At 72.7% G+C, this 57,391-nt stretch carries 41 protein-coding genes and 13 pseudogenes (2 of these 54 cut by a window edge); 16 read left to right on the top strand and 38 right to left on the bottom strand.

What is annotated here, in order from left to right; all coding sequences use genetic code 11:
• The 3 genes from proP to purB all read right to left on the bottom strand — a co-directional run.
• On the bottom strand, nt 1-274 hold the beginning of the coding sequence (gene proP, locus ACEXOX_RS06965; protein ID WP_406519564.1) for a glycine betaine/L-proline transporter ProP. It extends 1,340 nt beyond the left edge of the window; 274 of the gene's 1,614 nt are visible here — the first part of the coding sequence; its start codon is at nt 272-274; its stop codon lies beyond the left edge, outside the window.
• A 240-nt stretch (nt 275-514) separates the two neighbouring features.
• Nucleotides 515-1,099 carry a G/U mismatch-specific DNA glycosylase gene (gene mug / locus ACEXOX_RS06960; RefSeq protein WP_406519563.1) on the bottom strand — a complete coding sequence of 195 codons (585 nt, stop codon included), beginning with the start codon at nt 1,097-1,099 and terminating at the stop codon, nt 515-517.
• A 12-nt stretch (nt 1,100-1,111) separates the two neighbouring features.
• Nucleotides 1,112-2,545, bottom strand: coding sequence for an adenylosuccinate lyase (gene purB / locus ACEXOX_RS06955; RefSeq protein ID WP_406519562.1), 1,434 nt, complete (start codon nt 2,543-2,545; stop codon nt 1,112-1,114).
• Nucleotides 2,546-3,525: 980 nt separating this feature from the next.
• Between purB and ACEXOX_RS06950 the strand changes: the two genes are divergently transcribed.
• A complete protein-coding gene (locus ACEXOX_RS06950; protein ID WP_406519561.1) occupies nt 3,526-3,993 on the top strand; it encodes a cyclic-phosphate processing receiver domain-containing protein in 468 nt (155 codons plus the stop codon).
• Nucleotides 3,994-4,017: 24 nt separating this feature from the next.
• Here ACEXOX_RS06950 and ACEXOX_RS06945 read toward each other — a convergent pair whose 3' ends face one another.
• The 5 genes and pseudogenes from ACEXOX_RS06945 to ACEXOX_RS06925 form a co-directional block, all read right to left on the bottom strand.
• Entirely contained in the window at nt 4,018-4,155 is a 138-nt protein-coding gene (locus ACEXOX_RS06945; protein WP_406519560.1) for a hypothetical protein, read from the bottom strand.
• 261 nt (nt 4,156-4,416) lie between these two features.
• The gene (locus ACEXOX_RS06940; protein ID WP_406526252.1) at nt 4,417-5,256 is read right to left on the bottom strand and encodes a geranyl diphosphate 2-C-methyltransferase; all 840 of its coding nucleotides are present in this window, start codon (nt 5,254-5,256) and stop codon (nt 4,417-4,419) included.
• Between the two features lie 69 nt (nt 5,257-5,325).
• Nucleotides 5,326-6,386 (bottom strand): annotated as a pseudogene (locus ACEXOX_RS06935) (family 2 encapsulin nanocompartment cargo protein terpene cyclase).
• Nucleotides 6,383-7,858, bottom strand: a complete 1,476-nt coding sequence (locus ACEXOX_RS06930; protein WP_406519559.1) for a family 2B encapsulin nanocompartment shell protein — start codon at nt 7,856-7,858, stop codon at nt 6,383-6,385. Before ACEXOX_RS06930 ends, ACEXOX_RS06935 begins: the two are co-directional and overlap by 4 nt.
• A 282-nt stretch (nt 7,859-8,140) precedes the next feature.
• Nucleotides 8,141-9,210, bottom strand: a pseudogene (locus tag ACEXOX_RS06925) (alkene reductase).
• A gap of 112 nt (nt 9,211-9,322) precedes the next feature.
• On the opposite strand from ACEXOX_RS06925, the gene ACEXOX_RS06920 reads away from it, so the two are divergent.
• Nucleotides 9,323-9,694, top strand: coding sequence for a MerR family transcriptional regulator (locus ACEXOX_RS06920; protein WP_406519558.1), 372 nt, complete (start codon nt 9,323-9,325; stop codon nt 9,692-9,694).
• Nucleotides 9,695-9,910: 216 nt separating this feature from the next.
• On the opposite strand, the gene ACEXOX_RS06915 is transcribed toward ACEXOX_RS06920, so the two are convergent.
• The 12 genes and pseudogenes from ACEXOX_RS06915 to bioB form a co-directional block, all read right to left on the bottom strand.
• Entirely contained in the window at nt 9,911-10,699 is a 789-nt protein-coding gene (locus ACEXOX_RS06915; protein ID WP_406519557.1) for an SGNH/GDSL hydrolase family protein, read from the bottom strand.
• Nucleotides 10,700-10,711: 12 nt separating this feature from the next.
• Nucleotides 10,712-11,764, bottom strand: a complete 1,053-nt coding sequence (locus ACEXOX_RS06910; protein ID WP_406519556.1) for a hemolysin family protein — start codon at nt 11,762-11,764, stop codon at nt 10,712-10,714.
• Nucleotides 11,761-13,101, bottom strand: coding sequence for a hemolysin family protein (locus ACEXOX_RS06905; protein ID WP_406519555.1), 1,341 nt, complete (start codon nt 13,099-13,101; stop codon nt 11,761-11,763). Before ACEXOX_RS06905 ends, ACEXOX_RS06910 begins: the two co-directional genes overlap by 4 nt.
• Nucleotides 13,102-13,303: 202 nt before the next feature.
• A pseudogene (locus ACEXOX_RS06900) lies at nt 13,304-13,731 on the bottom strand (GNAT family N-acetyltransferase).
• 127 nt (nt 13,732-13,858) lie between these two features.
• The gene (locus tag ACEXOX_RS06895) at nt 13,859-14,749 is read right to left on the bottom strand and encodes an LLM class F420-dependent oxidoreductase (RefSeq protein ID WP_406519554.1); all 891 of its coding nucleotides are present in this window, start codon (nt 14,747-14,749) and stop codon (nt 13,859-13,861) included.
• 56 nt (nt 14,750-14,805) lie between these two features.
• Nucleotides 14,806-17,381: pseudogene (locus tag ACEXOX_RS06890) on the bottom strand (ABC transporter permease).
• Nucleotides 17,279-18,259 (bottom strand): ABC transporter ATP-binding protein, encoded by a 981-nt coding sequence (locus ACEXOX_RS06885; RefSeq protein WP_406519553.1) that lies wholly within the window; start codon nt 18,257-18,259, stop codon nt 17,279-17,281. The pseudogene ACEXOX_RS06890 and the gene ACEXOX_RS06885 overlap by 103 nt, the downstream one beginning before the upstream one ends.
• A gap of 172 nt (nt 18,260-18,431) precedes the next feature.
• A complete protein-coding gene (locus ACEXOX_RS06880; protein WP_406519552.1) occupies nt 18,432-19,730 on the bottom strand; it encodes an alpha/beta hydrolase family protein in 1,299 nt (432 codons plus the stop codon).
• Nucleotides 19,731-19,785: 55 nt separating this feature from the next.
• Nucleotides 19,786-20,463 (bottom strand): class I SAM-dependent methyltransferase, encoded by a 678-nt coding sequence (locus ACEXOX_RS06875; RefSeq protein ID WP_406519551.1) that lies wholly within the window; start codon nt 20,461-20,463, stop codon nt 19,786-19,788.
• Between the two features lie 69 nt (nt 20,464-20,532).
• Nucleotides 20,533-21,224, bottom strand: a pseudogene (gene bioD / locus ACEXOX_RS06870) (dethiobiotin synthase).
• A gap of 95 nt (nt 21,225-21,319) precedes the next feature.
• Nucleotides 21,320-22,628 (bottom strand): annotated as a pseudogene (locus tag ACEXOX_RS06865) (adenosylmethionine--8-amino-7-oxononanoate transaminase).
• On the bottom strand, nt 22,621-23,892 hold the full coding sequence (gene bioB, locus ACEXOX_RS06860; RefSeq protein WP_406519550.1) for a biotin synthase BioB: 1,272 nt from the start codon (nt 23,890-23,892) through the stop codon (nt 22,621-22,623). The pseudogene ACEXOX_RS06865 and the gene bioB overlap by 8 nt, the downstream one beginning before the upstream one ends.
• A gap of 146 nt (nt 23,893-24,038) precedes the next feature.
• Between bioB and ACEXOX_RS06855 the strand changes: the two genes are divergently transcribed.
• Nucleotides 24,039-25,295, top strand: a complete 1,257-nt coding sequence (locus ACEXOX_RS06855) for an 8-amino-7-oxononanoate synthase (RefSeq protein ID WP_406519549.1) — start codon at nt 24,039-24,041, stop codon at nt 25,293-25,295.
• Nucleotides 25,296-25,316: 21 nt separating this feature from the next.
• Here ACEXOX_RS06855 and ACEXOX_RS06850 read toward each other — a convergent pair whose 3' ends face one another.
• A complete protein-coding gene (locus tag ACEXOX_RS06850; protein WP_406519548.1) occupies nt 25,317-25,553 on the bottom strand; it encodes a DUF397 domain-containing protein in 237 nt (78 codons plus the stop codon).
• Nucleotides 25,554-25,562: 9 nt separating this feature from the next.
• Nucleotides 25,563-26,452: pseudogene (locus ACEXOX_RS06845) on the bottom strand (helix-turn-helix domain-containing protein).
• 309 nt (nt 26,453-26,761) lie between these two features.
• Here ACEXOX_RS06845 and ACEXOX_RS06840 point away from each other — a divergent pair.
• Nucleotides 26,762-27,190: an ATP-binding protein gene (locus ACEXOX_RS06840; protein WP_406519547.1), complete on the top strand. Its 429-nt coding sequence runs from the start codon at nt 26,762-26,764 to the stop codon at nt 27,188-27,190.
• A gap of 33 nt (nt 27,191-27,223) precedes the next feature.
• On the opposite strand, the gene ACEXOX_RS06835 is transcribed toward ACEXOX_RS06840, so the two are convergent.
• From ACEXOX_RS06835 to ACEXOX_RS06815, 5 genes are all read right to left on the bottom strand, one after another.
• A complete protein-coding gene (locus ACEXOX_RS06835) occupies nt 27,224-27,796 on the bottom strand; it encodes a hypothetical protein (RefSeq protein WP_406519546.1) in 573 nt (190 codons plus the stop codon).
• 149 nt (nt 27,797-27,945) lie between these two features.
• Complete coding sequence (locus ACEXOX_RS06830; protein WP_406519545.1) at nt 27,946-28,554, bottom strand: DUF6328 family protein; 609 nt, start codon at nt 28,552-28,554, stop codon at nt 27,946-27,948.
• A 147-nt stretch (nt 28,555-28,701) separates the two neighbouring features.
• Nucleotides 28,702-29,175, bottom strand: coding sequence for a C40 family peptidase (locus tag ACEXOX_RS06825; RefSeq protein WP_406519544.1), 474 nt, complete (start codon nt 29,173-29,175; stop codon nt 28,702-28,704).
• Nucleotides 29,176-29,814: 639 nt separating this feature from the next.
• Nucleotides 29,815-30,120, bottom strand: coding sequence for a hypothetical protein (locus ACEXOX_RS06820; protein ID WP_030017660.1), 306 nt, complete (start codon nt 30,118-30,120; stop codon nt 29,815-29,817).
• Nucleotides 30,121-30,127: 7 nt separating this feature from the next.
• The gene (locus ACEXOX_RS06815) at nt 30,128-30,763 is read right to left on the bottom strand and encodes an ATP-dependent Clp protease proteolytic subunit (RefSeq protein ID WP_406519543.1); all 636 of its coding nucleotides are present in this window, start codon (nt 30,761-30,763) and stop codon (nt 30,128-30,130) included.
• A gap of 486 nt (nt 30,764-31,249) precedes the next feature.
• Between ACEXOX_RS06815 and ACEXOX_RS06810 the strand changes: the two genes are divergently transcribed.
• From ACEXOX_RS06810 to ACEXOX_RS06775, 8 genes and pseudogenes are all read left to right on the top strand, one after another.
• A complete protein-coding gene (locus ACEXOX_RS06810; protein ID WP_406519542.1) occupies nt 31,250-31,552 on the top strand; it encodes a hypothetical protein in 303 nt (100 codons plus the stop codon).
• Nucleotides 31,553-31,792: 240 nt separating this feature from the next.
• Nucleotides 31,793-32,146, top strand: coding sequence for a type II toxin-antitoxin system Phd/YefM family antitoxin (locus ACEXOX_RS06805; protein ID WP_406519541.1), 354 nt, complete (start codon nt 31,793-31,795; stop codon nt 32,144-32,146).
• A gap of 377 nt (nt 32,147-32,523) precedes the next feature.
• Entirely contained in the window at nt 32,524-32,826 is a 303-nt protein-coding gene (locus tag ACEXOX_RS06800) for an urease subunit gamma (RefSeq protein ID WP_030017664.1), read from the top strand.
• Nucleotides 32,827-32,843: 17 nt separating this feature from the next.
• Nucleotides 32,844-33,155 carry an urease subunit beta gene (locus ACEXOX_RS06795; RefSeq protein ID WP_406519540.1) on the top strand — a complete coding sequence of 104 codons (312 nt, stop codon included), beginning with the start codon at nt 32,844-32,846 and terminating at the stop codon, nt 33,153-33,155.
• A pseudogene (locus ACEXOX_RS06790) lies at nt 33,148-34,868 on the top strand (urease subunit alpha). The gene ACEXOX_RS06795 and the pseudogene ACEXOX_RS06790 overlap by 8 nt, the downstream one beginning before the upstream one ends.
• 43 nt (nt 34,869-34,911) lie before the next feature.
• Nucleotides 34,912-35,585 (top strand): annotated as a pseudogene (locus ACEXOX_RS06785) (urease accessory protein UreF).
• 69 nt (nt 35,586-35,654) lie between these two features.
• The gene (gene ureG / locus ACEXOX_RS06780; protein ID WP_406519539.1) at nt 35,655-36,356 is read left to right on the top strand and encodes an urease accessory protein UreG; all 702 of its coding nucleotides are present in this window, start codon (nt 35,655-35,657) and stop codon (nt 36,354-36,356) included.
• The gene (locus tag ACEXOX_RS06775; protein WP_406519538.1) at nt 36,353-37,195 is read left to right on the top strand and encodes an urease accessory protein UreD; all 843 of its coding nucleotides are present in this window, start codon (nt 36,353-36,355) and stop codon (nt 37,193-37,195) included. Before ureG ends, ACEXOX_RS06775 begins: the two co-directional genes overlap by 4 nt.
• Before the next feature lie 189 nt (nt 37,196-37,384).
• On the opposite strand, the gene ACEXOX_RS06770 is transcribed toward ACEXOX_RS06775, so the two are convergent.
• The 10 genes and pseudogenes from ACEXOX_RS06770 to ACEXOX_RS06725 form a co-directional block, all read right to left on the bottom strand.
• The gene (locus tag ACEXOX_RS06770; RefSeq protein WP_406519537.1) at nt 37,385-40,381 is read right to left on the bottom strand and encodes a condensation domain-containing protein; all 2,997 of its coding nucleotides are present in this window, start codon (nt 40,379-40,381) and stop codon (nt 37,385-37,387) included.
• Nucleotides 40,378-40,788, bottom strand: coding sequence for a phosphopantetheine-binding protein (locus ACEXOX_RS06765; protein WP_406526251.1), 411 nt, complete (start codon nt 40,786-40,788; stop codon nt 40,378-40,380). The genes ACEXOX_RS06770 and ACEXOX_RS06765 overlap by 4 nt, the downstream gene beginning before the upstream one ends.
• 42 nt (nt 40,789-40,830) lie before the next feature.
• Nucleotides 40,831-42,239 (bottom strand): annotated as a pseudogene (locus ACEXOX_RS06760) (amino acid adenylation domain-containing protein); the annotation flags it as partial.
• Between the two features lie 37 nt (nt 42,240-42,276).
• A complete protein-coding gene (locus ACEXOX_RS06755; RefSeq protein ID WP_406519536.1) occupies nt 42,277-43,071 on the bottom strand; it encodes a non-ribosomal peptide synthetase in 795 nt (264 codons plus the stop codon).
• Entirely contained in the window at nt 42,993-44,192 is a 1,200-nt protein-coding gene (locus ACEXOX_RS06750) for an AMP-binding protein (RefSeq protein ID WP_406519535.1), read from the bottom strand. The genes ACEXOX_RS06755 and ACEXOX_RS06750 overlap by 79 nt, the downstream gene beginning before the upstream one ends.
• An 89-nt stretch (nt 44,193-44,281) precedes the next feature.
• Nucleotides 44,282-45,442: an acyl-CoA dehydrogenase family protein gene (locus ACEXOX_RS06745; RefSeq protein WP_406519534.1), complete on the bottom strand. Its 1,161-nt coding sequence runs from the start codon at nt 45,440-45,442 to the stop codon at nt 44,282-44,284.
• Nucleotides 45,439-48,630: a non-ribosomal peptide synthetase gene (locus tag ACEXOX_RS06740; protein ID WP_406519533.1), complete on the bottom strand. Its 3,192-nt coding sequence runs from the start codon at nt 48,628-48,630 to the stop codon at nt 45,439-45,441. The genes ACEXOX_RS06745 and ACEXOX_RS06740 overlap by 4 nt, the downstream gene beginning before the upstream one ends.
• Before the next feature lie 137 nt (nt 48,631-48,767).
• Nucleotides 48,768-50,336 (bottom strand): non-ribosomal peptide synthetase, encoded by a 1,569-nt coding sequence (locus tag ACEXOX_RS06735; RefSeq protein ID WP_406519532.1) that lies wholly within the window; start codon nt 50,334-50,336, stop codon nt 48,768-48,770.
• Nucleotides 50,337-50,528: 192 nt separating this feature from the next.
• A complete protein-coding gene (locus ACEXOX_RS06730; RefSeq protein WP_406519531.1) occupies nt 50,529-51,926 on the bottom strand; it encodes an MFS transporter in 1,398 nt (465 codons plus the stop codon).
• 290 nt (nt 51,927-52,216) lie between these two features.
• Nucleotides 52,217-52,900: a histone deacetylase gene (locus ACEXOX_RS06725; protein ID WP_406519530.1), complete on the bottom strand. Its 684-nt coding sequence runs from the start codon at nt 52,898-52,900 to the stop codon at nt 52,217-52,219.
• 260 nt (nt 52,901-53,160) lie between these two features.
• Between ACEXOX_RS06725 and ACEXOX_RS06720 the strand changes: the two are divergent.
• The 3 genes and pseudogenes from ACEXOX_RS06720 to ACEXOX_RS06710 all read left to right on the top strand — a co-directional run.
• A pseudogene (locus tag ACEXOX_RS06720) lies at nt 53,161-53,538 on the top strand (alpha/beta hydrolase); the annotation flags it as partial.
• Nucleotides 53,533-53,963, top strand: a pseudogene (locus ACEXOX_RS06715) (alpha/beta hydrolase); the annotation flags it as partial. The pseudogenes ACEXOX_RS06720 and ACEXOX_RS06715, both read left to right, overlap by 6 nt.
• Nucleotides 53,873-54,364 carry a hypothetical protein gene (locus ACEXOX_RS06710; RefSeq protein WP_406519529.1) on the top strand — a complete coding sequence of 164 codons (492 nt, stop codon included), beginning with the start codon at nt 53,873-53,875 and terminating at the stop codon, nt 54,362-54,364. The pseudogene ACEXOX_RS06715 and the gene ACEXOX_RS06710, both read left to right, overlap by 91 nt.
• A 59-nt stretch (nt 54,365-54,423) precedes the next feature.
• Here the strand turns inward: ACEXOX_RS06710 and ACEXOX_RS06705 are convergent, their stop codons facing one another.
• Nucleotides 54,424-55,158 carry a lysophospholipid acyltransferase family protein gene (locus ACEXOX_RS06705; protein ID WP_406519528.1) on the bottom strand — a complete coding sequence of 245 codons (735 nt, stop codon included), beginning with the start codon at nt 55,156-55,158 and terminating at the stop codon, nt 54,424-54,426.
• A 717-nt stretch (nt 55,159-55,875) separates the two neighbouring features.
• Between ACEXOX_RS06705 and ACEXOX_RS06700 the strand changes: the two are divergent.
• Nucleotides 55,876-57,391 (top strand): annotated as a pseudogene (locus tag ACEXOX_RS06700) (CDP-glycerol glycerophosphotransferase family protein) (it continues 1,336 nt past the right edge of the window).

The following is a 57,391-nucleotide window of genomic DNA, read 5'->3' as shown; positions in this document are numbered from 1 at the left end:
CGGGGGAGCTGGACGGGAAGAAGACCTTGCCCATCGTGGCCGCCAGATAGGCGTAGACCCCGAAGTCGAACCACTCCATCATGTTGCCGAGGGCGGCCGCCGTGACCGCGCGGCGTACCTGCGGTCCAGGGGTGACGGTGACTTCCTCGACACTGAGCTGGTGTTTGCGTCGGCGCAGCAGGGTGCGCAGCAGCCGGTCGGTTTCGGAGTTTCTTCCTCCGTCCGACCGCTTGTTCCGCCGGACGCGCGGCGGCTGAGGCTGACCGGTAGTCATCTCGTCCTGTCGCTAGGGGCTGAGCGGCACATCGGTAACTCCGAGTATCAACGTAAAGGTCGAAATCGGCATAACCAGCATAGGAGCGACACGAATGGGGCTAACGGAACGCCGGGCGGCATTTCGGCTCACTGGCCGTATCCACCCGGCGTAACGTTCCCGAACGGGCTAAACGCTCCGCACGGCTCCACCACCCCGTGCGCCCTACACACAACGCACGCCTTACCCGTAACGCGCGACTCACACGTCCCGCGCGTCACCTTCCTCGGTTTCCTCGGTCTCGTCGGCGAAAGCCGCCGCGCGCAGCCGCCCGAACTCCTCCGCCAGCGCGGCCGGCGGCCAGTGCGCGTTGAGCCCGCTGGGATTGGGCAGCACCCAGACGCGGGTGTCACCGATCGTGCGGTCCTGCGGGCCGACCTTGGCGTGCTTGTCGTCGAAAGCCACCCGATAGGCCGTCACCCCGGCCACCGCGAGCCACGCCGGGCGCAGCCGCCGCACCTTCTCGGCGAGCTGCCGCCCGCCCTCGCGGAACTCCTCGGCGCTCAGCTCGTCGGCCCGCGCGCTCGCCCGCTCCACGACATTGGTGATGCCGATGCCGTACGCCAGCATCTCCTCCTGCTCGGCGGGCTTCAGGAGCCGGGGAGTGAACCCGGACCTGTGCAGGACGGGCCAGAAGCGGTTGCCGGGCCGGGCGAAGTGGTGCCCGGCGGCGGCCGACATCAGCCCGGGATTGATACCACAGAAAAGCACCCGCAGGCCGGGCGCCGCCACGTCGGGGACGAGGCGGCCGCGCGCGGCCTGCAGTTCCTCGGGAGTGAATCCCATCTCAGCGGGGCCTCACAGGATCGAGCCCGGCGCGTACGCCGCGGCTTCGGGGTACTGCTTGCTGATCTCCTCGACCCGCGACACGACGGCGGCCACCTGGTCGGCGGCGGCGCCGGTGAAGGACAGCTTGTCGGCCATCAGGGCGTCCAACTGCGCACGGTCCAGCGGGATGCGGTCGTCCGCCGCCAGCTTGTCGAGCAGTTCGTTGCGCTCCGCGCCCTGCTCGCGCATGGCGAGCGCCGCGGCGACCGCGTTCTCCTTGATCGCCTCGTGCGCCACCTCACGGCCCACCCCGGCCCGTACGGCACCCATGAGCACCTTGGTCGTGGCGAGGAAGGGCAGATAGCGGTCCAGCTCCCGCGCGACGACGGCGGGGAAGGCGCCGAACTCGTCCAGCACGGTCAGGAACGTCTCCAGCAGACCGTCCAGCGCGAAGAAGGCGTCCGGCAGCGCGACCCGGCGCACCACCGAGCAGGACACGTCGCCCTCGTTCCACTGGTCGCCGGACAGCTCGCCGGCCATCGAGGCGTAACCCCGCAGGATGACCATCAGGCCGTTGACGCGCTCGCAGGAGCGGGTGTTCATCTTGTGCGGCATCGCGGACGAGCCCACCTGGCCGGGCTTGAAGCCCTCGGTCACCAGTTCGTGGCCGGCCATCAGCCGGATCGTCTTGGCGATCGAGGACGGCGCCGCGGCCAGCTGCACCAGCGCGGTGACCACGTCGTAGTCCAGCGAGCGCGGGTAGACCTGCCCGACGGAGGTGAACGCCTGTCCGAAGCCGAGGTGCCCGGCGATCCGCTGCTCCAGCTCGGCCAGCTTCGCGGCGTCGCCGCCCAGCAGGTCCAGCATGTCCTGCGCGGTGCCGACCGGGCCCTTGATGCCGCGCAGCGGGTAGCGGGTCAGCAGGTCGGTCAGCCGCCCGTAGGCCACCAGCAGCTCGTCGGCGGCGGTCGCGAAGCGCTTGCCCAGCGTGGTGGCCTGCGCCGCGACGTTGTGCGAACGCCCCGCCATGACCAGCTCGGCATGCTCACCGGCGAGTCGGCCCAGCCGCGCCAGGACGGCGACCGTACGGTCGCGCATCAGCTCCAGCGACAGCCGGATCTGCAGCTGCTCGACGTTCTCGGTCAGGTCACGCGAGGTCATGCCCTTGTGGACCTGCTCGTGCCCGGCGAGGGCGTTGAACTCCTCGATCCGGGCCTTCACGTCGTGCCGGGTGAACTTCTCCCGCTCGGCGATCGAGGCCAGGTCCACGTCGTCCAGCACCCGCTCGTAGTCGGCGAGCGCCTGCTCCGGCACCTCCACCCCGAGGTCCTTCTGCGCACGGAGCACCGCGAGCCACAGCTTGCGCTCCAGCTTGACCTTGTACTCGGGGGACCACAGGACGGCGAGCTCCGCGGAGGCGTAGCGGCCGGCCAGGACATTCGGAATGCGGGGCTTGGCAGTCACGTGACCAGAGCTTACCTGCCGCCCGTGATATCCATGACGCCCAGGTGAGGCAGCTACGGACCAGGCAACCGCCTGGTCACCGACGCCTGTGTCGCGCGTATGCGAGACAGACCGGCTGCTCGCCACGCGGAAGCGGAGCTGCGTCACGATATGCGCCGATAAAGGTCTGGATCGGTGTTCTGGAGTACCCGGACGAGATTCTGATGCGCTGAGCGCACGATCAGTAACCCTCCGGCCGATCAGCGGGTCCGGGGGCACCTCGCGTCCAGGTACTTCTGTCAGCCGCCGCCGCGGGGCCGTGTGGGCTTGGCTGGAGCGCGCCTCGTGGAGCGCCGGGCGCTTGTCGGGGGCTCGTGAGTCCCGTCTCGATGGCGGCGCGCGGCTTCCGCCCGATGTGTGAAGGAGCGGACGGACATGTCGGCGGAAGCGCTGGCTCGCCCGCGAGGTATTGGCCCGGCGAGCCACCGTTGCCGACCGAGACACCGAGCTGACCGTGTCCGCGAAGGTGACGGTCCCCGGCGCGCTACTGACCGCGGAGCGGATGAGGTCTGGTGAAGGGCTGAAGATGTCACGCAGCCAGTGGGCGATCTGGGCGGCGTCGGTGGCTGATGCGTCACTGAGGGTGATGCATCCGCACTCTTCGACGGGGAGGGTGGCGATCCCGCGCAGGCCGGGGTTGTCCGGGGTCGCTACGAGGAAGGTGATGCGGCGGTCGTTGCTCATCACTGGCACTTGGTGGACGCCACCGGACGCCGGAGTCATGGACATTCCGTCCGGCGGTGATCCGAGGGCTGAGCGGCGGGTGTTTCGCGAGCACATCCGGGTGGATGCGGCCGGGATGTCGCCGCCGGGCAGGCAACGACGTAATCGCGCAGCATCTGCGGGGCAGCTTCTGTTCGGTGCGGCGGTGGTGCCGGGTGCGTTTGGAGCACGTGCGGCGGTGGGCGGCGAGTGGAGGAACTTGACGCCCCCTGGCGAAGTTGGCCGACCGGTTGGAGAGGGGGCGGGATGATCTGCCGCGGCTGGTGATCTCGCGGGAGAACGTCCGTGGTGGTGTCGCCGGATGCGTACCGTGCTTCCTGCGGTCGCCCGACTGTGATGATGGTCAGGTGAAAGAGCAACCAGCCGCACCGGCGCCCGTCATTCTCGGCATTGACGTCCTGCGACCGCTACCGTGGGCCACGCGGATCGCCCGCACCAGCCATGAAGGTATCCGGCTCTTGCAAGAGCACCGCGACAGCTTCATCGACGAACTCTGGCTGGACCACGATCTCGGCGGCGACGACAGCATCATGCCCGTGGTGACGCTCATGGAAGAAGCTGCCTTCGACGGGCAGCCTTTCCGCATCGGAACGGTCTTCGTGCACAGCGCCAACCCCATCGGCTCGGAAACCGTCGTCCGGTCGCTCACACGCTGGAACTACCAAGTCCGGCGGGCAACGGCTTAGGGAGTCCGACACGGGGTTGAGACGTCAGCGTCCGACACGAGCGGCGACATCCTGGAGATCGAGCTGCGTGACCGGATCGTGTCCGTCGACGGTGCCCGCCACCAACTCGGCTTGATCCCGGACGAAGCCGCCGCTGCGGACGAACTCACCGCGATCCTCCACGGAGGTGCCGACCGCGTGGCTACCGAGATGGTGGCCGTCCAGGCCGCAGCCGGTAGTCCGGCGCCCTCGTGAATCCGAGGGCGCCGGGCACACATCCATCAGCGTGCTCCCAGCTCGGCCACCCCTTGAGGGGATCTACATCCATCATGGCTCCGCTGTACTGCGATGTTCATCAGCCCGGAGATGACGGAGGCGGCCCCGAGAAACGCGGCGGCCCCGCCGGGCGCCCCACAGTCGGCCCGGCGGGGCCCGATGGCCTTCTCAGATCCGGTCGGCGGCGATCAGCAGGTACTGGAAGCTGCCGTTGCGGTACGCGGTCAGAAAGGTTTCCTCAATGCCGGTGACCAGGTGGTCGGCCTGGGCGCGCAGTTCCCAGTACGGGAGGGCGGCCTCGGTGAGGTCCTCGACGTGTACGGGGACCAGGCGGTGGCGGGACATCGCGCGGAAGTACGCCGATCGCGGGTGGATGTCGCAGATGTAGTGGGCGTTGATGAGGGACACCTCGCGGGAGGCGCGTCCGTAGGCGTCGTTGTAGCAGCCGGTGATCACCACGTAGCGTCCGCCGCGCCGCAGCAGCCGGGCGTGCTCGGCGAACAGCAGGTCCAGCTCGACGTACATGGTCGACTCGTTGTTCCAGGACGCGGCGTACGCGCCGGTGGGGAAGCCGGTGTCGAGCATGTTGCGGTGGTGGTAGCGGACCTTGTCGTCGATGCCGCGCTTGCGGGCCTGCTCGTTGGCGAAGTCGGCCTGCTTGGCGGAGATGGTGGCCCCGTCGCTGTGGCAGCCGTGGCGCAGGTGCGCGACCACGCTGCCGCCGCCGCGTCCGCACCCGGCGTCGAAGACGCGGTCGCCGGGTGTCAGGGCGCCGAGGTGGGAGGCGAGGAGTTCCGCCTGGGCGTGTTCGAGGCGGTGCAGTTCGCCGGTGAGGCGTTCGCGGCGCCGGACGGGGTCCGGTTCGTCCAGTACGGACCGGTCGGCTTCTCCGATGCCGTAGTGGTGGTGGTACAGGTCGTCGATCTTGCCGAGCTCCAGGTTGACCGGGTTCTCCTCGGCGTTCCAGTAGTCCGCGACGCGGGCCTGGTACGTGGACTGGGTCGGCATGAGCGGGCGAGCGGCCGGGGCGTGCGCAGTGGTCAACGGTGACTCCTTGCCGTGGTGCGCTGGATCGGTCTACCAGTAGTTGGGCAGGTGGTAGCGGTCGCTGTTGGTGGCGTGCCATTCGTGGTTGCCGGCCACCCAGTCGGACAGGCTCCGGGTGTAGCGCTCCACGAGGGGGAGGTCGCGGCCAGCTCGGCCGCCTCCGTCTCGTACGTCTCCATGATCTGGTTGTGGATGTCGACGCTTCTGAGGTAGGCGGCCTTCAGACCGCGCCGGTCGTTGGCGGCCACCACCTGGGGCAGGTTCAGGTGGTCCGGGTCGCTCGCCAGCTCCTTGGTGAAGGAGTACAGGTCGTTGACGACGGTGGTGGCGTTGCAGGCCAGGGCGGTGATCCGCTGGATCTCCGGACGGGCGTACACGGCCTCGGGCAGCTCGTAGCCGTCCACGGCGTCGACGATCGACAGGCAGGGGCGGAAGTTGTTGAACTGCCGCATGACCAGGTACTCCCAGACACGCGGCATGTGCCGTGCCTCCGCCCAGGACGCCTCGGCGAGGTAGCCGAGGTGCAGCCGGGCCATGTCGTGGACGAACCGGTCGGTCTGGCTGGGGGTCGCCAGGGCCGCGTAGTCCTTCAAGGCCCAGTAGTACGAGCGCAGGGGACCGTCGGCCTGCACTCCCTCGCGCCACTCCGCCTCCGTCTCCGGGGTGCCGTGGAACGGGTCCAGGGCCGACTGGGCGATGATCAGCCGGCCGCCCAGGCCGCGGCGCGCGCCGCCCTTGCCCTCGTCCTCCTCGCAGTAGCAGGTGTCGACGATGTTCTCGGCCAGCAGCAGTTTGCCCGCGGCGGTGAGGCGTTCGAGGTCGGCCGCGCGGGGATGTTGCAGGGCGACGGCCCGGCCGAACTGGAAGCCGGTGAAGTCGCCGGTCCACTGCGCGGGGAACAGGTCCAGCCCGCGGGCCCAGTCCTCCAGCCTGCGGTCGATCTCCGCGGCCTTCTCCGGGTCGGCCGGGGCGGCGGGCTGGTACCTCAGCCCGGGGACGGCGCCGCCGCGCCGGGTCGGCCGGGTGCGGGCGAGGCTCGGCGGGCCGGGCATCCCGAACGCGGCGCTGGTGGTCGTACTGGATGTGCTCATGGTCCGTACTCCACTGGTCGGTCGGCGGTCCGGCCGAGCTGGACGTTCTCCAGGACACCGGCCGCGTCCGGCACGAGGACGGCCAGCGAGTAGTAGGCGGTGACGAGGTAGTTGATGACGGCGGCCTGGTCGATGCCCATGAAGCGGACGTTCAGGCCGGGCTGGTGCTCCTCGGGGAGACCGGTCTGGTAGAGGCCGACGACGCCCTGGTCGGCCTCGCCGGTCCGCAGCGCGATGATGCTGCTGGTGTGTGACTCGCTGACGGGGATCTTGCCGCACGGAAAGATCGGGACTCCGCGCCAGGCCGGGACCTGGTGCCCGTCGACGTCCGCCGAGCCCGGTATCAGGCCGCGCTTGTTGCACTGCCGGAAGAAGGCGGCGATCGCCTTCGGGTGGGCCAGGAACAACCGCGTCTTACGGCGCATGGACAGCAGCTCGTCCATGTCGTCGGGGGTGGGCGGGCCGGTGTGGGTACTGATGCGCTGCCCGTAGTCGATGTTGTGCAGCAGTCCGAACTCCCGGTTGTTCACCAGTTCCCACTCCTGGCGCTCGCGGATCTCCTCCACCGTGAGCCGGAGTTGCTGCTGTGTCTGGTCCATCGGTTCGTTGTAGAGATCGGCGACCCGGGAGTGCACGCGCAGCACGCTCTGGGTCAGTGAGAGTTCGTACTCCCGCGGGGTGAGGTCGTAGTCGACGTATCCGCCGAGCAGTGACGGTTCGCCGACGTGTCCCGCCCGCACCGGTACGTCCGCCTCGCCCCGGCGGTTCATCGGCCGCCGCTGCCGTTCCGCGTACGCGGTCAGATGCGCGGCCAGGGAGGGCGCGCGGTCGGTGAACTCCCGGAGCGCGTCCCAGGGCAGCGCCAGCAGGACGCCCGCGGTGTCCGCCCGGACCGACGTCGGCCACCGCGGGTCGGGGCGGCCGATCGCCTCGTCCCCGATCTGGTCGCCGTCCGTGACGACACCGACGACCTCCTGCTCGCCGTACTTGCCGGGCGCGTAGCGGGTGAACCGCCCGTGGACGACGAGGTACGCCTCGGAGACGGGCTGCCCCGCCTCGAAGAGGACCTGACCGGCCCGGACCTCCCGCACCCGGAAGCGGCCGGCGATCTCCTTGAGCACCTCGGTGTCGGGGTAACCGCGCAGGGCGGGCAGCTCGGTGAGGGTCCGCGGGATCACCTTGATGTCGTCCGCGCCGTTGTGCTCGAACTGGACGCGGCCACGGCCGGTACGGAGCTGCAGGCGCCGGTTGACCCGGTAGGTACCACCCTTGACGTCCACCCACGGCAGCATTTTCAGCAGCCATCGGGAGGTGATGGCCTGCATCTGGGGCCGGGTCTTGGTGGTGGTCGCCAGTTGGCGTGCGGCCTGGGTGCTGAGGCTGGTGAGCGCGCTGTCCGCGGACGGGTCGGGAGCGTTCTCTTCGGCTGCGGAACCGGGGACACGGTCGGGGACGCGGTCCGGTACGGGCACATTTCCTCCGGGGGTGAACAGGAGTGAGGGGAACGGCCGTTGGTGAACAAGGAGGGCCGTGTGCGGCAATAAGCGAAACAGGTGGAAGTGTGCCGCCGGTACGGCGTGAAAGGGGGCGCCCTTGCGTCCGCGAGGCATAAACATCTGATGGTGGGATAAAGGGGCGCGTGGCGCTGGTGTGCGCCCCCGTCGGAGGGCTGGGAGCGACTGGCGGGCTCGCACTGGTCAGCGGCCCCGGGTCTGAGATCCGGGGCCGCGTACGGCGGTTGTCGCGGCCGTGGGTCAGTACTGGTGGCTCGGGAAGTCGAGGTATCCGGTGTCGCCGCCCGTGTACCACGTCTCCGGGTCGGCCTCGCGCAGCGGCAGCCCGGCACGGAAGCGTTCGACCAGGTCGGGGTTGGCGATGTAGGGACGGCCGTAACTGATCAGATCCGCACCGAGGCCGAGCCAGTGTTCACCGCTCTCCCGGTCGCCCGGCCGCGGGCCGATCTGCCCGCCCGGGTTGAGGATGAACGCGCTCGGCCACGCCTTGCGCAACGCGACGAGCAGCTCTTCCTCCGCCGTGGCCAGTATGTGCACGTAAGCGAGGCCGAGCGGAGCCAGGGCGTCGAACAGGGCGCCGTACAGCCCGGGAACGTCCTCCTCGGCCATGTCCCAGACGGTGCCGCCGGGGAGAGCCGGATGCCGACGCGGTCGGCGCCGATGGCGTCGGCGGCGGCCTCCGCGGCCTCGACGGCGAAACGGATACGGCCGGCGACGGAACCGCCGTAGGCGTCGGTGCGCAGGTTCGCGTTCGAGGAGAGGAACTGCTGGATGAGGTAGCCGTTGGCCCCGTGCAGTTCGACGCCGTCGAAGCCGGCGTCGACCGCCCGCCGCGCGGCGTCCGCGAAGACTCGGACCTCGCCCCGGACTTCGGCCGTCGACAACGCGCGGGGTACGGGGGCAGGCCGCCGCCCCTTGGGGCCGGTGAACAGCTCGGACTTCAGGGCGACCGCGGACGGCGCCACAGGGTGGTACCCGACGACATCCGGATGCCCGACCCGGCCGCCGTGCATGAGCTGGGCGAAGATCCGGCCGCCGCTGGCGTGCACCGCTTGGGTCACCGGTCGCCAGGCGGCGACCTGCGCGTCGTTGTGCAGACCGGGCGTGTACGGGTTGGACTGGCCCTGCGCGCTCGGCTGTACACCTTCGCTGACGATCAGTCCGGCGGTCGCCCGCTGGGCGTAGTAGGCCGCCGCCGTACGGTTCGGTATGCCGTCGGCGGCGGCTCGGGCCCGCGTCATCGGGGCCATCACCAGACGGTTGGGCAGTCGGAGGCCGCCGAGCGGGAAACTGTCGAAGAAGCTGGTCACAGGGGTGTCCTTTGCTTTCGCAGTGAGTGGGGTGGGGCGTGCGTTCGCTACGCTAAAAGCTGACGTCGACGTCAGAGGCAAGCTGTGTGAGCCGGAACACTCAGGGGGCACGATGCGGATCGGTGAACTCGCCACCAGGGCGGGCGTGAGCGTGCGGGCTCTGCGCTATTACGAGGAGCAGGGACTGCTCACCTCGGAGCGCAGCGCCAGCGGCCAGCGGCTCTATCCGGAGGCTGCGGTCTTCCGCGTACGGACGATCCAGGAGCTCTACGCCGCGGGGCTGTCCAGCAAGTCGATCCGGACGATGCTGCCGTGCGTCGACAACGGTCAGGTCACCCCGGAGCTGCTCGCCTGGTTCTCGGCCGAGCGGGAGAAGCTCGACCGGCGGATCGGAGACCTGGTGGGCACCCGGGACCGGCTCGACGCGGTCATCGCCGCCTCCACCGAGTCGTGGCAGACCGGTGTTCCCTGCCGCTCCGGGTGAGCGCGCGGAGTGGGCTCGGCACCGGGGAGCGGAGTGCGGGCGGGCGTGTGGCGGGGGCGCGGCAACGACGGCCGGCGACGAGATCGCGAGCACTGCGCACGGACGACGGCCGGCGCACGGACGACGGCCGGCGCACGGACGACGGCCGGCGCACGGACGACGGCCGGCGCGGGGGAGTGAGGACGCGCGGGACGGCCGGACTCCCGACGCGCCGCCTCAGTCCTCCCGCTGCCGCACAGCCTCGTACGGCAGCAGGTCAGGACGCTTCGGCGCGCGGCCGTCCCCGCTGGACCGGCCGGTCAGGCGCCGGCCGATCCACGGCACGAGGTGCTGCCGCGCGAAGCGCACGTCCGCGGCGCGCCGGGCCGCCCACCCCGGTGGGACGAAGGCGGGCAACGGCGCGTCCCAGTCGGACTCGGCGGGCAGACCGAGCGCCTGCCAGACGGCCTCGGCCACCCGCTCGTGCCCGGCCTTGTTCAGGTGGAGCCGGTCCTCGGCCCACATCCGGGGGTCGGCCAGCGCGCGGGAGGAGAAGAGGTCCACCACGATCGCGTCGTGCTGCGCGGCCAGCGCGTCGATGTGCGCGAAGAGCTGTTCCATACGGGGCCGGAACCGCTCCAGGACCGGCCCCTGCCGGCCGGGGCTGCGCATCAGGACGAGCTGGCCGCAGTCCTTGGCCAGCCGTCCCGCGGCCTCCTCCAGGAGGGCGCAGACCCGGTCCACGTCGCACTGGGGCCGCAGTACGTCGTTCAGCCCGCCCACCAGCGTGACCAGGTCCGCGCCGGTCGCGGCCGCCGGATTGGTCTGCTCGTCGAGGATCTGCCCGATCAGCTTGCCGCGCACCGCGAGGTTGGCGTAGCGGAAGCCGGGGGTGCGGGCCGCGAGCCGGGCGGCCAGCAGATCCGCCCAGCCCCGGTACGAGCCGTCCGGCAGGGTGTCGGACATGCCCTCGGTGAAGCTGTCGCCCACCGCGACGAAACTGGTGTAGGTGGCATTGATCTCCATGGCGGAGGAATCCTACCTGCGGGACGCGCCCCCGGCCGGAGCGGCCTTCTCGGGCTGCTGCTGGAGCACCAGCTCGCGCAGCACGTCCTCCATCGTGACCAGGCCCGCCAGCCGGCCGTCGGTGCCGATGACCGCCGCCAGATGCGTACGGGAGGCACGCATCGCCGACAGGACATCGTCGAGCGGCGTGCCGGCCCGTACCCGGGCGATCGGCCGCAGCGCGGACAGCGGGAACGGCAGATCCCGCGGCGAGGCGTCCAGCGCGTCCTTGACGTGCAGATATCCCAGGATGCGCCGGGTGCTGTCGACGACCGGGAAGCGCGAGAAACCGGACGTCGCGGTCAGCTCCTCCACCCCTTCCGGCGTGATGCCCAGCCGGGCCGTGACGACCTTCTCCACGGGTACGACCACGTCGGCGACCGGGCGGCGGCCCAGCTCCAGGGCGTCCCGCAGGCGCTCCTTCGCCCGGTCGTCCAGCAGCCCGGCGGCCTGCGAGTCCTCGACCATCTTCGCGAGCTGGTCGTCCGAGAACGTCGCGGCCACCTCGTCCTTCGCCTCCACCCGCAGCAGCCGCAGCAGCGCGTTGGCGAGCGTGTTGATCGCGAAGATCACCGGCCGCAGCGCGCGGGTCAGCGCGACCAGCGGCGGCCCCAGCAGCAGCGCGGTACGCACCGGCTCGGCCAGCGCGACGTTCTTCGGCACCATCTCGCCGAAGAGCATGTGCAGATACGTCGCCACGGCCAGCGCAAGGACGAAGGAGACCGGGTGGACCAGGGCGTCCGGCATGCCGACCGCGTCGAAGACCGGCTCCAGGAGGTGGGCGATGGCGGGCTCGGCGACAGCGCCGAGCACCAGGGTGCACAGGGTGATGCCCAGCTGCGCGGCCGCCATCACGCCGGAGACGTGCTGAAGCCCCCACAGGACCCGGCCCGCACGGCGGTCGCCGTCCTCGGCGTACGGCTCGATCTGGCTGCGGCGCACCGAGATCATCGCGAACTCGGCGCCCACGAAGAACGCGTTGACGACCAGCGTGAGCAGGCCGATGAACAACTGGAGCGCGGTCATCGGGTCTCCTCCCCGGTCTCGTCGTCGCTGTCCGGCAGCGGCGCGTGCAGCAGTACCAGCGCCGCGCGGTGGCCGGAGGCGTCCAGGACGTCCATCCGCCAGCCCGCGGCCTCCAGGCGGTCCCCGGCGGCCGGGATCCGGCCCAGCTCGGTGGCGATCAGGCCGGCCAGGGTCTCGTACGGGCCCTCCGGCAGCTTCAGGCCGATCTGTTCGAGCTGGTCGGTGCGGACCGCGCCGTCCGCCTCGTAGCGGGCGCGGCCGTCCGCGTCCTCGCCCGCCGGGGCCAGGTCCGGCGTCTCCATCGGGTCGTGCTCGTCGCGTACCTCGCCGACGACCTCCTCGACGATGTCCTCCAGCGTGACGACGCCCGCCGTACCGCCGTACTCGTCGATGACCACGGCCATCGTCTGCCGGCCGGACAGCCGGTCCAGGAGCCGGTCGACGGTCAGCGTCTCCGGTACGAGCAGCGGCTCGCGCAGCAGCTCGGCGACCGGGTGGCGCAGACGCCGCTCGGCGGGGACGGCCAGGACGTCCTTGATGTGCGCGACGCCCACCACGGTGTCCAGGCTGCCGCGGTAGACGGGGAAGCGGGACAGGCCGGTGGCGCGCGTCGCGACGGCCACGTCCTCCGCCGTGGACTGCACGTCCAGGGCGGTGACCTGCACGCGCGGCGTCATCACGTTCTCCGCGGTCAGGTCGGCCAGGGCGAGGGTGCGGACGAACAGCTCGGCGGTGTCCGGCTCCAGGGCGCCCTCCTTGGCGGAGTGCCTGGCCAGCGCGACCAGCTCCTGCGGGCCGCGGGCGGAGGCCAGCTCCTCGGCGGGCTCCATGCCCATCCGGCGGATCATCCGGTTCGCGGTGTTGTTCAGATGCCCGATGAGCGGCTTGAAAGCGGCGCTGAAGCCGCGCTGTGCGGTGGCGACCCGGCGGGCGACGGGCAGCGGACTGGAGATGGCCCAGTTCTTGGGGACCAGCTCGCCGATGACCATCAGGACGACCGTGGAGACGGCCGTACCGAGGACCAGGGCCACGGAGTCACCGGCGGCGGGCGGCAGGCCGAGGGCGTCGAGCGGGCCGGCCAGCAGGACGGCGATCGACGGTTTGGCGAGCATGCCGATGACCAGGCCGGTCACGGTGATGCCGAGCTGGGCGCCGGACAACTGGAACGTCAGGCCGCGGACGGCCGTGAGCGCGCTGTCCGCGCCCCGTTCGCCGCGCTCCGCGGCACGTTCGAGGTCGCTGCGCTCGACGGTCGTCAGCGAGAACTCGGCCGCGACGAAGACGCCGCAGGCCAGGGTCAGGAGCAGGGCCACGGCCAGGAGGAGCAGCTCGGTCATCGGGTCACCTCCGTCCCATGATCGAACAGGACCGGGAGGTTCGCGCCTCGGACGCGGACGGAACGACAACTGGGAGGCTCGCCCATGGCTGGACGCTCACTCCTTTCATCGGGAGACGTAAGAAGCATCCATGGTAAAGGATGAGCAAAACAGGTGGTGATTCGTCGGGTGACGGGTGCGGGGGAGCGGCGGGCCGGGCCGGTCAGGCCCGTACCAGCGGTTTCACCCAGCGCCGCCAGTGGTCCTCGCGTCGGTAGCCGGCGGCCGCCCACGCTCGCTGGGCCCGCTCGTTCGATTCCAGGACCATGGCGTCCCCACGCCGGCCCCGCACGGCCAGGAAGCGCCGCTCGGCCGCTTCGAGCAGCGCCGTCGCCACCCCTGGCGGCGGTACGAGGGCAGCACCGCGAGCCGGTACAGCGAACACCGCCAGCCGTCGTACCCGGCGATGACGGAGCCCACCAGGGCCCCGCCGGACTCCGCGAGGATCAGGGCCTGCGGGTCCCGGCCGATCAGCCGGGTCACCCCGTCCACGTCGTCCGTGATGGAGGTGCCCTCCGCGGCCGCGCGCCAGAAGGCGAGCACGGCCTCCGCGTCGTCCGGTTCGGCCGTCCGTATCTGTAGATCGATCATGTGCGTGAGCCAAGCACGGAACGGCGGGGCGCCGCCATCGGCTTTCGGAGTCCGAGACGGCGTGCCCGTACGGACCGGAGGCCGCGCGCCCCGGTCCGTACGGCGGGCCGCAGCCCGACCGGCCGCGCTAACCGCCCTTCAGTTCCTCGATGACCGGCGCGAACGCCTCCATGGAGGGGCTCAGCACGGTGATGTACGAGAAGCCGTAGCGCTCACGGTGCTCGTGGAGCTGTTCGGCCATCTGCGCGACTGTGCCGAACAGGAAGGTCGGGATGTCCAGGGCCTGTTCCTCGTCCACACCGAGGCCGTGCGCGGCGAGCTCGCGTGCGGGGGCGCGTCGGTCGTCGGTGACCATGACCCGCTGTACCAGGATGTTCAGTTCGGCCGGCGCCGGGCGGTCCACGGCGGCCTGGTGGTAGACGGTGAGCGTGACGTCGAGTTCGTCGGGCGTCAGGAGTGCGAGGGTGCCCTCCGGTTTGCCGGGCGCGGCCCGGCTGCCGGTGAAGGCCGCGATGTCGGCGTGCCGGGCGGCGAGGCGCAGCATGCGCGGGCCGTTGCCGCCGATCAGCAGAGGCGGCCGGGGCCGCTGGGCCGTCTTCGGCGCGTGCTCCGGGTCGCCGAGGAGCCGGTCCAACTCCTCCACCGTACGGGCGAGATGGTCCACCCGTTCGCCAGGGGTGCCCCAGGGCAGGCCCGCCTTGTCGTGCTCGGCGCGTACGTAGCCGGTGCCCAGGCCCAGTTCGAGCCTGCCGTCGGTGAGCAGGTCGGTGGTGGCCACCTCGCGGGCGAGCAGGGTCGGGTTCCAGAAGCCAGCGTTGAGGACGAAGGTGCCCAGCCGCGGGCGCTCGGTCGCCTCGGCGGCGGCGACCAGCGCGGGAAACGGCGCGGGCCGGCTCAGGTGGTCCGGTACGAGCAGCACGTCGTACCCCAGGGCCTCGGCCCGGCGGCACTTCTGCCACCAGGCGGACCCGGTTTCGATGGTGAGCATGTTGACGCCGAAGCGGAACGGGCGTGGCATGGGCCCCCTCGGGATGCGGGATGCGGGTCGGAGCCGGTCGGCGGCGGGCGCGCCGGTCACTCATGGGCTATGGCGGCCAGTACGTCGAGCCGGGACGCGCGCAGCGCGGGCAGCAGGGCCGCCAGCAGCCCGACCAGGACCGAGCCGACCACCACCGCGGCCACCGTGGCCCACGGCACCGCCAGCGACGGCAGGCCCTCCAGCGCCAGCACCCGCTGCGTGGCGACGCCCCAGACCAGTCCGAGGCCGAGCCCGAGTGCCGCGCCGAACAGGGCGATCACCACCGATTCCAGCCGGATCATCCGGCGCAGTTGCTTGCGCGACAGGCCGACGGCGCGCAGCAGCCCGATCTCACGGGTGCGCTCCACGACCGCCAGCGCCAGCGTGTTGACGACGCCCAGCACCGCGATGACGACGGCCAGCCCCAGCAGCCCGTAGAGCAGATTGAGCAGTCCCTGGATCTGACCACTGACCAGTTCTTTGTAGTCGGCCCGGTCGTGCACCTGGACCTGCGGGAACGGCTTGAGCGCCGACTCCAGGGCGGCCCGCAGCCGCGCCGGGTCGGTGCCGTCCGCGGCGTTCACGTACAGCACGGAGTTCTGCCCGCCCGGCGCGTACTTCTCCAGCGTGCTCATCCCCATGAAGACACCGCCCCGGGTGCCGGGCCCGGAACCGGCGTTCTCGGTCAGCGCGCCGACGGTGAAACGGGCGGGCTTCCCCGACGGCAGTACCGCGTCCAGCCGGCTGCCCACCCGCAGGCCGTGTTCCCGCGCGAACTCCGCCTGGATACCGACCTGCCCGGGCGTCAGCGCCGCCGCGGTGTTGCCCGCCGCGTACGTCACCTTCGCCACGGCGTCGAAGTCCCGGTCGAAGGCCCCGGCCACCGTCGTGACCGTCCGGCCGCCCGGCAGCAGCAGCTTCAGGGGGACGATCCGCTGGCGTACGACCGTGCCGGCCCCCGGGGCGGCGCGCACCCGGTCGGTGATCTCGTCGGAGAACGGCGCGAACGACGGGTTCTGCACGACGAAATCGGCGCCCAGCGTCCGGTCGATCTGCCGGTCGACCGAAGCGGCCGCCGACGCCCCGGCGACCGACAGCCCGGTCACCAGCGCCAGCCCCACCATCAGGGCCGCCGCCGTCGCCCCCGTACGGCGGGGATTGCGCAGCGCGTTGCGGCGGCTCATCCGCCCCACCGCGCCGAACACCGGCTCCAGGCCCCGCCCGAACAGGCGGATCACCGGGCGCACCAGCAGCGGCCCCGCGATCACCCCGGCCACCAGCGTCAGCAGGACCCCGAGCGCCAGCAGCGACCCGGCGACCGCCGTACGGTCACTCAGCGCGCACCCCGCCAGCGCGGCCGTGCCCACCGCACCCACCAGCGATCCGGCGGCGGCGCGCAGGCGCAACGGCCGTCCGGCGCCGGGCAGTTCCAGGTCGGCGAGGGCGGCCATCGGGGAGATCCGGCCCGCCCGCAGCGCCGGGAGCAGCGCGGCGACGAAGGTCACGCCCACCCCGACGGCGTACGCGGCGACCACCGTCGGCCAGCTCAGCACCAGGTCGGCGGCGTTCAGCCGCAGCCCGAACCAGCCCATCGCGATGACCAGCAGCACCGCGAGACCGACGCCCGCCGCCAGCCCGGCCGTGGCACCGAAGACGCCCAGCAGCAACGCCTCCAGCAGCACCGAACGGCGCACCTGGCGGCGGTCGGCGCCGAGCGCCCGCAGCAGGCCCAGCTCCCGGGTGCGCTGCGCGATCAGCATCGAGAAGGTGTTGACGATCAGGAAGACGCCGACCAGTACGGCGACCCCCGCGAAGCCCACCATCATGTACTTCAGCACGCTCAGGACATCACCCAGCTGATCGGCCTGCGTCTTCCGCTGCTCGGCCCGCGTCCGGATGTCGTACGCGGCGGCGTCGGCCCCCAGCGCGGCGCCGATCCGGCGTTCGAGCACGCTGTCCGGTACGCCGGGCGCGGCGTCCACGGACACCCCGGTCGCCTGGTCGGTGCGGCCCAGCAGGCCGCGCTGGGCCGCCCGGGTCTCCAGGAAGACCAGGGAGGAGCCCGGGTTGGTGGTGGTGAAGGCGGCGATGCCGACGATCCGTACGGGGAAAGTGCCCGGCGGGGCGATGACGTGCAGCGTGTCACCGATCCGCAGACCTGCCCGGTCCGCGGTGTCCCGGTCGACCATCGCTTCGCCCGGACCGCGCGGCGGGCGGCCCTCGGTCACCCGTACCGGGCTGTGTTCGCCCGGGGCCCAGTTGGCGGCGATGGACGGCGCGTTCCGGGCCGGCCCCACCGGCCTGTTGCGGGCGTCGGTGACGGTGACCCGCTCCACCTGTACGTCGAGCTGCGCGTCCGCCACCCCCGCACCCCGGCGACCCGGTTCCGCAGGGCGGCCGGCACGGTCGGGGTGGCGGCCGCGCCGATGCCGCCCGGCGCGTCGAAGTCCTGCCGCGGCGCGATCTGGACGTCCGAGGCGGTCGAGGCGAAGAGGCGGTCGAAGGTGGCGCCCGTGGTGTCCGAGAAGATCAGACTGCCCACCACGAACGCCACCGAGAGCACCACGGCCAGGGCGGAGAGCAGCAGCCGGCCCTGGTGCGCGAAGAAGCTCCGGAGCGTGGCCCGTAACACGGCGGGTCAGCCGTTCGGAAGCGGGCCGGGGTCGGGGGCCGGACCCGGGGTGGAACCGGGGGTGGTTCCGGAGTGCGGCCGGGGCCGGTGGGTGAGGGCGGTTTCGGGCCCGCCGCGAAGACCTGCATCCGGGCCAGTACCGACTCCGCGGTGGGCCGCGTCATCTCGTCCACGATCCGGCCGTCCGCCAGGTAGAGCGCCAGGTCGGCGTGGGCCGCCGCGTTCGGGTCGTGGGTGACCATCACGACCGTCTGCCCGAGGCCGTCCACCGCCTCCCGCAGGGTCTGGAGCACCTCCAGACCCGAGCGGGAGTCCAGGTTGCCGGTCGGCTCGTCCGCGAAGATCAGCGCGGGGCGGGCGGCCAGCGCCCGGGCGCACGCCACTCGCTGCTGCTGCCCGCCGGAGAGCTGGGAGGGCCGGTGCCGCAGGCGGTCACCGAGCCGGAGCGTGCTGATCACCTCGCGCAGCCACTCCCGGTCCGGCTTGCGGCCCGCGATGTCCATGGGCAGGGTGATGTTCTCCTCGGCCGTCAGGGTGGGCAGCAGGTTGAACGACTGGAAGACGAAGCCGACCTGGTCCCTGCGCAGCCGGGTCAACTGCCGGTCGTCCAGGCCGGTGATCTCCCGGCCGCCCAGCCACACCCGGCCCCCGGACACCGTGTCCAGCCCCGCCAGGCAGTGCATCAGGGTGGACTTCCCCGAACCGGAGGGCCCCATCACCGCCGTGAACCGCCCCCGCCCGATCGACACGTCGACGCCGTCCAGCGCCACGACCTGGGCCTCGCCCGTCCCGTACGTCTTGACCAGCGCCACCGCCCGCGCGGCCGCCTCGCCGCCTGCCGCGGCGCTCTCCGCCGTACCCGGGACCGGTGTGGACACCTCAGCCTCCCGACGTCGGCCCCGTGCCTTACGGGGCGGCAACTCCCGCGTGGCCCACGACAGTAGGACAGCTTCCGTCGTCCTGGCATCCCCCTGAGGGCTCGCTTCCGGGCGCCGGTGCCCGGAAGCGGGGCCGGCGGACGGTCCCGGTGGGCAGCGGACGGCCCGGTGGTCAGGGGACGGGCGGGCCGGCCGGTGCCGGACGGTGGAACTTCACCTCCGGGTTGTCCTTCGTGGGGCCCTGGAGGAGGCGTTGCGGCAGGTGCCGCAGGTGCTGGTCGAAGAACGCCGCCACGTAGGTACGGGTGAGGGCGACCGAGCGCTGGCCGGACAGTGGGGGCTGCGGGGCCGGGGATGCTGTTGTGCCTGTGGTGTCCGTGACGTCTGTGGTGGGCGGGGTGAGGGCATCGACGATGACGGGGGCGTCGCTGAAGGTGAAATGGTCGGCACCGGCCACGGTCAACCAGCGCTTCCACCCGTCCAGACGGCTCCAGGCCAGGTCCCAGGTCCGGTCCCGGCCGCCCGGCCGGTGCACCTCGTTGTCGGTACCGAGCATCAGGAAGGGGCGGGAGCCGAGACCGCCGGCGGGTACGGGGTCCTGGAACGCCCCGTCCATGTTGACGCCGGCCCGTATGCGGCTGTCGCGCGCCATGGCGGAGCCGGCGCTCGCGCCGCCGAGCGAGTGTCCGGCCATGCCGATGTGCTGCTCGTCGATCAGGTGGGAGTAGCGCCAGGCGGACTGGTGTCCGATGAGCCGGTCCAGCACGAACGAGACGTCCTGGCCCCGGCCGACGGTCGCGCGCCGGGGGCCGTCCTCCGTGCCGTTCACCTGCTCACAGGCGGCGCAGGTCAGGATCCGGCCGCCGGGGAAGGCCGTGCCGGTGCTCTCGTAGGCGTGGTCGACCGTCGCGACGACGTAGCCCCGGGAGGCCAGGTCCTCCGCGAGGCTGGTGAGGGAGTAGCGGGGCGCGGAGAAGCCGGGCGAGACGATGAGCAGCGGGTACGTGCCGGACGCGGGGCGGGCGTCCGTGCGGCTGTGCACGGCCGTGGTGCTCAAGGCTTCGGGAGTCACCCTGTTTTCCCAGCCCTGGGCCTTGATCAGGTGCCGGCTCTCCTCGACGGTGGCGTACCGCGCGGACGTGCCCGTGCCGCGGTGCGCCGGGTAGTAGAGGCCGACCATCAGCTCGCGAGACGTCGCCGTGGGGACCCAGGGGTCGCGGCGGCTGTGGTCGGCGAGCGGCAGGGTGGACCGGCCGACCGCGTACGGCCCGGTGGGGGCGGGCAGGCGCAGCCGCGCGGTGGTCTTCGGGTCCGTGGTGCCCTGGCGGTCCGTGGTGTCCTGGTGGTCCGTGGCCGACGAGGACGCGGCCCGGGACCTGTCCGCTGCCGCGGCGAGCGGCTGGGGGAGCAGGGGAAGACCGAGTGACAGGGACAGGGCGGCGACTCCGGCCGCCCGGAATAGTCTGATCATGTGCCAGACGCTAGAGCCGGGCACCAGCGCGGCGCGTCAGCCTCAAGTCTGGTCGTCAGCCACCGTCATCATCCTGTCGGACCTCCCCGGCCCGTCGTGCCACGCCCAGCACCGTCCACGGCAGGGCGGGGCCGGGGCCCAGGATGCGGTTGCGGCGGCAGGTGCTGATGGTGAAGCCGGCGGTGCGCAGTTCGGCCAGCGGGTCGCGGGCCAGGTGGCAGTTGCCCATCAGCAGGGGCCACACCGTACGGTCCAGCGCGCGCTGCACGGTGGCGGGGCCGTGGCGCAGGGAGCGTCCGTGTTCGAAGAAGCGCAGTTCGCCGCCCGGCCGCAGCACCCGCCGCAGTTCCGACAGGGAGCGCTGGACGTCCCGTACCGAGCAGAGCACCAGCGACACCACCGCCGCGTCGAAAGCTTCGCTCTTGACCGGCAGGGCTTCCGCGGTAGCCGGGACGACGTCCACCGGAATGCCGGCCCGGGCCGCCTCGGTCAGGGCCCGTTGCCGCAGGGTGCGTTCGGGTTCGACGGCCACGACCTCCGCGACCGTACGGGGGTAGTGGGCGAAGTTCGCGCCCGTACCGGCACCGATCTCGATCACCCGGCCCGAGAGTCCGGCCAGCAGGTCGTGCCGCAGAGCCGTGAGCCCGGTGCGGTGGTCCGCGATCCGCACGTACCACCGGGCGAAGACCGGATGGTGCACGACTCCTCGTTCGACCCTCGTGCGCTGTGACATGGCCGGATCCCTTCGCCGTACGACGTTCGCCGGTTCGAGTGTCCGCCGTGCCGCGCCGGGACACCACTGTCAAAGCGCGGCGGTACCGCCCAGGGCGGGGGCCAGCCAGCCCGGAGCCTGCGCGCGGAATTCCTCCGACGGCAGACTCCCGGCGCCCTCCGGCACGCGCCCCAGCAGCGGAGCGCCGGCCGCCTGGGGAAAGTCGCCGAGGTTGCAGCGGGCGGCGAGACCGGGGGCCGCGGGCCAGCTGCCCACCACCACTCCGGGGAGTCGATCCCGTAGGTGCGCAGGGCCAGTGCGGTGAGCGCCACCGCGTTGAGCGCTCCCAGGCCCGCCTGGGCCACCACCAGTACGGGCGCTCCGGCCAGGCGCGCCGCGTCGGCGAGGGTCGCGCCCTGCTCGTCGAACCGTACGAGCAGGCCGCCCGCGCCCTCGACCAGGACCAGGTCGTGCGAGGCCGCCAGTTTGTCCGCCTTCTCCGCGATCTCCTCGGGCCGTACGGGCGGCAGGCCGGCGCGGCGCGCGGCGGTCTCGGGCGCCAGCGGCTCGGGATAGCGGGCCAGTTCGGCGGTGGTGACCCGGGGGCCCGCGAGGCGGACGACTTCCGCCGCGTCGCCCGGTTCGTCGGCGGTGACTCCGGTCTGCGCGGGTTTGAGCACCGCGACGGACCGGCCCTGGGCGAGCGCCGTCGCGGCGAGGGCGGCCGTGGTCACGGTCTTGCCGATCTCTGTGCAGGTTCCGGTCACGAACAGCACCGACACGTCGGGTTCTCCTGTCGTCGAGCAGGGTGTCGCCCCGGGGGCTCCGCGTACGGAGCCCCCGGGGCCTGATGGATACGGGGCCGAGCCGGGCCTTCTCAGCCTTCGCGCGCCACCGCGCGCATCGCGGCGCAGACGCGCGCCACGTCCTCGTCCCCGGTGATGTACGGCGGCATCGCGTACACCAGGTCGCGGAACGGGCGCAGCCACACGCCCTCCCGCGCGGCGCGCGCGTGGCGGCCGTCATGTCCACCTGGTGATCGAGCTGGAGGACACCGATGGCGCCCAGGACCCGTACGTCCCGTACGCCCTCGTCGGCGGCGGCGCCGGCGAGGCCGTCCCGCAGACCGGTCTCGATCCGCTTGACCTCTCGTGCCCAGTCCTGGGACAGCAGCAGGTCCAGCGAGGCGTTGGCGACCGCGGCGGCCAGCGGATTGCCCATGAAGGTCGGCCCGTGCGCGAGCACCGGTACCTCGCCCCGGGAGATCCCGTCCGCCACGGCGGGCGTGCACAAGGTCGCCGCCATGGTCAGATAGCCGCCGGTCAGGGCCTTGCCGACACACATCACGTCCGGTGTGACGCCCGCGTGCCCGGCGGCGAACAGCGATCCCGTACGGCCGAAGCCGGTGGCGATCTCGTCGAAGACCAGCAGCACGTCGTGCTCGTCGCACGCCTCGCGGAGCACCCGCAGGTAGCCGGGGAGTGGAAGACCATGCCGCCCGCCCCCTGGACCACCGGCTCCACGACGACCGCCGCCAGTTCGCCGGCGTGCCGCGCGACCAGCTCGCGCAGGTGCGCCGCGTACGCGGGGTCCGGCGGGGCGTCGAACCCCGGAGGCGGCGCGTCCGCGAACAGCTGCCGGGGCAGCGCGCCCTGCCAGAGGTCGTGCATCCCGCCGTCCGGGTCGCACACCGACATCGGCTGCCAGGTGTCGCCGTGGTAGCCGCCGCGCCAGGTCATCAGCCGCTGTTTGCGCGGCTTTCCGACCGAGCGCCAGTACTGGAGGCACATCTTCACGGCGACCTCGACCGACACCGAGCCGGAGTCGGCGAGGAAGACGTGTTCCAGTCCGTCCGGGGTGATCTCCGCCAGCCGGGCGGCGAGCCGGACGGCGGGCTCGTGGGTGAGCCCGCCGAACATCACATGGCTCATCCGGTCCACCTGGCCGCGGACGGCCTCGTTGAGCACCGGGTGGTTGTACCCATGCACTGCCGACCACCAGGACGACATTCCGTCGACCAATTCGGTCCGACCTTCGACCGGTTCGGTCATCCGCAGTCGTACGCCGGATGCCGACGCGACGACCAGCGGAGCGTCCCGTCCGGGCATCGGGCCGTACGGATGCCAGACGTGCTGCCGGTCGAGGGCCAGCAGTTCGGGGACGGAGAGCTGCGCGGCCTCAGGCATTCGGCGGCAGCTCCGTACCGGCGCCGCGACGGCGTACGGAGACCAGGTCCGTACGGGCCTCACCGGCCGGGGCGGCGGCAGCGGCGACCGGGGCTACTTCGACCCGTGCCCCTTCGGTCCGTGCCTCTTCGACCGGTGCCGGGGCAGTCCCGGCGTCCGCCCCGGCCCGCACGGCCGGTTCCGCCGCAGCGTCCCCGTCCCCGCACGGCCCGCAGCCGCCCCCTCCGTGACCACCGCAGCCACCGCCCGCGAGCGCGTCCGCGCGGTGCTCCGGCAGGGTGGAGGTGTTCGTCCCCTCCACCTCGAAGCCCGCGTCGGCGATCATCGCCAGGTCGTCCTTGCCCGCCTGGCCCTCGCTGGTCAGGTAGTCGCCGAGGAAGATGGAGTTGGCCAGGTGCAGCGCCAGCGGCTGCATCGACCGCAGATGCACCTCACGTCCGCCGGCCAGCCGTACCTCCACGTCCGGGCAGATGAAGCGGACCATCGCGAGGATGCGCAGCGCGCGCTGGGGCGTGAGGTTCCACTCCTTGGCCAGCGGGGTGCCCTCGAAGGGGATCAGGAAGTTCACCGGTACCGAGTCGGGGTCCAGCGCGCGCAGCGCGAAGACCACGTCGACCAGGTCCGCGTCGCTCTCGCCCATGCCCGCGATCAGGCCCGAGCAGGCGGACAGGCCCGCCGCCTGCGCCTGTTGGACCGTTTCGACCCGGTCGGCGTAGGTGTGGGTGGTGGTGATGTCCCCGTAGGTGGCCTCGGAGGTGTTGAGGTTGTGGTTGTAGGCGTCCGCGCCCGCCGCCCGCAGCCGATCCGCCTGGCCGTCCGAGAGCAGGCCCAGGCACGCGCACACCTCGACGCCCTCGTTCTGCTCCTTGATGGCGGCGATGGTCTGCGACACCCGGTCCACGTCCCGGTCCGTCGGGCCGCGGCCGCTGGCCACGATGCAGACCCGCTTGGCGCCGCCGGCCACCCCGGCCGCGGCCGCCTCGGACGCCTGTTCCGGCTTGAGCCAGGTGTACTTGAGAATCTCGGCCTTGGAGCCGAGCCGCTGGGAACAGTACGAGCAGTCCTCGGGGCACAGCCCCGACTTCAGGTTGACCAGATAGTTCAGCTTCACCCGCCGCCCGAACCACCGGCGGCGTACCTTTCCGGCCGCGGCCACCACGTCGAGCAGGTCGTCGTCGGACGTCGCCAGTACGGCGAGCGCCTCTTCGCGGGTCGGCAGTTCGCGCCGCAGCCCCTTGTCCACCAGCGTTGTGAGCAGATCCATGGCGACGATCCTGGCGTACGCCCACGGCCCGCGACCATGGAGGAACCCAACAAGGGCGCGGATTCGGGGTGTGTGCATGGCCACACCGTAGGACGGTGTAACGACCGCTAACGTCTATAGACAGCCCACAAACGCGAAGGAAGCTGATGCATCAGGACGACCCCGTGCCGCCCCTGTTCCGCGACGTGCCGGCGCCGCCTCACGACGGGCCCGCCGGGACGCCCGCACCGGGCCGCGGCACCGGGCCCGGTGCCGACGCGCGCACCGCCGCTTTCGGCTGGATCGATGCGGCCCGCGAACAGCGCCGCCGAGCGGGTCTCGTCCGTACGCTGCGGCCCCGGCCCGTCGAGTCGCCGCTGCTGGACCTGGCGAGCAACGACTACCTCGGCCTGGCCCGGCACCCCGAGGTCACCCGCGGCGCCGCGCAGGCCGCACACCGCTGGGGCGCAGGCGCCACCGGCTCCCGGCTGGTGTCCGGCAGTACCGAGCTGCACGCCTGCCTGGAGGCCGAACTCGCCGACTTCTGCGGCTTCGAGGCCGCCCTGGTGCTGTCCTCCGGCTATGCGGCCAACCTCGCCGCCGTCACCGCGCTCGGCGGCCCGGGCGCCCTGATCGTCTCCGACGCGGGCAACCACGCGTCGCTCATCGACGGCTGCCGGCTCGCCCGGGCCAGGACCGTCGTGGTCCCGCACGCCGAACCGGACGCGGTACGCAAGTCCCTGGACGGCCACGCCGGTCCGGCGCTCGCCGTCACCGACTCCGTCTTCTCCGTGGACGGTGACGCCGCGCCGCTGCGGTCCCTCGCCGACGCCTGCCGCGCGCACGGCGCGGCCCTGCTCGTCGACGACGCGCACGGCCTGGGCGTCCTCGGCGACGGAGGGCGGGGCGCGGTGCACGCGGCCGGGCTGGCCGGGGACCCGGACGTGGTCGCCACCGCCACCCTGTCGAAGTCGCTCGGCAGCCAGGGAGGCGTGGTCCTCGGCCCGGCCCGGGTGATCGAGCACCTGGTCAACACCGCACGGACGTTCATCTTCGACACCGGCCTCGCCCCCGCGGCGGCCGGCGGCGCCCGTACGGCGCTGCGCCTGCTGCGGCGCGAGCCGGAACGCGCCACCCAGGTCCGCGCGGTGGCGGCGGAACTGCATCAGCGGCTCAGCGCCGCGGGGCTGGCGGTCGTCCGCCCGGACGCCGCGGTGGTGTCCGTACGGGCGCCCTCGCCGGAACAGGCCGTCCGGTGGGCGGCGGACTGCCGGGACGCGGGCCTCGTGGTCGGCTGCTTCCGGCCGCCGTCCGTACCCGACGGCATCTCCCGGCTGCGCCTGACCGCCCGCGCCGACCTGTCTCCCCGGCAGGCGAGGGAAGCGGTGCGGACCGTCGTACGGACGGCGCCGGTCACCGGTTAGAACCGGTCACCCGGGGCCGGGTCACCCGATCTTCGCGAAGCGGCTGTCGGCCAGTCCGTCGACGAAGGAGCTCCAGGCCGCCGTGGTGAACAGCAGCGCCGGTCCCGCGGTGTTCTTGGAGTCGCGTACCGCGAGCAGGCCGGAGCCGATGCGGGCCGTCTCGACGCAGTTGTTCATCGCGGTGCTGCGGCTGCTGCGCCGCCACCGCACGCCGTGCGGCACGGTGCGGACCGGGTCGTGCCTGGGCGCAAGTGACATGGTGCCTCCTCAGACGCCGGAGCCGGCCCACGAGGCATCGGCGATCCGGGCGATGAATCGCGCTGACTTGTCGCACGAGAGGGCGCGCCCCCGCAGCTTGTCGAACGCATCGCTGTACGCCCTGAGGTCTGCTTCCTGTTCCAAGTAGAGGCTACTCGTCAGATGGTCGAGAACAACCACATCCAGGTCAGAAGTGAGCGGAAAAGAGAAGATAACGAAAGGGCCGGTGATGCCGATGTGCACACCGGACGTGAAGGGCAGTACCTGGAGTCGCACATGCGGCAATTGCCCTACGTCCAGAATGTGCCGCAGCTGAGCTGCCATCACCCCGGGCGGACCGACCTCCCGGCGCAGCACCGCCTCGTCCAGCACCGCGCACAACTCCAGCGGCCGCTCACCCCGCAACACCTCCTGACGGGCGACGCGCACCTCCACCAGCTCATCGACCTGCTTCACCGGCAGGTCCGACAGCGTGGCGCGGGTCACCGCGCATAGTCCGGCGTCTGCAACAGGCCCGGCATCACCGTCGTCTCCAGCGTGCGCGCCCGGGACGCCCCGTACTCCAGGCTGATGAAGTCCCGGTACTCCGGCGGCAGCAGATCGCGGTACGTGTGCCACCAGCCGTGCCGCTCGCCGCCACCGTCACCGTCCCGCACCCCGCCCCCGCACAGCGCCGCCAGCAACGCGCGCAGGTCCGTGTCCCGTACGCCGTACGCGTCCAGCAGCAGTTCGACGTCGGCCGGCCGGACGCCGCTGCGCCCGGTCTCGATACGGCTGACCTTGGACTGGTGCCAGCCGACCAGGCGGGCCGCCTCACCGCTGGTGAATCCGGCCAGTGTCCGCTGCCGCCGCAATTCCGCGCCCAGCTTGCGGCGGCGCACCGCGGGCCCGTACCGCATAACGCTCCCTCCGTACTCCTCCTCGGGTGCGCCGCGGGTGCGCCCGCCCCTGATGGCCGGTTCCGATCCGACAGTGTGCCGCGCAAATACGGTCTCGCGTAGCAGAGTTCACCGCTTCGGGCGACAGATATATGCACTTCTTGGCGGATGACGCGCCACCACCGCGGCATGAGTGGCAGGCTGGCGCACAGCAGCAGTCCGAGGCCGGAGCCGAAGGGACCGGAAAGGGCCCGGGAGGCCGCACGCGAGGGCGGCTTCCTTCGGCGGCGGGCCGGAGGCGAGCCTCGGTGGGAAAGGGACGGCGTCGCGATGGCAGACCACCAGGAATCCTCACTCACTCTGCCCAGCGCACCGGTATCGGTGGCGGAGGCACGCAGGTACGTCATGGACGTCCTGACCGAATGGGGGGCGCCGGACGGGACGGAGACGGCCGACACCGTACGGCTGATCGTCTCCGAACTCGCCACCAACGCCGTGCAGCACACGTTCGGGCAGTCACCGGCGTTCACCGTCGACGTCCGGCTGGACCGCGACGAACGGCTGTGGATCGGCGTCACCGACGACCATCCGCGCTGGCCGAAGCGGCTGCCGGCCGCCGTGCAGCAGGACAACGGCCGGGGCATGGTGATCGTCCGCTGCCTCGCCGCCGAGTCCGGTGGGCAGGTGACGGTCGAGCCCACCGCGGCCGGGGGCAAGACCGTCTGGATCACTTTGCCGTGGCGGCTGTTCCTGCCGTAGCGGCGGGTGCCGGGCCGGTTCCGGGCGGGTTCCTCAGGGTCTGGTGAGAAAGCGCGGTTTGCGGCGGCGGCCCGTACTGCAGGCACAGCCCACGCCCTCGTCCCGCACCTGCCGGTAGGTGGGGCTGGTCGCGCGGCCGCAACGGGAACAGTGGCAAGGCCACGGCTCGTAGGCACCGGGACAGGGGCCCAGCGGGATCAGCCCGGCGGCGTGCATCACACGTTCGGCGACGGTCGCCGGGCCGGGGGTGTTCGGCGGGGGCTGGAGCGGGGCGTTCGACGGAGGCTGGAGCGGGGGCGGCGGGGGTACGGAGGCCGCGGGGTTCGCGGGCGGGGCCGGTGCTACGGGGGGCGCGGGGACGGCGGGGTTCGTGAGAGGTACCGATACTGCGGGCGTGGGGGCGGCCGGCCCCACGGGACCCGCCGGGCCCCCGCCCGGCCCGGCGCCGAGGTCGCCCGGGTGCCACTGATGCAGGCAGGAGGCGCACCACCACAGCAGTTCACCGGCGCCGTAGACACCCTCGTCCTCCCACAGCACGTCCGTGCTGCCGCAGGCCGGGCAGGGAGTGGCGGGGGAGCGGCGGCGCAGAAGTCCGCGCAGGTTCACGAGTCGGTCCTGGGGTGCGTGTACGGGGGCAGGTGCCTGTGCATGGGTCTCCTCACGTGCTGAGGAGACTCCATCGGTTCTCCGTCGTCAAAGCAAGGACGACCAGGTCACAAAAGATTTCGACGGCGCGGCCCCCGGGCCCCGGGCGTTCAGGAGGACGAGTCGCGGCCCGACGGCTTGATGTGCCCGTTCCGGCGGCCCAGTACGCGGGGCAGCAGCGCCCACAGGCCGCCGCACGTCACCAGCGTCACCGAACCCGCCACCACGCCCGCCCCGCGCCCCAGCACGACGTCGACGACGAGGAGTACGGCACCGGCCAGCGCCAGTGCGAGGACCGCCATCCCGGCCGCCGTCAGCCGCGCGGAGACCTCCACGATCAGCCCCTTCGCGCGCCGCCGGAACAGCACCCGGTGCACCGCGGCAGGCGCGGTGAGCAGCAGCGTCGCCAGTACGGCCAGCAGCAACGTGCCCACGTAGAAACCGCGTTGCGTGGTGTCCAGGGACACGAATCGCGGAGTGAACGCCAGGGTGAGCAGGAAGGCGAACAGGATCTGCACACCGGTCTGCAGGACGCGCAGCTCCTGGAGCAGTTCGCCGAAGTTGCGGTCGTAGCGTTCCAGGGGCGTCTCGTTGCGGTCCGGGCACACGGTGAACCGGGCGGAACCGGGCGGCCGGTGCGGCTCTGGCGATGCGCTCGTTTCCGGCAGTTCGGAGCGTCCGGGTGCTTCGTTCCGGTGGTCGTCGGTGAGGGGGGCCATTGCGTGCGGGTATCCACCGACGCGTTGATCACTCCTGGAACGCGCACGCGCGTGCGGGAGTTCGCGCCCGCGGACGCGCCCGGACGGTGCGGGGCTCGTCGTCGCACGGAGCCCCGCACGCGTCCCCGACGGGACGGGTCCGCGCGGTCAGCGCACCCGCCCGTACGAGACGCTGCGCGACCAGATGCGCTCCAGCCGCACCACGGTGCCGGGCTTGGGGGCGTGCCAGATCTTGCCCTTCCCCGCGTAGATGCCCACGTGGTAAATACCGCGGCGGGAGTGGAAGAAGACCAGGTCGCCGGCGCGGCGCGAGGACGCCGACAGGTGCCGGGTGCGGTTGTACTGGGCCGCCGCGGTGCGCGGCAGCCGCTTCCCGGCCCGCTTGAACGAGTACAGCGTCAGTCCCGAGCAGTCGAAACGGTGTGGCCCGCTGGCTCCGTACTTGTAGGGCGCTCCCTTCTTGGAAGCGGCGATCCGCAGTGCCGAGGCCGAGGTGGACGCGGCTGCCGCGTCCTCGGTGGCCCCTGGTACGACCAGTGTCCCGCCGACCGTGGCGAGGGCGATGAAGGAGATCACTCCGGCCCGCGCCAGCAGAGGGGAAGTGGTGGTACGCGCAGTCATGCGCAACCCTTCGTCAGCCGCCTGCGAAGGAGTGCCTGTCGGGTTCGGGCAGGCGAAGATGCCCGGTCGCGGTGGCGACTTCACCCCAAGGGGCCGTCCGGCCGTGGTGGCCGGCGGTCCCGTCGTGCTCGGGTCCTCCGCTCCTGCCGGTCCAGTCGTATCGACCAGACATCCGGTACGGCGGCAGGATTGGGCGTCCGCCCGGACCGCCCCACCGCTGTGGCGGGGGCTTGTCGTCGAAGCGATCGTTGCGCACCTCGCGCCCGGATTCCGAGCAGAAACGGCTGTATGTGAGGTTGGTCACGTCTACGCCGTTCGGGTGGACGGGCGGCGTTCCGTGGGAGTCACGCGACGGGTGAGGAGCCGCGTACCAGCCCCGGAACGTCACGCTCCGGGCGACACGTACGTACGTCGCGCAAGCGGTGTGACGCAGTACGCGGCCCCGCGGCTACGCCGTTCGGGCGAGCCCGATCGGGCTTCGTGTCGCCAAACGGGTGGGTCCTTGCGGTGCGTCGGTGCCTCCGGGACGCCCCTGCCTTCCCTGTCCGGCGTGTGCCGCGTGGGCCGGGTGAGGCTCAGAGGCACCAGAGGTGCGGAGGGGAGGCACTCGCGCCCCCGGCCGGGCGGGGGCGCGGCGCGTCAAGCTCGCGGCGGCGGTACGGAGATCAGCCGGGCGCGGCGCTCACCGTCCAGCACGCGCAGGGCCTGCGCCAGCGTTCCCGCGTGCAGCTCGCTCTCGCCCCGGGCGTGCATCAGCGCCAGCGCGTCCCGGAGCGCGGTGGTCTTGCCGACCAGGGCCTGTGCGGCGCGGAGGCCGCCGTACGTGTCCGTGCCGCGGGCGGGATTGATGCGGCCCAGCAGGTCCAGGACCGCCAGGTAGCTGTCGATGACCTCGCCCTCGGCGCGCGTCAGCGCGGGCAGCGGCGGCAGTTCGGGCGGCCACATTCCGGGCTCACCTCGCGCCGGGCGTCGCGGGGCGCTGCTTGCGGCTGCGGGTGAGCCCGTCGATGAGGCCGTACTCCACGGCGGCCTCGGCGCTGAAGACCTTCTCGCGTTCGAGGTCTTCGGTGATCCGCTCGGGGGACTGGCCGGTGTGCCGTACGAGCAGTTCCTCCAGCAGCGCTCGGATACGCAGCAGTTCGTCCGCCTGGATCCGGAGGTCGTCGGCCTGCCCCTGCACCGGCTCGTCGAACGCGGGCTGGTGGACGAGGACGCGGGCGCCCGGCAGGGCGAGCCGTTTGCCGGGCGCGCCGGCCGCCAGCAGTACCGCGGCGACGGAGGCGGCCTGGCCCAGGCAGACCGTCTCGATGTCGCAGCCGACGAACTGCATCGTGTCGTAGATGGCGGACATCGCGGTGAACGAGCCGCCGGGGGAGTTGATGTAGAGCGAGATGTCCCGGTCGGGTGCGTCGTAGTCCAGGTGCATGAGCTGGGCGATCACGTCGTTGGCCGCGGCGTCGTCCACCGGGGTGCCCAGGAAGACGATCCGCTCGCCGAGCAGCTTGGAGTACGGGTCCATGGTCCGGGCCCCGTAGGAGGTGCGTTCGGTGAACTCCGGAAGGACGTGACGGGCCTGGGGGCCGTTCATGGGGAGCTCCTCTTTCCTGAGCGTCTGTAAAAAATGTACAGGACGTACGTAGAGCTAGATGGGAGCATGTTCCGCCGGGCGAAAGCAATGCCTTCGGCGGGGGTGAGGGCGGCCGCTCGCTGAGAGCGAAAACCCCACGGGGTGTCAGGCGGGCCTGTGGGCGGACGACATGACAGGCCGTAAGGTCGGGTTCCCGGCCGGTGCGCGGCCGAGGGCGTGCCGCCGGTGCAACGTTCCGGCCGAAGTCACCCCGCACGTTCCGGCACCGGCCCGGTGTGCGGGGTGCCGGGCCTCCTCCGCCGCCCCACGCGTCCGCTGCGGCAGCCCCGCCGGGCAGCACGAGGCGACACTTGACGCGTGGGCCCCTGGCCAAAGGACCCCTTGTGGAATCCACCCGTGCGGAAACCGCCGTTCCGCCCCGGTCCGCCCGGGTACCCGCCGGGCGGACCCGAGTTCCTCGGGCCGAATCGAGTCCAGGAGGACGCGATGGCTACCGCTTCATCCGCCGGATATCCGGAATCCGGCCGCTCCCAGGCCGCCCGTGCCGAGCGGCACACGAGCGCGGAGACCAAGCCCGCGTTCAAGAGCACCGAGTTCTTCGTCTACCTCGCCGCCGTCGTGGCGGTTCTGGTCGCCTCCGCGATCGTCGGCGAAGGGCCTGCCGGCGTGGACCGCTTCCCCGCCGACCAGGCATGGCTCTACGTCACGCTGCTGACCGTCGGCTACATGATCAGTCGCGGCCTGGCCAAGTGCGGCAGCCGCGAGCCCACCGACCGCGCCACCACCTGAGCGTTCCGGCGCGTACCGATGGCCCGGCGGAGGTGCCGGGCCATCGGCATGGGCGCCAGGGGGCGGTGGACGTCGGGGTGTCGGTGTGCGCGAGGTGTCCGGGCGCGTCGGGGCGTCGGTGGGCGTCGGTTCCGTACGCCGGTCCCGCCCGTACGCCGGCCCGTACGCCGGAGCCGCCCGTCGCGGCCGGCCGGTCGCGGCCCTGGCCGGGATGTCGTGGACGCGACCTAAGCTAGGACCATGGCTTATGAGATTCCGGTGACGCAGGCCCGGGCGGAGTTGGCGGACCTGATCAACCGTGTCGTCTACGGCGGCGAGCGGGTGGTCGTCACGCGCCACGGCAAGCCGCTGGTGGGACTGGTGTCCGCCGCCGACCTGGAGCGCCTCGACGCGTGCCGGGAGGCGGAGGAGGCCGCGGCGGAGGAGCCGGTGATCAGTACGGTCTCCTCGGTGCGGCCGTTCCCGGCCCCGCCCGGCGAGTGGGGCCGCTTCGGCATCGCGGCGGAACACCGCGGTACGGCGGCTGAGCACGGGGCGGCCGGCGGGCACGGTACGGCGGGCGAGCACAGCGGCCCGGGTGTCGCGGAGCGCTGATCGTGCGGCGTTGACAGCTCTGCGCGGGGCGCGGCTGCTGAGGCTGACGGCCGGGGCCGGGTGGTCAGGGGTGGTGGGTGGGCGGGGGACGGTAGCTTCGCTCCAGATATTGACATGGGCATGATGGGTTGGGGGTGTCCGGGTCCGCCGCACGGCGTCCGCGGGGTCCGGCCGGTGGCGTTCCGCGGCCGACCCGCCGCGTTAACGCCGGTGAAACGGTGCCGAACTAACCTGCGGCCTTCGGGTCATTGATGGAGCGGAGCTGGAGAGCAGTTTGCTCCGCCTTTAATTACTGTGTGATACATCTGCTTTTGCGGGTGTATCGCCACCCGTGACCTGGGCGGATGCGCCCAGCTCGAAGACGGTGAGGTGAAGGTATGCAACTGACCCCGCACGAGCAGGAACGCCTGATGATCCATGTGGCCGCCGACGTGGCCGAGAAGCGGCGCTCCCGCGGGGTACGGCTCAACCACCCGGAGGCCGTCGCGCTGCTGACCGTGCACATCCTCGAAGGCGCGCGGGACGGCCGTACGGTCGCCGAGCTGATGTCGACCGGGCGCAAGGTGCTCACCCGTGAAGAGGTCATGGAGGGCGTCCCGGAGATGATCCACGACGTACAGGTCGAGGCGACCTTCCCCGACGGCACCAAGCTGGTCACCGTCCACGAACCCATCAACTGAGCGCGGGAGCAGCGACCATGATTCCCGGCCAGATCCTGCACGCCGACGACCCGGTACGCCTGAACCCCGGGCTCCCCGTCGTCCGGCTGACCGTCCTGAACGCCGCCGACCGCCCCGTCCAGGTCGGCTCCCACTACCACTTCGCCGAGGCCAATCCGGGCCTCGACTTCGACCGTGCGGCCGCGCACGGCAAGCGGCTGAACGTCCCCGCCGGCTCCGCCGTGCGCTTCGAGCCCGGCATTCCCACCGAGGTCGAACTCGTCCCCGTCGGGGGCAAGCGGATCGTCGCGGGCCTGCGCGGCGAGACCGGAGGCTCGCTCGATGGCTGACCTGACCCGCCCCGCCTACACCGATCTGTACGGCCCGACTGTGGGCGACCGGGTGCGGCTGGCCGACACCGACCTCCTCGTCGAGATCACCGAGGACCGGGCGGGCGGCCCCGGCCGCGCCGGTGACGAGGCGGTCTTCGGCGGCGGCAAGGTGATCCGCGAGTCCATGGGCCAGTCCCGCGCCACCCGCGCCGAGGGCGCGCCCGACACCGTGATCACCGGCGCGCTCGTCCTGGACCACTGGGGTGTGATCAAGGCGGACGTCGGTGTACGGGACGGCCGGATCACGGCGTTGGGCAAGGCCGGCAACCCCGACACCATGGACGGCGTCCACCCGGATCTGGTGATCGGCCCGGAGACCGAGGTCATCGCGGGCAACGGCAAGATCCTCACGGCCGGCGCCATCGACACCCATGTGCACTTCATCTGCCCCCAGCAGGTGGACGAGGCCCTCGCCTCCGGTGTGACCACCCTGGTCGGCGGTGGCACCGGCCCGGCCGAGGGCAGCAAGGCCACCACCATCACGCCGGGTGCCTGGCACGTGGCCCGGATGTTCGAGTCGATGGACGGGCTGCCCGTCAACGTGGGGCTGCTGGGCAAGGGCAACACCATGTCCGTCGCCTCGATGCACGACCAGTTGCGCGCGGGCGTCCTCGGCTTCAAGATCCACGAGGACTGGGGCGCCACCCCCGCCGTACTCGACGCCTGTCTGCGCGTCTGCGAGGAGAGCGGCGCGCAACTGGCCATCCACACCGACACCCTGAACGAGGCGGGCTTCCTCCAGGACACCCTGGCCGCCATCGGGGGCCGCGGCATCCACGCGTACCACGTGGAGGGGCCGGCGGCGGACACGCGCCCGACATGATCGCCATGGTCTCCGAGCCGAACGTGCTGCCCGCCTCCACCAACCCGACGCGGCCGCACACCGTCAACACCGTCGAGGAACATCTCGACATGCTGATGGTCTGCCACCACCTCAACCCGGCCGTGCCGGAGGACCTGGCGTTCGCCGAGTCCCGTATCCGGCCCTCCACCATCGCGGCCGAGGACATCCTGCACGACCTGGGCGCCATCTCGATCATGTCGTCCGACGCCCAGGCGATGGGCCGTATCGGCGAGGTCGTCCTGCGGACCTGGCAGACCGCGCACGTGATGAAGAAGCGGCGCGGCACCCTGCCCGGTGACCTGCACGCGGACAACATCCGCGCCCGCCGCTACGTGGCGAAGTACACCATCAACCCGGCCGTCGCCCAGGGCATCGACCACGAGGTCGGCTCGGTCGAGGAGGGCAAGCTGGCCGACCTGGTGCTGTGGGACCCGGCGTTCTTCGGCGTCAAGCCGCAGCTCGTCCTCAAGGGTGGCCAGATCGCGTACGCGCAGATGGGCGACGCCAACGCCTCCATCCCCACCCCGCAGCCGGTACTGCCCCGCCCGATGTTCGGGGCCATCGGCAGGGCGCCGGGCAGCAACTCCGTCAACTTCGTCTCCGAGCAGGCCGTCGCGGACGGGCTGCCGGAACGGCTCGGGCTGGCCAAGTCCTTCCGGGCCATCCGCAGCACCCGCGGCGTGACCAAGGCCGACATGCGCAACAACGACGCGCTGCCCCGCGTCCACGTCGATCCCGACACCTTCACGGTCACCATCGACGGCGACGTGGTCGAGCCCGCTCCGGCGGCGGAACTGCCCATGGCCCAGCGTTACTTCCTCTTCTGAGCGGGCCGGGCATGAGCGAGCGGCCGGAGCAGGAGGTACGGCGATGAGCAGGGCGGCGTTGCTGGTTCTGGCGGACGGGCGGTTTCCGGCCGGGGGCACGCGCATTCCGGTGGTGCGGAGGCGGCCGTCGAGGCGGGGCGGATCCGGGACGCGGCGAGTCTGGAGGCGTTCTGCCATGGCCGCCTGCACACGGCGGGGCTGGTCGCGGCCGCGTTGGCGGCTGCTGCGGCGGCGGGGTGCGATCCGCTGGAGCTGGACGCGGCGGCCGACGCCCGTACGCCGGTGCCGGCATTGCGGCATACGGCGCGGCGGCTGGGGCGGCAGATGATGCGGGCGGCCCGCGCGACCTGGCCCTCGGCCGCGCTGGACGCGCTGGCGGCCGCCCGGCCGCGTGGCGCGCATCAGCCGGTGGTGCTGGGGTTGGCGGCCCGGTCGGCGGGGCTGGACCCGCTGGATGCCGCCCATGCTGCCGCGTATGAGAACGTCAGCGGCCCGGCCACCGCCGCCGTGCGGCTGCTGAGCCTGGATCCGTTCGATGCGACGGCGGTGCTGGCCCGGCTGGCGGGGCCGCTCGACCAGGTCGCCGAGCGGGCCGTCGAAGCCGCACGCCGGGTCCCCCTGGAGGGCGTGGGCGCGCTGCCGGCGGCGTCCGCGCCGCTGCTGGACATCACCGCCGAGCAGCACGCGGCCTGGCCGGTACGGCTCTTCGCCTCGTAACCCCCTCACCTTTCGTCACCCCGCCGCGCGTACCACTTCACCCGCACCGACCCGATCACGGAGCAGCCCATGCATCTCGATCACGATCTCGACGAACGTTTCCCGCACCGGCACAGCTACAGCGCCGCGTCCCCCGAGCGCCCCGACGGCTCCCGGCGCGCGCTGCGGATCGGGCTGGGCGGGCCGGTGGGCACCGGCAAGACCGCCACGGTCGCCGCGCTGTGCCGGGCGCTGCGCGACGAGCTGTCCCTGGCGGTGGTGACCAACGACATCTACACCCGTGAGGACGCCGAGTTCCTGCTGCGTGAGGCGGTGCTGCCCGCCGAGCGGATCACGGCGGTGGAGACCGGCGCGTGCCCGCACACCGCCATCCGTGACGACATCTCCGCCAACCTCGAAGCCGTCGAGGACCTGGAGGACGCGGTCGGCCCGCTGGATCTGATCCTGGTGGAGTCCGGCGGCGACAACCTCACCGCCACCTTCTCCAAGGGCCTGGTGGACGCCCAGATCTTCGTCATCGACGTGGCGGGCGGCGACGACATCCCCCGCAAGGGCGGCCCCGGCGTCACCACCGCCGACCTGCTGGTGGTCAACAAGACCGACCTGGCCCCCTACGTCGGCGTCGACCTGGACGGCATGGCCCGCGACGCCAAGAACCAGCGCGGCGACCTGCCCGTCACCTTCACCTGCCTCAAGGCCGAAAACGGCGTCCAGCCGGTCACCGACTGGGTCCGCGCCCGCCTCACCGACTGGACCACGGGCCCCGCATGACCCTCGCGCCTCCCGAGCGGACCCGGCCCCGGAGCCCCGGGCCGGTACGCGTGCCCGCCCCTGCTCCGGCGGCGCACGGTCTGTGCGCCACGGCCCGCGTCACCGCGCGGACCGGCACGGACGGCACGACCCGCCTGCCCGTGCTGGACGGCGACGGGCCGCTCGCGCTGCGCCGCGTCCGTGTGTACGGGAAGCAGGCCCGGGTGTGCGTCGTCGGTGCCATGAGCGCCCCGCTCGGCGGCGACCGGCTGCGCATCGAGGTGACCGCCGAGGACGGCGCCGACCTGTGCGTCACGGCGGCCGCGGCGACCGTCGCGCTGCCGGGGCGTACCGGCGGACACGCCACGTACGACGTGGAGCTGACCGTCGGCGAAGGGGCCCGGCTGGAGTGGCTGCCCGAACCGCTGATCTCCGCCGAGGGCAGCGACCTGCGGATGACGACGACCGTGCATCTCGCGCCGACCGCGCGGCTGGTGCTGCGGGAGGAGCAGGTGCTGGGGCGCAGCGGAGAGCGGACCGGGCGGCTGAGCAGCCGCCTCACGGTCCACCGCGCCGGACGTACGCTGCTCGACCAGGAGACGGCGTACGGGCCCGGCACCCCGGGCTGGGACACCGCGGCGGTCCTCGGCGGCAACCGTGCCACGGGCCAGCTCCTGGTCGTGGACCCGGCGTACGACGAGCGGCCCGCCGATGTTCTGCTGCTCGGTACGGGACCGGGGGAGGGGCAGGGCGTCCGCAGCCCGCTCGCCGGGCCCGCCGCGCTGACGACCGCGGTCGCACCGGACGGGCTGCGGGTGCGGCGCCTTCTGGACGCGGCGGGTACGGGCTGCGCCGGGTAGGTGACCGTGTCGATGGCGCCGGGTGCGACGGTGCTGCCTGGTAAAGGCACGGCGCCGCTCCTGGGGGAGAGAGCAGCGCCGCACCCGAGAAGACGGCCGATACGGGAAATCGGTGCCGTCGCGGAGACAGGAATCTGCAAAAAGCAGGAAAAGCCCGTCAGTCCATCGACCCGTCAGCCCGTCAGCCCGTCAGCCCGTCAGCCCGTCAGCTCTCCAGCATCGCGGCGAGCACCGACCGCCAGTCCTCCCCGGACGCTCCGCCAGTTCGTCCGCGAGCGCGCGGGCGGGGCGGTAGCGGCGGCGGTGGTGCAGCAGGAAGTCCGGCCCGGCCGCCTCGCCGGCCCCGGGCTCCGCCGCGGTGTCCGCGCCCGGGCCCGCGTGCGTGGCGTGGATCTCGCTGGAGCTGCCGAGCAGCCGGATCAGCTCGGCGGCGAAGTCGCGCCAGTCGACGTGGCCGCCGACCGCGTTGACGACACCGCCGGTCGGCCGTTCCACGCAGCTGACCAGCGCACGGGCCAGTGCCGCGCCGTGCACCCAGGGCGCGCCGTACCAACCGCGCTCCTGTGCGGGCAGCTCGATCGGCTCGCCGTTCCGCGCGGCCTGGTAGAACTGGCCGGTGGCGCCCCAGCGCAGCTGGTCGCGCAGCCTGGCGTGCGGTCCCCAGACGATGGGCACCCGCACCACGTCGGCGGCGCCTCGCCCGCCGCTCCCGGCGGCCTCCAGCAGCATCCGTTCGCAGTCGAGCTTGCCCCGGCCGTACGCGGTGAACGGCCCGGCCGGCGCGGTCTCCTCGGTCACCTCGGTGACCGGCGGCTGCCCGTACGCGTCCACGCTGCTGACGAAGACGAAGGTGCCCCGCCGCCAGCCGTCCAGCGCGGCGCGCATCGCCGCCAGGTCCACCTCGGGAGAGGTGAAGGTGCAGGCGGCGTGGATCACCGCGTCCGCACCGGCGGCCGCCGTCCGCAGGCTGTCCGGGTCGCCGAGGTCCCCTTCGCACAGCTCGATGCCGTCCGCCGCGAGGAGGTGCGCCGACTCGGGCCGTACGAGCGCCCGTACAGGGTGGCCGCGTGCCGCCAGCTCCCGTAGGACGAAGGCGCCGACGCCACCGGTGGCGCCGGTGACCAGGACCGTTCCGGTGCGGGTTGTCGCGGGCCGGGTGCTGCGAGGAGACGTGCCCGCGGGCCGGGCCGCGCTCTGGACGGCGGCCAGTGCTGCCGCGCGTTCCTCGCCCCGTCCGTCCAGCAGGGCCGCGATGGCGCGCGGGCTGCGGTGCTCCATCACGTCGAGGCCGGTCAGCGGCAGGCCGAGCCGTTCGCGCAGCCGGTCGGCCAGTTGCACCGCCAGCAGTGAGTGTCCGCCGAGCAGGAAGAAGTCGTCGTCCAGCGCGGGGCGGCGGCCCAACTGTTCGGTGAACGCGTCCAGTACGGCCTGCTCGCGCACTCCCACGATGTCGGCGGACGCGGCCGCCGCCGGAGCGCCCGGAAGGCGGCCGCGGTCCACGGCACCGTCGGCCGTACGCGGCAGTACGTCCAGGACCGTCACCGCGGCCGGGACCAGCCCGGGCACCAACCGTGAACGCAGCGCGGCCCGCAGGCCCATGGGGTCGAGGGAGCCCGTGCGGCTCGGCACGACGTACGCGAGCGGCGGCCGGCCGTCGATCTCCAGCAAAAAGGCTTCCGCCACCTCCGGCCGGTCGCGGAGCAACTGCGCTGCCGGGTGGGCCGGCTCCGTACGGTCCGGGGCGCCGGTGTCGGGCTGCGGCCGGGCCAGCGGGTGGCCGGGGTCGGCGGCCACCGCCGCCAGCAGGTCGGCGAAGCCGCGCAGCAGCCGTCCGGCCGTCCGCTCGTCGAGCCGCGCCCGGTCGTACTGCACCAGGCAGCGCGGCGGCCTGCCGTCGCTCCGGTCCTGCTCCACGTAGAAGCCGAGACCGAACTTGGCCGTCCCCAGATCGACCTCGACCGGTTCGCTCGCCAGTCCGGGCAGGTCCAGGGTGGTGGGCGCCCGCAGCACGTCGGCCGTGACGTCCACCAGGGGCTGGCCGCCCGCCCCGCGGGCCGCCGCTCCGAGCCGCTCGACGATCAGGTCGAACGGCACGTCCCGGTGCTGCTGCGCCTCCAGCAGCGCGTCCCGGACCCGGTCCAGCAGTGCGCCGAAGGTACCGGTGCTCCGCGCGTCCACCCGGACGGGCAGGGTGTTCACGCACAGGCCGACCAGATTCCGTATCTCCGCCCGGTCACGGTGGCTGCCCGCACAGCCGAGCACCAGGTCCGTACGGCCCGTCTGCTCCAGGAGGGCGGCGTACGCGGCGGCCAGGACGACGGTGAACAGGGTGCTCCGGTGCTCCCGGCCCACCGCGCGCAGTCCTTCGAGGACGGCGGGCGGCAGCGGCTCGGCGAGCAGGGCGGCCTGTCCGCGCCGGGCCGGGGCGCCGGAGCCCGCGGGCAGCGGGACAGGCCGGGCGCCCGCGAGGCGGCCGAGCCAGAATTCCAGGCCGTTCTCCAGGGCGTCCACGGCGGCGTGCTCACGGCGCGCGTAGTCCGCGTACTGCGGCGCAGGGGTGGCGAGCGTGCCGGGCAGCTCCCCGGCCAGCGCTTCGTCGCCGTCGAGCGCCGCCCCGTACAGCGCGCCCAGCTCGCGCGCGACGATGGCCAGCGAGCCGCCGTCGATCGCGATGTGGTGCAGCGTCAGCAGTACGGTGTGGTCCTCGGCGGCATGCCGTACGGCCAGCGCGCGCAGCACCGGGCCGCTCGCCAGGTCGAAGGGCCGTGCGGCGGCCTCCCGCAGCAGTTCCGCCACGTCACCGTCCGCCGTCACCACCTCGACCGGAACCGGAACGGCGTCCAGCGCCTCCTGGTACGGCTCGCCGTCACGCTGCCCGTACCGCGTACGCAGCACCGCATGACGGCGTACGAGAGCGGTCAGCGCCCGGCCCAGCGCCTGCGGGTCGAACGGCCCGCGCACCCGGGCCGCGAACGGCACGTGGTACGCGGCGCCGCTGCCGCCGAGGCGGTCCATCAACCACATGCGGCGCTGTGCCGCGGAGAGCGGTGCGGGACCTGTCGTGCCTTCTGCGCCTTCCGCGCCGCCGGCGGCCGCGGGCGCCACGCTCCCGCGCTTGGCGGCCTGCCGCTGCCGGGCGATCCGCAGCAGCGCCGCCTCGCGGGCGGTGTCCGGAGCGGTGGTCATCGCAGATCCTCCAAAGCAGCTGAGGCGGCCGGTCCGTCGCCGGGCGCGCCCGGGTCCTCGTGCAGGTGCAGCAGGGCCCGTTCGACGTGTGCCGCCTGCGCGGCGACCGTGGGGGCGGCGAAGAAGTCCGCGAGCGACATCTCCACGCCCAGGTCCTCGCGGAGGTCCTCCACGACGCACAGCGCCAGCAGCGAGTGCCCGCCGAGCGCGATGAAGTCCGCCTCGGGGTCGTCCACCGGGTGGCCCAGGGCCTGGCTCCACAGGTCGGCGACGACCTGCTGGAGAGGTGACAGGTGGCCGGGCGCGGCCGGGAGGCTCCCGGCCTCCGGGGCACCGTCCGGTTCCCCGCCGCCCTCCACCGTCCGTTCGGCCAGCGACCGCCGGTCCACCTTGCCGACCCCGGTCATCGGGAGCGCGTCCACGAACGCCCACGCGTTGGGCACGAGGTGGGCCGGCAGGCGGCCCTCCAGGTGGGCGCGCAGCGCCGCCGCTCCGGCGGCCGCACCGTCCTGCCGTACGACGAAGGCCACCAGCCGCGCGTCGTCCGGCGCCGGACGCTGGACGACCACGGCCGCGTCGGCGACCCCGGTGTGCTCGCGCAGCACGTGCTCGATCTCGCCCGGCTCGATCCGGAAGCCGCGGACCTTGATCTGGTCGTCGGTCCGGCCGTGGAAGTCCAGCGTGCCGTCGGGGCGTGCCGAGACCACGTCACCGGTGCGGTAGAGCCGGCCGGCCGTCGGGTGGCCGACGAAGGTTTCCGCCGTGCGGTCCGGCTGTCCGACGTAGCCGAGCGCCAGCCGCGGGCCGCCGAGCCACAGTTCGCCGCGCACACCCGGCGCCACCGGCTCACCGCGCTCGTCCATGACATACGCGGTCGTCCCGGCGATCGGGCAGCCGATGGGCGGCGGGGCGTCGCAGTCGGCGTCCGCCACGCGGTGCGCGGTGGCGAAGGTGGTCGCCTCGGTCGGCCCGTACCCGTTGACCAGTTCCAGCCAGGGGTGGGCGCGCAGGACGGAGCGCGCGTGCTGCGCGGACAGCGCCTCGCCGCCCACCAGTACGCCGCGCAGCAGCCCGAAGAGCGGGGACCGCCGGGCGGCCAGGTGGTGGAAGAGCGCGGTGGTCAGCACGGTGACGGTCGCGCCGAGGCGCTCCGCGTCCCGCGCCAGACCGGCCGGCGAGAGCCGGTCGGCGGTGGACACCGCGACCGCGGCGCCGTTGGCCAGTGCGGCCCACACCTCGAAGGCGGCGGCGTCGAACGTGACGGGGAGTGGAACAGCACCCGGTCGCGGGGCGTGAGGGTGACGTACTCGGGCCGGTGCGCCAGGCGCGCGATGCCCTGGTGGGTGACGGCCACGCCCTTGGGCTGACCGGTCGAGCCGGAGGTGAACATCACGTAGGCGACGGCGTCCGGAGCGTAGGTGCCTTCGGCGGGCGAGGGCGCGTCGTCGCCGGCGTGCTCCGCCACGCGGGCGGGCGGCGGCGGCAGCGCCCGGTCACCGGGGATGCCCGCCGCCTCCACGAGGTCCTTGTCACCGACCGTCAGCACCGCTTCGGCCGTCTCCAGCATGGTCGCGATGCGCGGAGCGGGATGGTCGGCATCCAGCGGTACGTAGTGCCCGCCCGCCCACCAGACGGCGAGCTGGGTGACGACGATGGGGACCGAGTGCGGCAGCAGGACGCCGACGGCGTCGCCGGGACGCACGCCACGGTCGTGCAGCGTGCGGGCGAAGCCGCGTGCGGCCGCGGCGAGTTCCGCGTACGTCAGAAACGTTTCGCCGTCGGTCACGGCGAGCGCGTCGGGGGTGGTGCGGGCGAAGTGCGCGACGAGTCCGGGCAGGCCGGTCGCGAGGTCGGTCATGGGGTCGGTCGTGAGGCCGGTCATGGGGTCGGTCATCTCACACCCCCGCCAGGCCGGCGGCGGCGCGCCGGGTGTCCACCAGCGCCGCCAGCGCCCGCAGGTCGGGCTGCCGCAGCACTTCGGGCGCCCGCAGCCGTACGCCGCAGTGCTCCTCGATGCCGGTCAGCAGCCGGGCGGTGGACAGGGAATTGCCGCCGGCCGCGGCGAAGTTGTCGCCGGTGCCGAGGGCCGGGCTGCCGAGCAGGTCGCGGCAGAGCCGCAGAACCAGTTCCTCGGTCGGCGACTGCGGCGCGCCGTCGCCCTCCGGGGCCGCGCCTCCGCCGGCCGCCGCCTCTTCGGCCGCCAGGAGGGCGGCCCGGTCGACCTTGCCGTTGGCGTCCAGCGGGAAGCTGTCGAGGAACCGTACGACGGCCGGTACGGCCTGTTCGGGCAGCCAGCCGCGGGCTTCGCGGATCAGCTCGTCCGCGGCCGGCACCGGCGCACCGGGGACGGGCAGGACGAAGGCGACGAGCCGGGTGACCTCGCCCGCGACGGTCTGTACGGCGACCGCGGACCGCCGTACGCCCGCGTGGTGCTCGAACGCCGCCTCCACCTCGGCGAGTTCGATCCGTACGCCGCTCACCTTGACCTGGTCGTCCAGCCGCCCGAGGAAGTCCAGCACCCCGTCGGGCCGCATCCGTACCCGGTCGCCGGTGCGGTAGACCCGGGCGGTCCCGGTGACGCCGTCCGGCGGGGCCACGAAACGGGCCGCCGTCAGGTTCGCGTCCAGGTAGCCGAGCGACAGCACGTCCCCGCCGACGCGCAGTTCACCGGCCTCGCCGCGCGGCACCACCAGGCCCGCCTCGTCGGTGACGCAGACGACGGCGCCGTCGACGGGCGTGCCGATCGGCGGGGAGCGGTGTCGCCGTCGTCGGCCTCGACGTGGTGCACCGTGGTGACGACGGTGGCCTCGGCGGGGCCGTACGCGTTGTGCACCCGGGCCGTGACCTGCGGCGCGGGACGGCGGCGCAGCCGGTCGCCGCCCACCACCAGGTGGCGCAGGTCGGGTAGCTCGGGCCAGGGCCGTTCGAGGACGGTCTCGGCGAGCGGCGTGGGCAGGATGGCGACGGACACCTTGGCGCGCCGCCACCAACCGGTGAGGGCGTCCGGGTCCCAGCGCACCTCCTCCGGCGGCACGCTCAGCGTTCCGCCCGACGTGAGCGCCGCCCACAGCTCCTTGAGGTGCGGGTCGAAGGAGACCCCGATCAGCAGGCTGTGCCGGTCCCCGGGCCGGGCCCCGGTGTACGCGCAGTACCAGTCCAGCAGCGAGCCGAGCGACGAGCGGCCCACCGCGACGGCCTTGGGGGTGCCGGTGGAACCCGACGTCAGTACGGCGTAGAAGGTGCCGGGCGGGGCGGTCGGCGCGGTGCCGGTGGCGGGTCCGGCGCGGAACGCGGCCACGACACTGCCGGCCGCGTTGGCGCCCTCGGCGGGCAGCGGCAGGGACACGGCGCTCGTCCCGGCACCCGTACGGTACGCCGCGGGCAGCAGCGCGGGGTCGCCGACGAGGCAGCCCACGCCCAGCCGCTCGGTCACCGCCGTCAGCCGGTGCTCGCCGGGGCGCGGTCCCAGCGGCAGGTAGACGGCGCCGAGCCGGGCGAGCCCGACCGCCACCGCGACCAGCGCGGCCGAGCGGTCGAGGCACACCCCGACCAGGTCACCGGGGGACACCCGGCCGCGCAGCGACTCGGCCACGACGTGCGCCAGGGCGTCCACCTCGGCGTAGCTCCAGGACAGTTCGCCGTCCTCGACGGCGGGGGCGTCGGGGGCGCTGCGCACCCAGTGCTCGTACCGGGCGAGGATGTCGGACCGGTCGGCGGCCTTGGCCGACGTACCAGGTGTGGCGCCGTACGCGATGCTGAGCCGGTCGTCCTTCGGGCTGCTGCCGGGATGCTCGTGGGCTGAAATACTCATGATTCCTCTGCGGTTCGCGAGTTCACGCATTCGTAAGGGGCGGGGCCGGGGGCGGTGGTCCGGCCCCCGGGCCCCGGAGGGCGGACGGCTCAGCCGAGCCCCATGGACCGGGCGATGATCACCTTCTGGATCTCCGAGGTCCCCTCGATGATCGTCATCATCCGGACATGGCGGTACAGGAACTCCAGCGGATGCCCGCGCACCCACCCGGTGGCGCCGTGCACCTGAAGGGCCCGGTCCACCACCCGCACCGCGGTCTCCGACGAGGTCAGCTTGGCCAGCGCGGCGTTCTCCGGCGCCTCCGTGCCGCCGTCCACCAGCCGCGCGCAGGCCAGCGTCAGCAGCTTGGCCGCCTCGATCTCCGCGCGGCTGGTCACCAGATGCTCCTGCACATGCTGGTACGCGCCGATGCGCTCGCCGAAGGCCCGCCGTTCACGGGCGTACGCGATGCCCTGCTCCAGCGCGTACTCGGCGATGCCGTCGCACATCGCGGCCACCACCAGGCGGCCCCGGGACAGGCTGTCCATGCCGTTGCCGAGCGCCGAACCGACCCCGTCGGGGCCGCCGATCACCGCGTCCGCCGGTACCCGCGCGTCCTCCAGCAGCAGCTCGTACAGCGGCTCGCCCGACATGCCGTCGTACCGCTGCCCGATCCGCAGCCCCGGGTTGCCCGCCTCCACCACGAAGGCCGTCGGCTCGCCCCCGGCCGAGGCGACGACCAGGGTGAAGTCCGCCCGGTCGGCGTTGCTCACGAAGGTCTTGCGGCCCTTGAGGATCCACTCGCCGGTCGCCTCGTCCCGCACGGCCGTGGTGGTCAGCTGGAACGCGTCCGAGCCCGCGTGCGGTTCGGTCAGCGCCAGACAGCGCACCGCCTCGCCGCGCACCAGCGGCTTGAGATAGCGCTCGATCTGCTCCTCCGTGCCGTGCCGCAGCAGCGGACTCGGACCGTCGGAGCCGGCGAGGGCGTACGGCGCGAGGGGGCAGCCGCTGCGGCCCGCCGCGTGATGCAGCAGTACCACGGCGGTGAACGGCATGCCGGAACCGCCCAGCTCCTCGGGATAGTCACCCGCGTAGAAGCCGAGGGCCGCCGAACGCCGGCGGACGTAGTCCCGCAGCTCGGCCGGGGGCAGGTCGGCGTCCTCCGGCAGGTCCGCCGCCAGCGGCACCAGCTCCTTGCGGATGAACGCCTCGAAGGAGGCGGTCAGTTCCCGGTGGTCGGCCTCCAGGACCGACGAGGGGTAGCTGCTCACGCCGCGACCTCCCGCACCGCACGGGCCTGGTCGGCCAGCACCGGGTTCTGGAAGAACAGCCGCAGCGGCGGCCGGCTGCCGAGCCGGGGCTCCAGCCAGGCGGCGAGCTGCGCGGCCAGCAGGGAGTGGCCGCCGATCTGGAAGAAGTGCGACGCCGGGGTGAAGTCGTCGTGGCCCAGCACCTCGCGCCAGGCCTCGGAGAGCAGCGCCACCTGCGGGTCGGCGGGCTCGCCGGACGCCTCGGCCGCGGTGCTCCCGGCCGCCTCCTCGGGCGGCAGCTCGGCCACCCGGCACGCCAGCGCCGCGCGGTCGGGCTTGCCGCCCTGGAGCGTCGGCATGGCGTCCAGCCGGATCCAGCGGGCCGGTACGAGCGCGGTGGGCAGCCGGCGGGACAGCGCGGCGTGCAGCTCCTGCTCGTCCGGCTCCGCACCGTCCCCGGCACGGGACTCCAGGAAGCCGATCAGCCGTGGCCCGGCGGGACCGCCCGGGTCGAGCACGACGGCGGACGACCGGCCGCCCAGCTCGACGGAGGCCGCGGCCTCCACCTCCTCCAGCTCGATGCGGTAACCCCGCAGCTTGACCTGGTTGTCGCGGCGGCCCAGGAAGCAGAACCGCCCGGTCAGGTCCCGGTAGCCGAGGTCGCCGGTGCGGTAGACCCGCTCGCCGTCCAGGGCGTCCGGCGTCACGAAGCGCTCGGCGGTGGCCTGCGCGTTGCCGAAGTATCCGTCGGCCAGTCCGGCGCCCGCGACGGCCAGTTCACCGACCGCGCCGGCGGGCAGCGGCCGCAGCCCGGCGTCGAGCACATGCACCCGGGTGCCCGGGAGTTCCGCGCCGAGCGGCACCTCGGCGCCGTCCCGCAGGTCTTCGCGGGTCACCTCGTGGACGGTGCTGGTGATCGCCGCCTCGGTCACGCCGTACGCGTTGAGCACGGTGACCGACGGCGACCCGGCGGCGGCGTCCACGGCGTCGAACAGCTCGCGCAGCGCGCCGACCGGCAGCCGCTCACCGCCCAGGACGATCACGCGCGGCGCCCAGCGGCCGTCCCGCAGCGCCTCGCCCAGCTCCTGCCGTACGGCGAGGAAGTAGCTGGTCGGCAGGTTGGCGACGGTGACGCGACGGGCCGCCAGGACCGCGGTCAGCTCGTCCGGGGTGGGCACCTCGCGCTGCGGCAGCACCAGGCAGGCACCGGCCAGCAACGACGGCAGCACCTCCTCCAGCGCCACGTCGAAGGACGGCTGGGCGAAGAGCAGCACCCGGTCCCGCTCGGTCAGGCCGTAGCGGCCCGCCGTGGCGCGGGCGTGCTGCGCCAGCGCCGCCCGGCCCACCACGACCGGCTTGGGCAGGCCGGTGGAGCCGGAGGTGTGGATCACGTACGCGGCGTCCTTGAAGGCGTCCGGGCCCAGCTCCCGAGCCGGGGCCGCCGCCTCCGGGAACGCGGGGCCGTCCAGCAGCGCCACCGGCAGCCCTTCGGCCGGGAGCGACAGCGCGCTCTCCCGGGTGGCCAGCACCAGCGCGGGATTCAGCCGCTCCAGCAGCGTCTTCAGGCGCGTGGCCGGGTCGTTGGGGGAGAGGGGGCAGTACACGGCGCCGGTCCGCAGACAGGCGAGCAGCGTGACGACGGAGTCCGTGCCGCGCGGAAGGAGGGCGGCCACCGGACGGCCCTCGGTCACTCCGGCCGCGCGGAGCCTGCGCGCCAGGTCGTCGGCCCGGGCGCCGAGCTGACCGTACGTCAGGCTCTGGGTGCCGCCGACGAGGGCGGGGCGGGCGGGGTCCTGGCGGGCGACCGGGTCGAGCACCTCGTCGGTGGGGAGGGCCGCGAGGGCGTCCGTCTCCTCCGGGCCGGTGGCGCGGTCAGCGGCCACCGCGGCGGCTCCCAGCGAGGCCAGCGGTGCTTCCGGGGTCTCCAGGTAGGCGCGCAGTACGTCGAGGAAACGTTCCGACAGGAGTCGGACCACGTCCTCGCCGAACAGGTCGCGGTCGTAGTCCCACACCAGCGTCATCCCCGCGGCGCCCTGCCGCGGACCGACCGTCCGCCGGTCGTCCGGCATCAGCACCAGGTCCAGGTCGAAGCGCGTGGTACCGGTGTTGAAGCCCTCGTACAGCGCCACCTCCAGCTCCGGCACCTCGATCTCCGGCAGCGCCGCGTCGTGCGCGCTGAACATCACGCTGAACAGCGGGTTGTCCGCGCCGGAGGTGTGCCGGCCGAGCGCCCGCGTCAGCTCCTGCACCGGCACCTCCTGGTGCGGCAGGGCCCGGATCAGCGTGTCGGTGACCTCGTCCACCGTCTCCAACGCCCCGGCGACCGGATCCGGCCGCAGGCGCAGCGGAATCGTGTTGACGAACATGCCGACGGTGCCCTCGAAGCCCACCGGACGGTTGCCCACCGCCGTGCCGACAACGATGTCGGTCCGTCCGCTGTGCCGACGCAACAGCTCCGCGAACAGGCTCAGCAGCGTGGAGAACGGCGTGTGCCCCTGGGCGCGGCTGCTCTCCCGCAGCCGCTCGGCCAGGTCGGCGCCGATGGCCTGGCGCAGCTGCCCGCCCGCGTGGCGGCGCTGCGCACCGGGCCGGGCGAGGCCGGGCAGCGGCAGGTCGAAGGTGGCGTCCGACAGCTCCGCCGTCCAGTGCGCCAGGCTGGCGGACCGGTCGGCGACGGCCGCGGCGCGCGCGTGGTCCTCGTACGAGCGTGCTGCCGACAGCTCCACCGGCTCGCCGAGCACCTGACCCCGGTACACGGTGAACACGTCGTGCAGCAGGATCGCGAAGGAGTGGCCGTCGTGGATCAGGTGGTGCTCGACGTGCACGACCCGGTGGTGCCGTTCGCCCAGCCGGGCCAGGCACCAGCGCAGCAGCGGCGCCTCGGTGGTGTCGAGCGGCGTCTCGGCCTCGCTCCGCAGCAGCTCCTGGAACGCGGCCTCCGGATCGGCCTCCTGGGAGAGGTCCACTGTGCGCATCCGTGGCTCACATCGTTCGCGTACCCGCTGTTCGGGCACCTCGCCCGACCGCTCGACAAGTTCGAGTCGCAGGCCGGCGTGCCGGTCGAGCGCGGCGCCGAGCGCGGTGCGCAGGGCCGCCTCGTCGAGCCGGCCCCAGAGGTCGATCGACGCCGTGAAGTTGTAGGCACGGCTGCCCGGCAGCATCTGCTCGTGCAGCCAGACGACGTCCTGGGACGGTGAGAGTCCGAACATGGTCCATCCTTCGGGTGGTGGATGAGGGTGGGCACGGCCCGGCGCCCGCTGTCGGTCGGACGCGGGGCCGGGTGGGTGGAGCGGTACGGCGGGGCCGGTGCCGGCCCGGGGTGAGGGCCGGGGCGCCGGTGTGCGGGTCAGGCCACGGGGGTGGTGGTAGTGGTGCGCTCCTGGCCGGGCAGTTCGGCCGGGGTGCCGGCGGATTCGGCGGGTCCGCCGGACAGTTCGGCGGTCAGGGCGGTGAAGGCGTCGCGGACGAGGCCGTCCGGGAAGGCGTCGCGGTCCCAGGCCAGCCGTACGAGCAGGTCGGACCCGTACGAGACGGAGACCGCGAACGGCGCCTGGAGCGGCCGCCCGTCGATGTGCACCTCCCGGCCCGCGACGCCGTCCAGCTCCAGCGGCGGACGGCGGTGCAGGTCCTCGAAGGTCAGCAGACCGTCCAGCCGCCCCGTCCAGGGGACGGTGGCCGTCCGGGCCGCCCGGACCACCTCGTCGAACGGGGTGTCGGCGTGGTCGAGGTCGTCCCACCAGGTGGTGGTCAGGTCGTCCGGGCCGCAGGCGAAGGCCGGGTGCACGACAGTGTTGAGGAAGCAGCCGAGGACGGGCGGCGCCGCGGCGGGGCGGCCGCCCCAGGGGTAGCCGAGCAGCGGCGTACGCCCAGGCGCTTTCGCCTCGCCCAGAGAGCGCGCGACACTTCCGCACGCCCCGAGCAGCACGGGGAAGGCGGTGGACCGCCCGTCACCGCTTCGGACCGGGAGGCGCGCTTGAAGCGCACCGGTGGGTCGAGGTGCGGCCGGTGCGGCCGGTGCGGACGCTTGCCGGGCAGCGGGCTGACCGGGAGCCGCACTCGCGTCGCTGTCCGCGAGCGCCGGGGCGATCCTGCGGGCCCAGTACGCGAGCGCGTCCGGCCCCGACGCCCTCTTCTCCGCGTCGAGTTGCAGGCGTACGGCCTCCCGGTACCCGGCCACCTCCACCGCGGCACGGTCCTGCGGCACATCGCCGGGACCGAGCCCGTGCCCGTACGCCTCGCCGAGGTCGGCGGAGATCCGGCCGAGCGACTGCTCGTCGCACACGGCGTGGTCCAGGGCCAGGGCGAGGATTTCCACGGGGCCGGTGGAGCTGTCGGTGTCGGCGTGCGCATCGGCAGCGCGATCGCCACCGGCACCGGAGTCGGTACGGGCACCGGAGGAGCCATCGGCGTCGGCCAGGAACAGCCGCAGCGGCGGGCCCTCGGCCGACCAGGCCAGCAGCGTCCGGCGCAGGGCCGCCGCCGCGCTCTCGCCGGGGCGCGGAGTCACCCTGTTCACCTGCGCCTCAGGCGTACCGAGCCGCTGGACGGGCGCCCCGCGCAGGACGTCGGACCGGGTACGCAGCGCGGGGTGCGCCGCGGCCAGGTGGCCCGCGGCCGCACGCAGCCGCTCCAGGTCGATCGTGCCGCGCGGGAAGGCGAAGAACAGCGGTACGACATCGGGCCGCCCACCGGGCGCGAGCCGCCGGGCGAGCAGGAAGCGCCGCTGCGCACCGGTGACGGGCAGCAGCGTCGCCGGGTCGCTCACCCCGGCGGCGGCCTTCTCGTAGCGGGCGAGGTACTGCTCGGTGATGTTGACGGTAGCCCGGCGGGCGCCGGTGTCGGTGGTGAAGCGGGTACGGACGCCGGTGCCGGCCGGCTGGCCGGTGCTGATACCGATTGTCGTGCTGGGATCCACGATGACCTCCTTTGCGCCGCCGCGGACGGGGCGTTGCGGACGAGACGTGTGAGACGTATGAGTCGTAGCGGATGCATACGAGACGTATGAGCCGCGTGCGATGTACGAGATGGATGGTCGGTGTGAGGCGTGCGGACGCAGCCGCAGCCGCAGCCGCGCACGCGGAAACCGCGCGGGAGCACGGCGGCCGGATCACAGGCTCCGACCCACAAGCTCCGGCCCACCGGCCGGCTGACCCACGTCGGCGGGTGGGTCAGCCGGCCGCTCCGGGCGCATCAACTGCCTCGGAAGCCGCCCCGGATCCAGCTCCGTCCGCCGCCTCTCCGTGCGCTTCTCCGGCGGCCGGCAGGTCCCGCAGCTTGCGCAGGGGGACAGCAGCAGGGGGATCGGTACGAGCAGGAAGCCCACCGCGCACACCCATACGGCGGCCCGCGGTCCGGCCGCTCCGGCGATGGATCCGCCGGCCAGCGCGCCGAGCGGCATGGTCCCCCAGACCATGAACCGCAGCGTGGCGTTCATCCGCCCCAGCAGCGCGTCGGGGCAGAGCAGTTGCCGGAAGCTCACCTGGGCCACGTTGTAGACGACCGCGCCGAAGAAGACGGCGCCCGAGCCGAGCGCGAACCATCCGGCGGCGGGCCCCTGCCCGGACAGCGGCCACAGCAGGGCGAACGGCCCGGTGACCAGGGGAGCGAGCCAGATGATGCGGGCCTGTCCCAGCCGCCGGGCCACCGTCCCGGCACACAGCGCCCCGGTCAGGCCGCCGACGGCGGAGGCGGACAGGATCAGCCCGAGCACACCGGGCGGCAGGCCCAGGTCGCGGGTCAGGAACACGGTCTGTACGGCGACGAGCATCGCCGAGAAGAAGTTCGCCACCCCGGTCGACAGCGCGATCACGCGCAGTACGGGATGCCGCAGTACGAAGGCCAGGCCTTCCTTGACCTGCGCGGACAGCGACACACCCGGCGTGACCTCGGGCTCCGGCTCCCGGACGCGGATGCCGCGCAGGAACAGGGCGGACGCGAGGTATCCGGCCGCGTTGGCCAGTACGGCCACCGGCGGCCCGAGCAGTTGGACGATGCCGCCGCCCAGTCCGGGCCCGGCCACCTGCGCCGCCGAACGCGCGGTCTCCAGCGCCCCGTTGCCCGCCACCAGTCGCGGGCCGGGCAGCACCCTCGGCAGATAGCTCTGGTGGGCGACGTCGAAGAACACGGTGGCGACGCCGGTGACAAAGGCCACCACGTACAGCTGGGCCATCGTCAGGGCGTGGCACGCCGCGGCGAGCGGCACGCTGCCCATCGCCACCGCGCGCACCACATCCGTACGGATCAGCAGCGGCAGCCGCCGGACCCGGTCCACCCAGGCGCCCGCCGGCAGCCCGATGAGCAGGAACGCGGCGGTCTCGGCCGCGGTGAGCAGGCCCACTTCGAAAGCCGAGGCGTGCAGCCCGACGACGGCCACCAGGGGCAGGGCCACGAGGGCCACTTGGGTGCCTGCCTGGCTGGCCGCGGCCCCGGCGAGCAGCAGCCGGAAGTCGCGATGGCGGAGGAGCCCGTCACCGGCGCGGCTGCCGGAGGCTCGTGAGGTGGTCACATGGCTGACATTTGGTGATGAAGAGGGGGCGGGTCAAAACGACCGTAGGTTTTCCGGACAGCTTGATCCGCATTCCGGACGCTGTGCGAATGTTTTGTCGTAAACCGTCCGTTCTCTCCGGTCCACCCTGCCCTGAGGTGACCTGCTACATCCTCACCAAACGTTCACTCGGCGACCGTTTTTTCGGCCGTCGAGCGAATGTCCGGTAAGTGCGGCTGGGGATGTTCAGAAGCCGTAAGGACTGCTGACGGGCAGCGCGGAGTGTGTTACGAGCTGTGAACCCAGCGTGGTCACGATCGCCTGGCCTCCGGCTCCGGCGCCCGGCGGTCCACCTCCAGGGCCCGGTGCGCCGGTCCCGCGCCGCGCCCGGAACGCCCGCGCCGCCTGCCCGACCCGGGCCGTACGGTCAGGCCCAGCCGGCACCGGTCCAGGTACTCCGTGATCTGCTCGTCGTCCCAGCCGCCCGCCTCCCGCAGCCCCGACGACAGATGCGCCAGATAGGCGTCGGTCGGCTGCGTACGCGGGACCTCGCCCGCACGCCACGGCGCGGTGAAGGTGAGCAGCGGCAGGCCGTCCAGCGAGCCGGGATGCACCAGCGTCTCGTAGCGGCCGGGGCCGAACCGGGCCCGTCCCCGCTCCAGCACTTCGGCCAAGTCCAGGTCCGCCGCCGGCTTCCGGTGCATCTCCTGTGCGGCGATGTCGGAGAACTGGCTCCGTGTCACCAGGTGGGCGCGGGCCCAGACCTCGCCGGGCCCGTCCGGGTCGTAGAACGCCACGCCGCCCGTCCAGTTCAGCGACTCCAGCGCGAAGTACATGGTCCCCGGCAGGACGACCGGTACGGAACGGGCGGGCGGCCTGGGGTCACGGCACCCCGGACACGTACGCAGGCCGCCCGGCGGGCGCCCGCCCGCCAGGTAATGGCGCAGCCGTGCGCCGTGCATGTTGGAGCCGTACGACACGTACCAGACGTGCACCGCAACATCCCTTCGCCGATGCGCCGCCCGGGCCGGGCGGCACCCAGGGCCGAGCCGCATGTCAAGCCGTACATACGGCTATAAACCAGGTCGTAAGCCATGGTGCGCCCGTCGCCACCACAGATCACCGAGCGAATCCTGCGGTTTGGTAAAGAAATGGAAGTGAGCCCTGTTCACAGGGGGCGGCAGAAGACAGGATCCCTCGTGCAGCTCTGTGATCACCGCCGCCTTTCCGCGGCGCTTTGTACAGGGGGCCCCACATGAGACGAACAGCAGCGCTCGGCGCCGCCGGCACCCTGGTGACCGGCGCGCTCGTAGCCGGAGCGATAACCGCCACACCCGCCGGCGCGGGTCGGCGGCACCACCGCGGCTCGGCCGAGGACCGCGGCGTGCGGGCCGCCGCCGCCCGCGCGGCCGAGCAGGGCGTCGACTGGCAGACCTGCCCTGCCGACTGGGGCCTGAAGGCCCCCATCCAGTGCGGCCATGTGACCGTGCCGGTCGACTACGCCGAGCCCGACGGCCGCACCATCAAGATCGTCGTGGACCGGATCGGCAACACCGGCGGCAAGAGCGAGCGGCAGGGCTCCCTCCTCTACAACCCCGGCGGCTCGGGCATGAAGTTCCCGACCCGCGCCACCTGGCCGGAGAAGCAGCGGACCCCGGTCGAGGTACGAAGCGGCAAGGGCCTGCCCAGCGTCCTGATCGTGCAGAGCACCCGTGACGCGGCGACCCCGTACAGCGGCGCCGTCGAGCTGCGCAAGCGCCTCAAGGGCTCGCGCCTGATCACCGAGCAGGGGGCGGCTCGCACGGTGTCGCCGGTCTGGTCAACCCCTGCATCGACAACCGGGTCGACGCCTACTTCCTGACCGGGGGGCATGTGGTGCCGCCCGGCAAAGAGTGGCGCCACACGTGTGCCACCATGGCGTTATGGACCTCACGCCCTACGTCGACAACCTCCGGCACGAACTCGCGGTGGCCGCGGACGCGGGAGGAGACGAAGCGCGTGCCCTCGCCGAGCGGCTCACCGCCCCGCTGGAGTCGGCCGCCCGCCTCACCCTGCTGAACGCGCTGTCCGCCGCGATGGGGGAGGTCACCCGGGACCTGGCGCCGGGTTCCGTCGACGTACGGCTGCGCGGCCTCGATCCCGAGTTCGTGGTGACGGCCCCGCCGGCCCCTCAGCCGTACGAACAGGACGAGCCCGAAAGCGCGCCGAGCAGCGCATGGACCGCCGCGCCGGCCGCCGCCCCCGTCGACGGCGGCGAGGGCGGCACGGCCCGGATCAACTTCCGACTGCCCGCCCACCTCAAGGCCCGGGTCGAGGACGTGGCGGGCCAGGAGGGCCTGTCGGTCAACGCCTGGCTCGTACGGGCCGTCGCCTCGGCACTGGACCCCGGCGAACGCAGCCGCCCCGCCGGCCGCCAGCGGCACGGGGGTCAGCAGAGCTATACGGGCTGGGCCCGCTGACCGTAATGGTCTGTACTGGACCGAAGTGACGGACGCTCTCCACCACTTCGGTCCGAAGCTCAATCCGAAGGCCTGACACCGCGGTCGGGGCGCAGGCGTCGGGTAAGGCCGCGGGGCGCCTGCTGCCGTGCCTTCGCCTCGTTCGCGTACATGTCCACGTACTCCTGTCCGGAGAGCCGCAGAATCTCGTACATGATCTCGTCGGTGACGGCGCGCAGCGCGGCGTGTTCGCCGTCCAGCCCGGCGAACCGCCCGAACTCCAGCGGCTTGCCGAAACGGACCGTGATCCGCATGGCGCGCGGCAGCCGCCGTCCGGTGGGCTGCGCCTCGAACGTGCCGATCATCGCGCACGGCACGACCGGCACCTGCGCCTTGATCGCCATTGCCGCCACACCCGTACGGCCTTTGTACAGCCGGCCGTCGTGCGAGCGTGTCCCCTCCGGATAGATTCCCAGCACCCGTCCTTTCCGTAGCACCGCCAGCCCGGATTTCAAGGCGGCCTGTGCAGCCTTTCCGCCGGACCGGTCCACCGGAATCTGGCCCACGCCGCGGAAGAAAGCAGCGGTCAACCGACCCCGCACTCCGGGGCCGGTGAAATATTCGGCCTTTGCCAGAAAAGTGACCCGGCGCGGCACGATCACCGGCATCACGAAGTGGTCCGAGAACGACAGATGATTTCCCGCGATGATGGCCGCCCCGGTCGGCGGTACATTGTCCAGCCCTTCCACGTGCGGCCGGAAGAGCAGCCTCAGTAACGGCCCCAGAAATACGTACTTGAGAACCTGGTAGAACACAGGGCTTCCCCCTCACGCTCCGGAACCGGCATCGGCGTCGGGTGTTTTCGCAGGTCAGGCGAGGTGCAAGGGGAAATAGTGTACGTGCGGACACCGGCGTGCCGTAACCACCCGTCGGCGACCGGATACGCCCGAAGAGATCGTTACGGCGACCAGCCGGATGATCGGTGATCTTCCGGTGATATCCGTCATGGGCTGCGCACACGCACTGCGTGTCCACGCGGTGACGGACCGTCCCCGTTACTCGCTCGTTCCGCCCCAGGTATTCACCCCATACCCGGCAATCAGCCGACTGGCGGTATCGTCCCGGAAAGCGGCTGATGCCGTCCGTCTTCCGGACATGCGGGGCGGGTGGCGCTCTTCACAGGGGGAACCGGGTTGCGAACGCCTCACACACGTCGTCACGCGCGTCTCACGCCGACCGCCACGCAGCGCCCCGGGGGCCGCTGCGGAGTGCCGCGGCGCCGCGCGGGCGGGCGTGCCCGGGGTGCCGTTCCACCCGGCGGCTCCGTACCGGTCGGAGGGAGCTGGTCCATCCGCAACCAGCTGTTCTGACCTTGTGACCTTGTGACCGAGTGCGCCCGACGCGACGGTCGACCTGCGCGGGGACCGCACGCGTCCGTGCGCAGTGCCCTTTCGGCACGGCCGTCGGGCCCGTCTCCTCGGTGAGGCGCCCGCGCCGCCCCGGGGATCTGTTTACTTCAGAGATGGTGTTCTGTGACTGAGATATCTGTGGTTGTCATCGTCTACAACGATGCGGAGCGGTTGCCTGCTGCGGTGGGGTCGGTGCTGGAGCAGTCGTTCGGTGATGTCGAGGTGGTGATTGTCGATGATTGCAGTTCGGATGGTTCTTTTGCGGTGGCGCAGGGGCTGGCGGGGCGGTGGCCGGGGCGGGTGCGGGCGTTTCGGCTGGAGGAGAACAGTGGGGCGGGGGGTGAGCCGCGTAACCGGGGGATTCGGGAGGCGGTGGGGCGTTATGTGATGTTCCTGGACAGTGATGATGTGCTGGAGCGTCATGCGTGCCGGAATCTGGTGGAGGCGGCGCGGGAGACCGGGGCGGATCTGGTGTCGGGTCTGTGTGTGCGGCTGCACAAGGACGGGCCGGTCGAGAAGCGTGATGAGTGGTATGCGTGGCTGTACGGGCAGACGCGGACGATTGATTCGGTCCAGGAGCTGCCGGATCTGTTCGTGTGGGACACGTTGTCGACGAACAAGTGTTATCGGCGGGAGTTTCTGCTGGAGCATGATCTGCGGTTTCCCAAGGGGATGTTCTATGAGGATCTGCAGTTCATCGCCGAGGCGTATCTGGCGGCGTCGCGGATCACGCTGATTCCGAACCAGGTGTATTTCTGGCATGTGCATCAGGCGGCGGCGGTCAAGTCGGTGACCAACCGGCGTCATGAGATGACCAATTATGAGCACCGGCTGGAGGTGCACCGGCGGATCGATGCGATGCTGGCCGAGCGGGGGCTGGCGGAGCTGCGGCGGGCGAAGGATGTGAAGTTCCTCAAGCACGATCTGGTGCTGCATCTGCGGGATCTGCCGTTCCGTGATGAGGAGTACCGGGCTAAGTTCGCGCGTTTGTCGGCGGGGTATCTGGCGACGCTGGATCCGCAGGCCTACGGGCGGGCGCAGCCGCTGCAGGCGGTCTGCGGGTATCTGCTGGGGCGCGGGGACTGGGCGCATCTGCTGCCGGCGGTGGATGCGCTGCTGAATCCGGGCAAGGTGGCGGTGCCGCTGGTCGAGCGAGACGGGCGGGTGTTCTGGTGCGCGGAGCATTTGGAGGATCCGCTGGGCCGGCAGGTGCTGGATGTGACGGATCTGGGGTATCACACGCGGCCGCTGGAGAAGATGTTCCTGCGCAATGAGCTGACCGTCTTCGAGGCGGCCGGGTGCGGCGGGGTGCGGCTGGCCGGGCGGATCACCAATGCGCTGGGCCGGATCGGCGAGGGGGCCGGGCTGCGGGCGGAGCTGGAGTTCACCGCGCGGCGCCGGGGGCTGCAGGCGTTCACCTTTCCCGTGCAGGCGGTGCGCCATGCGGGGGAGGTCATCGAGTGGGAGGCGGTGGCCGATGTCAGCGGGCGGCTGCGGCCGCTGGGCATCATCGATGCGGTGTGGGATGTGCGGCTGGTCCTCGAGGCGGACGGGGTGCGTACCACCACGCGGCTGAGTGTGGCGGACACCCGGCTGCCGGGGCGGGCGCTGCCGGTGCGGCCGCGGCTGACGCGGATGG

The organism is Streptomyces sp. Ac-502 (assembly GCF_045222935.1).
Taxonomy (GTDB): Bacteria; Actinomycetota; Actinomycetes; order Streptomycetales; family Streptomycetaceae; genus Streptomyces; species Streptomyces monomycini.
Note: the sequence above shows the minus strand (reverse complement) of the source record. Positions and strands in the feature narration are given on the sequence as shown.

What these genes read in the sequence shown, in the direction of transcription:
- ACEXOX_RS06915 (WP_406519557.1), bottom strand. Translation starts at nt 10,699, where the DNA reads ATGGAGATCAATGCCACCTACACCAGTTTCGTCGCGGTGGGCGACAGC.
- ACEXOX_RS06740 (WP_406519533.1), bottom strand. Translation starts at nt 48,630, where the DNA reads ATGTTCGGACTCTCACCGTCCCAGGACGTCGTCTGGCTGCACGAGCAG.
- ACEXOX_RS06815 (WP_406519543.1), bottom strand. Translation starts at nt 30,763, where the DNA reads ATGAACGGCCCCCAGGCCCGTCACGTCCTTCCGGAGTTCACCGAACGC.
- ACEXOX_RS06940 (WP_406526252.1), bottom strand. Translation starts at nt 5,256, where the DNA reads ATGCCGACCCAGTCCACGTACCAGGCCCGCGTCGCGGACTACTGGAAC.
- ACEXOX_RS06920 (WP_406519558.1), top strand. Translation starts at nt 9,323, where the DNA reads ATGCGGATCGGTGAACTCGCCACCAGGGCGGGCGTGAGCGTGCGGGCT.
- ACEXOX_RS06895 (WP_406519554.1), bottom strand. Translation starts at nt 14,749, where the DNA reads ATGCCACGCCCGTTCCGCTTCGGCGTCAACATGCTCACCATCGAAACC.
- ACEXOX_RS06910 (WP_406519556.1), bottom strand. Translation starts at nt 11,764, where the DNA reads ATGACCGCGCTCCAGTTGTTCATCGGCCTGCTCACGCTGGTCGTCAAC.
- ACEXOX_RS06850 (WP_406519548.1), bottom strand. Translation starts at nt 25,553, where the DNA reads ATGTCACTTGCGCCCAGGCACGACCCGGTCCGCACCGTGCCGCACGGC.
- ACEXOX_RS06880 (WP_406519552.1), bottom strand. Translation starts at nt 19,730, where the DNA reads ATGATCAGACTATTCCGGGCGGCCGGAGTCGCCGCCCTGTCCCTGTCA.
- ACEXOX_RS06795 (WP_406519540.1), top strand. Translation starts at nt 32,844, where the DNA reads ATGATTCCCGGCCAGATCCTGCACGCCGACGACCCGGTACGCCTGAAC.
- ACEXOX_RS06825 (WP_406519544.1), bottom strand. Translation starts at nt 29,175, where the DNA reads ATGACTGCGCGTACCACCACTTCCCCTCTGCTGGCGCGGGCCGGAGTG.
- ACEXOX_RS06855 (WP_406519549.1), top strand. Translation starts at nt 24,039, where the DNA reads ATGCATCAGGACGACCCCGTGCCGCCCCTGTTCCGCGACGTGCCGGCG.
- ACEXOX_RS06770 (WP_406519537.1), bottom strand. Translation starts at nt 40,381, where the DNA reads ATGACCACCGCTCCGGACACCGCCCGCGAGGCGGCGCTGCTGCGGATC.
- bioB (WP_406519550.1), bottom strand. Translation starts at nt 23,892, where the DNA reads ATGGATCTGCTCACAACGCTGGTGGACAAGGGGCTGCGGCGCGAACTG.
- ureG (WP_406519539.1), top strand. Translation starts at nt 35,655, where the DNA reads ATGCATCTCGATCACGATCTCGACGAACGTTTCCCGCACCGGCACAGC.
- ACEXOX_RS06800 (WP_030017664.1), top strand. Translation starts at nt 32,524, where the DNA reads ATGCAACTGACCCCGCACGAGCAGGAACGCCTGATGATCCATGTGGCC.
- ACEXOX_RS06805 (WP_406519541.1), top strand. Translation starts at nt 31,793, where the DNA reads ATGGCTTATGAGATTCCGGTGACGCAGGCCCGGGCGGAGTTGGCGGAC.
- ACEXOX_RS06765 (WP_406526251.1), bottom strand. Translation starts at nt 40,788, where the DNA reads ATGACCGGGGTCGGCAAGGTGGACCGGCGGTCGCTGGCCGAACGGACG.
- ACEXOX_RS06830 (WP_406519545.1), bottom strand. Translation starts at nt 28,554, where the DNA reads ATGGCCCCCCTCACCGACGACCACCGGAACGAAGCACCCGGACGCTCC.
- ACEXOX_RS06775 (WP_406519538.1), top strand. Translation starts at nt 36,353, where the DNA reads ATGACCCTCGCGCCTCCCGAGCGGACCCGGCCCCGGAGCCCCGGGCCG.
- ACEXOX_RS06840 (WP_406519547.1), top strand. Translation starts at nt 26,762, where the DNA reads ATGGCAGACCACCAGGAATCCTCACTCACTCTGCCCAGCGCACCGGTA.
- ACEXOX_RS06820 (WP_030017660.1), bottom strand. Translation starts at nt 30,120, where the DNA reads ATGTGGCCGCCCGAACTGCCGCCGCTGCCCGCGCTGACGCGCGCCGAG.
- ACEXOX_RS06875 (WP_406519551.1), bottom strand. Translation starts at nt 20,463, where the DNA reads ATGTCACAGCGCACGAGGGTCGAACGAGGAGTCGTGCACCATCCGGTC.
- ACEXOX_RS06810 (WP_406519542.1), top strand. Translation starts at nt 31,250, where the DNA reads ATGGCTACCGCTTCATCCGCCGGATATCCGGAATCCGGCCGCTCCCAG.
- ACEXOX_RS06905 (WP_406519555.1), bottom strand. Translation starts at nt 13,101, where the DNA reads ATGACCGAGCTGCTCCTCCTGGCCGTGGCCCTGCTCCTGACCCTGGCC.
- mug (WP_406519563.1), bottom strand. Translation starts at nt 1,099, where the DNA reads ATGGGATTCACTCCCGAGGAACTGCAGGCCGCGCGCGGCCGCCTCGTC.
- ACEXOX_RS06750 (WP_406519535.1), bottom strand. Translation starts at nt 44,192, where the DNA reads ATGAGTATTTCAGCCCACGAGCATCCCGGCAGCAGCCCGAAGGACGAC.